We start from the raw sequence: 57,075 nt of genomic DNA on the forward strand, positions 1-57,075 counted from the left end.
AAGTCGCATCGGGAACCCTTCTTGCGGACCAGGTGGCACTGCGGCGCCACAGCTGACGCCGCGGCATCACGGATCTCTTCGTCGATGGTCGAAAGACAGAGGGGGTGCCGGAATGAGCCGTCGCCCAGGAGGAGACCGAAGAGATAGGGATCGAGGGGAAGGCCCGAGTCGTCTCCCAGGTCGACCGGGGCAGCCGCCGGGATATACCACTTCGAACTTCCGTTCGCTTTGTGGGCATCCAGACGGATTTGCCGCGTCGTCATGACCTTGGGGGGCTGGCCACGGTGCCACCCACAACTCGTGCCGACAATCCACAGGTGCTCGTCGTCACATTCGACGGAGCTTCCGTCGGAGAGAATCAAGCGCCAGACATCACGCTCCCCCTGCGGAAAGACTCCATCGATCAGCGTGATCTCTCCCCCGGGCGTGACTACTTCATCCCCGATCCTCATGTCACCCATGCGACGGAAGCCTGTGGGAGTCAGCACAAGCGAGTCGAGCGGCTGGGCTTTGCCCGAACCCACCTCACCCTGGAGCAGCCGGTGCATCGGGTGCTCGGTGGCGAGGTCGCCGAAGATGTCCCGGGAGACCTTCTGCTGGCCCTCGGTCAGGGTGAAGGGCAGCCGGTCGTCGAAGGCCGCCAGCAGGCCGTCGGGGAGCGGCTTGCGGGCGACCGCCGGGAGCTGGGCGTCGGCGTACCGGCGGCGGGCCAGGGCGACCTGGAGGACGAAGGCCTCGTCCCACTTGAGGCGGGCCCGGGCGTCGGCGATGTCGGCCTTGGTGTGCGGGCGGTGGATCTTGAGGAGTGCCTCGGGGAGGGACACCAGGCCGCGCCCCTCGCGCAGGGAGGCCGGGAGCGGGTCCACCGCCTCCTGCGCGGTGGGGAGCACCGTCTGGACGGCCTTGCCGATCTTCCAGGACTCCAGCTTGGCCGTGGCCGGATAGAGGGGGATGAGGGCCCCGGCCCATGTCTCGACGGTCTCGTCGCTGTCGCCGCCCCTGAGCAACTCGTACGCGGGGTGTGCGAGTTGGAGCCGACGGTTGAACAGGGACACCTTGCCCGCGAAGAGTGCGCGCGTGCCCGGGAGCAGTTCCTTGTGGGGCTTGTGCACGCCGTTGCCGAAGAACACCAGTTGGAGCCGGCCGCTGCCGTCGGTGATCGTCACCTCCAGGCGCTGTCCCTTGCCGCGCGGCGCCTTGGCGGAGGCGAAGCTGTGCAGACGGGCGTCGGCGACCTGGGCGACCACGGTGACGTGCTCGTCCATGGGGAGGTCGGCGAGGTGGGTGAGCTGGCCGCGCTCCTCGTATCTGCGCGGGTAGTGGTGCAGCAGGTCGCCGACGGTGCGCAGGCCGAGGTGCTCGGCCATCACCTTCGCGGTGGCGGGGCCGAGCACTGACTTCAGCGGCTGTTTCAGTGGTTCTTCCAGTGCGGGCACGACACCCATTGCACAACACGGCACCGACAATGCCGTATACGTGTCGGGAAAGTCCTGGTCAGACGGGCTGTTCGCGCTCTAGGATGGCGCGCTCCGGCCATCCCCCGCGGCCACCTCCCCAACAAGGGGCCGCCCGACCCCGCGCTGTCGCGAAGTCCCCCCACCGGCGGCGCTGCGACGATGGACTCCCAGACCTCACAGTCATCCCAGGCATCACAGTCACCTCATACGTTCCAGGTCGACCTGCGTGGTCTGGTGGACCTGCTCTCCCATCACCTCTACTCCAGTCCCAAGGTCTACCTGCGCGAGCTGCTGCAGAACGCGGTGGACGCGATCACCGCCCGGCGTGCCGAGCAGCCGGACGCACCGGCGCGGGTGCGGCTGTACGTGGGCGCGGCGGACGCGGGAGACCCGGCAGGGACCGCCGCGCTGCGGGTGGAGGACACCGGCGTCGGGCTCACCGAGTCGGACGTGCACAGCCTGCTGGCGACCATCGGCCGCAGCTCCAAGCGCGCCGAGGGGTTGCAGGAGGTCCGCTCCGACTTCCTGGGCCAGTTCGGTATCGGCCTGCTGGCCTGTTTCGTGGTCGCCGAGCGCATCCGGGTGGTGAGCCGCAGCGCCCGTGAGCCCGCCGCTCCGCCGGTGGAGTGGACGGCGAGCGACGACGGCTCCTACACCGTGCGGACGCTGCCCGACGAGGCCCGGCCGGAACCGGGCACGACCGTGCACCTGGTGGCGCGGGCCGGCGCCGGCGAGTGGCTGACCGGGCAGCGGGTGCTCGCGCTGGCCCGGGACTTCGGCTCCCTGCTGCCCTACGACGTGCGGGTGGGCGAGGAGACGGTCACGGACCTGCCCGCGCCCTGGGACCGCCCCTACCCCTCCCCCGCGACCCGCCGCGTGGCCCTGGCCCGGCACTGCCACGAGACCTTCGGCTTCACCCCGCTGGACTCGATCGAACTGAACGTGCCGCTGGCCGGGATCCGCGGGGTGGCGTACGTCCTGCCCGCCGCGGTCAGCCCGGCCCAGCGGGCCACGCACCGCGTGCACCTGAAGGGCATGCTGCTGACCGAGCGGGCCGAACAGCTGCTGCCGGACTGGGCGTTCTTCGTGCGCTGCGTCCTGGACACCGACAGCCTGAGGCCCACGGCCTCGCGCGAGTCGCTGTACGAGGACGAGACGCTGGCCGCCGTACGGGAGGCACTCGGCGAGCGGATCCGGTCCTGGCTGACCGGCCTGGCGGCGGGTGATCCGGAGCGGCTGGCGGCCTTCCTGTCGGTGCACCACCTCGGGGTGAAGTCCCTCGCCCGGCACGACAGGGACATGCTGCGCACGATGCTGCCGTGGCTGCCGTTCGAGACGACCGACGGGCAGCTGTCCCTGGAGGAGTTCGCGCTGCGCCACCCGGTGGTGCACTTCACCCGAACGGTGGAGGAGTACCGCCAGGTCGCCCCGATCGCCTCCGCACAGGGCGTCGGGGTGGTCAACGGCGGCTACACCTACGACAGCGAGCTGGTCGAGGCGCTGCCGTCGGTGCGCCCCGGGACGGTCGTCGCCGAACTGGACGCGGACACCGTGACCGCCCACCTGGACGCGGTCGACGCGGCGGAGGAACTGGCCCTGGCCGGTTTCCTGGCGGCGGCGCGGGCGAAGCTCGACCCGCTGGGCTGTGACGTGGTCCTGCGCGCCTTCCACCCCCTCTCGGTGCCCGCGCTGCACCTGGACGACCGGGCGGCCCGGCACGAGCAGGCCCGCGCGGAGGCCGAGGCACAGGCGGACGACCTGTGGGCGGGCATCCTCGGTTCGCTGCGCGGCAGCACGCCACGCGCGCGTCTGGTGCTCAACCACCTCAACCCGCTGATCCGCCGGATCGCTGCCCTGCGGGATCCCGAGCTGATCGGCACCGCGACCGAGTCGCTCTACGGACAGGCGCTGCTGATGGCGCAGCGCCCGCTCAGGCCCGCGGACTCCGCGCTGCTCAACCGCTCGTTCATCGGCCTGCTGGAATGGGCCACGCACGGGGGGTCCGGGCACGGTGGCTCCGCGAACGGTGGCTCCGCGAACGGGGAATCGAACGGGGAGGACGGACACCGATGACCGGGATCACGGACTTCGACGCGCTGCGCCGGGCGATGGCGGAGAACTCCGAGCAGCCGGAGGGCCCGGCCCGCAACGCGCGCGCGGAGCAGCTGCTCGCCGAGGCGGAGAGGCTGGACATCCCGCTCGCGGTGATCGAGGCGCTCGGACACCAGCTGAAGGTCTACAACTACAGCTCCGAGAAGGACAAGATGTTCGTCCCGTTCGCGCGGCTGCTGCGCATGTGGGACGAACGCCCGGGGGACTTCGACGAGTACGAGACGCATTCCCTGCACTGGGTCTTCAAGTGGGTGTCGGCCGGCATGCTGGACCAGCCGCACGTGCCGCTGGCCTCCATCGAGAAGTGGCTCGCCGAGATGGAGCACCGCTACCGGCTGGCCGGACACTCCGAACGGGCCGTGCGCAGCGCCGAGTACAGCGTGGCCGCGCACACCGGCGACCTGGACCGCGCCGAGCGGGCGTACACGGCCTGGCTGGCCGCCGACCGGGACCGGATGGCGGACTGCCACGCCTGCGAGCTGCACGGCCAGGGCACGTGGCACGTCAAGCGCGGCCGGGACGCGGAGGCCCTCGAGCTGTGGCGGCCGGTCCTGGAGGGCGAGTACAGCTGCGCCCACGAGCCGCACAGCGTCCTCGCCTCCTCCCTGGCGCCGCTGCTCAGGCTGGGCCGCGTGGAGGAGGCCCGCGCCCACCATCTGCGCGGCTTCCGGCTGGTGCGGCCGATGGAGAGCATGCGCGGCGCGTACGCGGACCATGTGGAGTTCTGCGCGCTCACCGGTAACGAGGCGCGCGGCCTGGAGCTGCTCGCCGAACGGCCGGCCTACTTCACGGACACCGGGCATCCGCGCAGCCGCCTGGACTTCATGGCCGTGGTGGCGCTGCTCATGGACCGCCTGACCGGCCTCGGGCTGGGCGAGCAGCGGGTGCCGGGGCCGGCGGGGCAGGCGTGGACCGCGCGGGAACTCGCGGCCCACGCGCGCGCCGAGGCCCTCGAGCTGGCCGGGCGGTTCGACCGGCGCAACGGCACCTCGTACATAGGCGACGGGGCACGCGCGCGTATGGCGCAGCGCCCGCTGGTGGAGCGGTTGCCGCTCGGGGTGCGCACGGCGGCCGGGCCAGCCGCCACCGCCCGTCCGGCGGCTCCGGTTCCGCCCCTCGCGCCCGCGGGCCCGGACACGGACACGGGCCCGGACGAGCCGGATCTGCCGGTGCTGCTGGCCGAGGCCCGGCGGCTGTCGGACGGCCTCCGGCCGCACGCCCTCGAGGCGTGGGCGGCGGTCGCCCGGGCCGCGGACGGCGTCGAGCTGGACGCGCGGGACCGCGCGGAGATCGTCGAGCACCAGGCGATGGGCCGGGGCCCGGAGGGGGCCGAACTGTTCGAGCGGGCCGCCGAGCTGTACGCGGAAGCGGGCGATCCCGGGGAGTCGTTGGCGGCACGCGCGCGTGCGGCTTACGTACGGGCCCTGTCGGGCCGGGTCGACGAGGCGCTCGTGGCGGTCGCCGGGCCCTACGACGGGATCCTCGCCCTCTACGCCGAGGAGGCCACCGGAGTGCGGCAGGCGGCCTCCGTGCTGATGAGCCGGGCGCGGATCCTGATGCGCCGTGTGCACGAGGGGACGCAGGGCGCCCTGCCCGACGCCGAGCAGGCGATCCGGGAACTGCTGGCGCTCGTCGACGGGCACGTCGGGGACGACCTACGGCTGGTGTCCCGGACCGCCGAGGCGCGGGCGATGCTCGCCGAGGCCGCGGAGCACTCCGGGGACGCCGGGAAGGCGGCGGAGCTGTTCGGGCGGGCCGCCGCGGAGTTCGTCGCGGCGGGGCTGCCGTGGTTCGCGGTGGAGTACGAGGTCCGGGTCGCCGCCCTCGCCCACGAGCGGGGCGACATGGCCGAGGCCGAGCGGGCACTGCGGGCGGCCCTGGACCACGGCGGGCCGTACGTGGAGGCGGTCGGACGGGCCCAGCTGCACCTCCAGCTCGCGGAGGTGGTCGGCGGCCGGGGTGACACGCGAGACGCCGCGGAACACGCCCTGCAGGCCGCGCACTGGGCCGACGAGGCGGGCGAGGCCGCCACCCTCGGCGCCTGGGCACGCCACCAGCTGGGCGGCTTGCTGCTGCGGCAGGGCCGGTACGCGGAGGCCGCCGAGGTGCTGGAGTCGGCGCTGCCCGACCTGACCGCCGACACGCACGGCGACGGAGCGATCGTGCAGACGCGGTGGTGGCTCGGGGACTGCCTCGGCGAGCTCGGCGAGCACCGGACGGCGGCCGAGCACCGGCTGCAGGCCGCCGAGATCGCCCGGCAATGGCCCGAGCAGCAGGACCACGCCACGCTCGCCCACCTGGCCGGCGAGTCCCTCGGGCAGGCCGGACTGCCCGCCGACGCGGACCGGGCCTACGCGCGCGCGGGCGACCTGTGGCGCTCCCTGGGCAACGTCCACGGTCTGGTGCGCAGTCTGCGTGCCCGCGCCTGGCTGGCGCTGCGCACGGAGGCGGGCCTCGAAGCGGCGCGGGAGCTGATGGCGGAGGCGGTCCGGGAGTGCGCTGCGGCACTCGAGGGGTCGGACGACCCGGAGGAGCGGGAACGGCTCGCCGCCGAACTCGGTCACACCCACCGGCAGTACGGCGACCTGCTGGCCCGCTCGGTGTCCGAGGACGCCGAGGACACCGCGATCCGGGCCGCGTTCGAGGACGCGCTGACCCAGATGACGCGGGCCGTCGCGGCGTTCGCCTCGATCGGCGCGGGCGCCCTGCACAGCCGTACCGCCGCCGAGCTGGCCGCGGGCTGGCTGGAGGCCGACCTGAGCCGCCCCGCCGAGGCGGCCGCACGCGCGCGTGCGGTGCTGGCGGCCTACGACGGGACGGGCGGCGCGGACGACACCGCCCAGGCCCGGCGGGCCGAGGCGGAGCAGCTGCTGGGCACCCTCCCGGCGGATCCCCGGCCGCACGGCGAGGGGCCGCTCACTCCACCCCGATGAGCAGCAGCGCTCCCTGGTGACCGCCCCGGTACACCACCGTGTCGACGGCGAGGTAGGACTCGCGTACGCGTGCCTCCAGGTGCCCGGCGACGGACTCGGGTGCCTCGTCGCCGAGGACGAGGGTGACCAGTTCGCCGCCGGCCTGGAGCATGCGGTCCAGGACCGTCTCGGCGGTGGCGGTGACGTCCGAACCGATCACCGCCACATCGCCGTCGACGAGCCCCAGCACGTCTCCGGCCTGGCAGATGCCGGCCATCGTCCACGACTCGTGCTCGGCGACGACGACCTCGGCGTACCGGGTGGCGCCCGCCGCCGAGGTCATCTGGACCACGTCCTCGTCGAACCGGCGGTCCGGCGCGTGCACGGCCAGCGCGGCGATCCCCTGGACCGCCGAGCGGGTCGGGATGAGGGCGACGCGGACCCCCTCCGTGCGGACCTGCTCGGCCGCCGCGGCCGCCGTGTCCCGCAGCTCCGCGTCGTTGGGCAGCAGCACGACCTCGCGCGCGTGGGCGCGGCGCACCGCCTGGACGATCTCCCCGCTGGCGGGCGGCTCCCCGGGGCGGGCGAGCACGGTGGTCGCGCCGGCCTCGGCGTACAGCCCGGCCAGGCCCTCGCCGGGCACGACGGCCACCACCGCACGCTGGGCCCGTTCCCTGGGCGGCGGCTCGGCCCCGGTGTGCACGTCCCCCAGTCCGAAGTGGGTGATCCGGATGCGGTGCGGCCGCCCGGCCTCGACGCCGGCCTCCACGGCGGCGCCCGCGTCGTCGACGTGCACGTGCACGTTCCACAGCCCGTCGCCGCCGACGACGACGAGGGAGTCCCCGAGCCGGTCGAGCCGCTCGCGCAGCCGCGCCACGGCGTCGTCCGCGGCCTCCAGCAGGTAGATCACCTCGAAGGCGGGTCCGCCCGCCGCGGCGCACTCCTCCGTCCCCACCAGCTCGACGTGCCCGTGCTCCACGGGCACGTGCGGCTCGTACGCCGCCACCGCCGCGGGGGTCTCCCCCGTGAACGTCTCCACCAGCGTTCCGAGCACCGCCACCAGCCCCCGCCCGCCGGCGTCGACCACTCCGGCCCGCCGCAGCACTCCGAGCTGTCCGCGCGTCGCCGCCAGGGCCGCGCAGGCCCCCTTGTAGGCCGCCTGTGCCACGCTCGCGCAGTCGCCGCCGGCCCCGTCGGCCGCGTCGGCGGCGGCCGTGGCGACCGTGAGGACCGTGCCCTCCACGGGGTGGGCGACGGCCTGGCGGGCGGAGTCGGCCGCGCGCCGCAGGGCCAGCCGCAGCGCACGTCCGTCGGCGTGAGACTCCTCACCCTCGGCGGCGAGCACCTGCGCCATACCGCGCAGCAGCTGCGCGAGGATCGTCCCGGAGTTGCCCCGCGCCCCGATGAGCGCCCCGTGCGCCATGGCGTGCATGGCGTCGGCCGTGGACGGACCGGAACCGTCCGCACCGCCCCCCGGGGGGCGTCCCGGCCCCGCCGCGTGCCCGGCGAAGACGGCCTCCACCGCCGCCACCGCCGACTCCAGGGTCAGGTACAGGTTCGTACCGGTGTCCCCGTCCGCCACCGGGTACACGTTGATCGCGTCGATCTCCTCACGCGAGCGCCCCAGCGCCCGGAGCGCGAGAGAGCACCAGGTGCGCACCGCGAGAGCATCGAAGAATGTCTGCGGCACCTGCGCCACCTGCGCCTCCCTCGGCTCGGCCTGGGACGCAGCGTAGACCCCGGACCGGTGCCCACCGGAAGAGGCCGGTGGGCGGGCCGGGGAGGGCCGCCGAGCCGCCATGGTAGTTTCGTTCTACGGGCGCAGTCGTTGTATGCTGCTCCGGTTGCCCGATCCTGGTCGGGCCATTCCCCTGGCAACGCCACTCAAGATCTCAGGTCCTAGGATCTCGATCCCGGCATGCCGGGACTCAACCGTAAGTGCATCTGAAGTCTTTGGAGTGACCGGTGGCTGCCAACTGCGACGTCTGCGGCAAGGGGCCGGGCTTCGGCAACAACATCTCGCACTCGCACCGCCGTACGCCCCGTCGCTGGAACCCGAACATCCAGCGCGTGCGTACCGTGGTCGGCGGGACGCCGAAGCGCGTGAACGCTTGCACCTCGTGCATCAAGGCCGGCAAGGTCTCGCGCTGACGCACAGCTAAGCGCGCGGCCACTGCTGGTTCGCTGTAGAAAGCCGGTCCACCTCGGTGGGCCGGCTTTTTGCCGTGCCCGAGTCAGTCCCTGAACCTCCACCCGTGATCCACCGGTCCGATCCCCGCGCCCAGTGCGAACCCGGCGGCGATCGCCCCGGTGACGTACCTCTTCGCCGCCGCGACCGCCTCCGGCACGGCCAGCCCCTTCGCCAGTTCCGCCGCGACCGCCGCGGCCAGTGTGCAGCCCGTCCCGTGCGTGTGCCGGTTGTCGTGCCGGGGCGCCCGCAGCCAGTGCTCCTCGGAACCGTCCGTGAGCAGGTCGACGGCGTCCCCGGACAGGTGCCCGCCCTTGATCAGCGCCCAGCGCGGCCCGTACGCCAGCACGGCCGCCGCGGCCCGTCGCAGGTCGCCCTCCGACTCCACCCGTACCCCGGTGAGTTGCGCCACCTCGTCCAGGTTCGGGGTCGCCACCGTCGCCACCGGCAGCAGCCTGGTGCGTACGGAGTCCAGCGCGGAGGCCGCCAGCAGCGGGTCCCCGTGCTTGGAGACGCCCACCGGGTCCACCACCGCGGGCGCGTCCGTCCCGTCGATCAACTCGGCGACCGCCTCGACCACTTCGGCCGAGGCCAGCATCCCGGTCTTCACGGCCTGTACGCCGATGTCGTCGACGACGCTGCGGTACTGGGCCCGCACGGCCGCCGCCGGCAGCTCCCAGGCCCCCTGCACGCCGAGCGAGTTCTGCGCGGTGACCGCGGTGATCACGCTCATGCCGTGCACACCCAGCGCCAGCATCGTCTTCAGGTCCGCCTGGATGCCCGCGCCCCCGCCGGAGTCGGAGCCCGCGACCGTCAGAACCCGGGGGATCACGACTCGATGTCCCCGAAGTGGTCCCAGCCGCCCTTCCTGGTCCACGGCGCCCCGTCGACCGTGACCTGGGGCAGCGCCGAGGGGTTCAGCACCTCACCGATCACCTTCCAGCGGGCCGGCAGCTTCACGTCCGGAGGGAACGTCGCCACGATCGCGTGGTCCTCTCCCCCGGTCAGCACCCACTGCAACGGGTCGACGCCGACGGCCTGCCCGATGTCGTTCATCTGGGTGGGGATGTCGATGGCGCCGGAGCGGATGTCGATACGGACCTTGCTGGCCTCCGCGATGTGCCCGAGGTCGGCGATCAGACCGTCGCTCACGTCGCACATGGCGGTGGCGCCCAGCCCCGCGGCGGCCGGACCGGCGTGGTACGGCGGCTCCGGACGCCGGTGCGCCTCCACGAAGGCCCGTGGCGAGCGCAAGCCGCGGGAGAGCACCGCGTACCCGGCCGCGGACCAGCCCAGCCAGCCGGTCACCGCGACGAGGTCGCCGGGCTGGGCGCCGGCCCGGGTCACCGGCTCCTGGTTGCGCATGTCGCCGAGCGCCGTGATCGAGACCATGATGGTGTCGCCGCGCACCACGTCACCGCCGACCACACACGCGCCCGCGACCTGGCACTCGTCGCGCAGCCCGTCCATCAGCTCGCTCGGCCAGGTGACCGGGAGTTCCGCGGGGACGACCAGGCCGAGGAGCAGCGCGGTCGGAACGGCGCCCATGGCGGCGATGTCCGCGAGGTTCTGCGCGGCCGCCTTGCGCCCCACGTCGTACGCCGTGGACCAGTCTCGGCGGAAGTGCCGCCCCTCCAGCAGGATGTCGGTGCTCGCCACCACCCTGCGGTCGGGCGCGGCGACCACGGCGGCGTCGTCACCGGGGCCGACCCGGACCGCCGGGGTCGTGGTGAGACGGGAGGTGAGCTCCCGGATGAGCCCGAACTCACCCAGCTCACCCACAGTGCCCTTCATTGCCCTTCAGCCCTTTCTGTGCCTGTGCCTCTGCCTACCCGCTCACACTTCATCCTGGCCCCCGTCACGGCCGAGGTGCCCCCCGGCTCCCGGCGTGCCCGTACCCCGGCGCGCGGGAGGCTCGGCTGCGCGGGTCTCCCCGCGACGACCGACTACGCGATACCGTGGCGTTCCTTTTCCCCACATGATCCTCGTGGCCGCCCTGGAGGTTCCGTGGTACAGGCGTACATCCTGATCCAGACGGAGGTCGGCAAGGCGTCGACCGTCGCCGAGACGATCAGCAAGATCCCCGGAGTCATCCAGGCCGAGGACGTGACGGGACCGTACGACGTCATCGTGCGCGCCCAGGCGGACACCGTGGACGACCTCGGCCGCATGGTGGTGGCGAAGGTCCAGCAAGTGGACGGCATCACCCGCACCCTGACCTGCCCGGTCGTGCATCTCTAGTCCCCGTCTACCCTTGGCCGGTGAACATCTTCCGTCACCGGCTCGTCGGCCTGCCCGCACTCGCCCTGCTGATCGCCGTCGCGGGCTGTTCCCCAAGCGACGGCAGTGCCACGGTGGCGGTTCCCAGCCCCGACGCGAAGACGGCCGAGCTGTGCCGGAGCCTGCACCGGGTACTGCCGAAGAAGCTGGACGGACGGAGCCGCAACGACCCCGAGCCCCGGTCCGCCTACACGGCGGGCTGGGGAAGCCCGGCGATCATACTGCGCTGCGGTGTCACACGGCCGCCCAAGATGACCGACCCCGATGTGGCGAAGGGCGACGACCCGCACGCGTTGACCGGCGGGGTGAACGGGGTCGACTGGCTCATGGAGATCGAGGGCGACGGCACCTACCGGCTCACCACGGCCAACCGCGAGGCCTACGTCGAGCTGGTCCTGCCGAAGAAGTCGGCGGGGCAGGACCAGAGCGCGGCGGTCCTCACCGGTATCGCGGCGGCCGTGAAGAAGGCGATCCCCGAGGGGATCGCCTCCATGACGTGACGGCCGCGGCGGGGAACTCCCGGCGCGGGCGTCGCTAGCGCAGCCCGGTCGGCCTGCGCAGTGCCGCCTGGATCAGGCGGTCCACCAGTTCGGGGTAGCCGATGCCGGTCGCCTGCCACATCTGCGGGTACATCGAGATGGGCGTGAAGCCGGGCATCGTGTTGATCTCGTTGATCACGAACTCGCCGTCCTCGGTGAGGAAGAAGTCCGCGCGGACCAGGCCTTCGCAGGAGGCCGCCTCGAAGGCCTCCACCGCGAGGCGGCGCACCTCGGCGGTCTCCTCCTCGGTGAGCGGGGCGGGTACGAGGCCGGGTGTGGAGTCGATGTACTTCGCCTCGAAGTCGTAGTACGCGTGCGCGTCCGGCGGCGGGATCTCGGCGGGCACGGAGGCACGCGGCCCGTCCTCGAACTCCAGCACCCCGCACTCGATCTCGCGGCCCCGCAGGGCCGCCTCCACCAGGATCTTCGGGTCGTGCCGCTGGGCCTCGGCGATGGCCTCGTCCAGCTCGGAGAGGTCGTCGACCTTGGTGATGCCGATGGACGAACCCGCGCGCGCGGGCTTCACGAACAGCGGCCAGCCGTGCTCCCCCGCGAAGTCGACGATCTTCCTGCGGGCGGCCGGCTCGTCCTGCTGCCACTCACGGGGCCGGATCACCACGTACGGGCCGACCTTGAGCCCGAAGGAGGTGAACACCCGCTTCATGTACTCCTTGTCCTGGCCGACCGCCGAGGCGAGCACGCCCGCACCCACGTACGGGACGCCGGAGAGCTCCAGGAGGCCCTGGAGGGTGCCGTCCTCGCCGTACGGGCCGTGCAGCACCGGGAAGACCACGTCGACCTCGCCGAGCGCCTTGGGCACCGAGCCCGGCTCGCTGTACACGACCTCCCGGCTGGCGGGGTCGACGGGGAGTACCACGCCGCCCTCGCCGGACTCCGCGAGCTCCTCGACGCTGGGCGTGCGCCGCTCGGAGATGGCCATGCGCTCGGGCTCGTCCGCGGTGAGCGCCCAACGGCCGTCCCGGGTGATACCGATCGGCAGGACGTCGTACTTCGTCCGGTCGATGGCCTTGAGGACGGCGCCGGCGGTGACCACGGAGATCCCGTGTTCGGAGCTGCGGCCGCCGAACACGACGGCCACACGGGGCTTGCGGGACGGCTGCTCAGCGCTCTGGGGGAGGTTCTCGGTGCTCATATCGCGTTGAGAGTACCCGGTGGTAGGGCCCGGAGACAGCGTCGGCGGGCCGTGAGGACGCGGGTGGCCCGGCGGCGCGGCCCGCGGGGTGGCTCAGCGTCGTTCGGGCTTCGCGCTGCGCGACATCAGCTCCTTCAGGGCGACCACCGGCGGCTTGCCCTCGTGCACGATGCCGACGACCGTCTCCGTGAGGGGCATGTCGACGCCGTGCCGGCGGGCCAGATCCAGCACGGACTCGCAGGACTTGACGCCCTCCGCGGTCTGCTTGGTCACCGCGATGGTCTCCTGCAGGGTCATGCCCTTGCCGAGGTTGGTGCCGAAGGTGTGGTTGCGGGACAGCGGCGAGGAGCAGGTGGCCACCAGGTCGCCCAGGCCGGCGAGACCGGAGAAGGTCAGCGGGTCGGCTCCCAGGGCCATGCCGAGCCGGGTGGTCTCGGCGAGCCCGCGCGTGATGAGCGAGCCCTTCGCGTTGTCCCCCAGCCCCATCCCGTCGGCGATGCCCACCGCCAGACCGATGACGTTCTTGACCGCGCCGCCGAGTTCACAGCCCACCACGTCGGTGTTGGTGTACGGACGGAAGTACGGCGTGTGGCAGGCGGTCTGGAGCCGCTGGGCGACGGCCTCGTCGGTGCAGGCGACGACGGCCGCGGCGGGCATGCGGGCGGCGATCTCACGGGCCAGGTTCGGCCCGGTGACCACGGCGATCCGTTCCCGGTCCACCTTGGCGACGTCCTCGATGACCTCGCTCATCCGCATCGCAGAGCCGAGTTCGACGCCCTTCATCAGGGAGACGAGGACGGTGCCGGGGGCGAGCAGCGGGGTCCACTCGGCGAGGTTCTCGCGCAGGGTCTGGGAGGGCACCGACAGCACCGTGAAGTCCGCGCCGGCCAGGGCCTCGGCCGCGTCGGTGGTGGCCCGCAGGTTCTCCGGAAGCTCCACGCCGGCCAGGTAGTCGGGGTTGGTCCGGGTGTGGTTGATCGCGTCCGCGACCTCGGGCCGACGGGCCCAGATGGTGACTTCGCAGCCGGCGTCGGCGAGCACCATCCCGAAGGCGGTGCCCCACGAACCGGCACTGAAGACCGCCGCCTTGACCGACTCGCTCACTTGGCGCTCTCCTCTTCGTGGCCGCTCTGCGCCCGGGTCCTGCGCCGCTGCTCGATCCGCTCCCGGCGCGGGTCGTAGCGGGTCTCGGGGGCCTTCTCGCCGCGGATCTCCTCCAGCTGGCGGGTGATGGCCGCCATGATGACGTCGGTGGCCTCCTTCAGGAGTTCCGCGGTCATCTCCCGGCCGTAGAAGCGGGAGAGGTCCACCGGCGGACCGGCCAGCACGTGGTGGGTCTTGCGCGGGAGGAGGTGGGGTTTCTTGGCGTACGGCGGCAGCAGTTCGTTGCATCCCCACTGGGCGACCGGGATGACCGGGCACTTGGTCTGCAGCGCCACGCGTGCGGCGCCGGTCTTGCCGGTCATGGGCCAGCCGTCCGGATCGCGGGTCAGGGTGCCCTCGGGGTAGAAGGCGACGCACTCGCCGCGTTCCACCGCGTCGATCGCCGCCCGGAAGGCGCTCAGCGCGTCGGTGGACTCGCGGTAGACGGGGATCTGCCCGGTGCCGCGCATCGCGGCACCGACGAATCCCTTCTTGAAAAGGCCGCTCTTGGCCAGGAATCGCGGAACCCGTCCGGTGTTGTACTGATAGTGCGCGTAGGCGAAGGGGTCCACATGGGAATTGTGGTTCACCGCGGTGATAAATCCGCCCTCGGCCGGAATGTGCTCCATTCCACGCCAGTCCCGCTTGATCAGCACCACCAGGGGCGGTTTGCAGATCACCGCGGCGAAGCGGTACCAGAAGCCGATTCTGCGGCGGGGCACGCGGACACCTTCCTCTAGGGCCTCGGGGGCTGCCATCAGCGCCGGGGAGCCGCACAAGTGTCGCCCCAGGCCGCCGGTCTGTCGAGAACACCGTACGCCCCGTTTCCCCTGCTGCCGTCAAGCCCCGGGTGACAATGAGGGCAACGAGTAAGGGACGGTACGTCGGTGCAGTGGACCTTGGTCATACCCCTCAAGCCCCTGGAGCGGGCCAAGAGCAGGCTGGCGGACACCGCCGCCGACGGGCTGCGCCCGGGACTGGCCCTGGCGTTCGCCCAGGACACGGTGGCGGCCGCCCTGGCCTGCCCGGCGGTGGCGGATGTGGCGGTCGTCACCAATGACGCCCTGGCCGGCCGTGAGCTGGCGGCGCTGGGCGCCCGGATCGTCCCGGACGAACCGGAAAGCGGACTGAACGCCGCCCTGGCCCATGGCGCCGGAGCCGTACGGGCGTCGCGTCCGGAAACCCCGCTGGCCGCCCTGAACGCCGATCTGCCGGCCCTGCGTCCGCATGAATTGTCCCGGGTCCTGTCGGCCGCCGCGGAATTCCCCCGGGCTTTTCTCCCCGATGCGGCCGAGGCCGGCACCACCCTGCTGGCCGCGGCCACCGGCCAGGAATTGCATCCGGCTTTCGGCCTCGATTCCCGGGCCCGGCACCGCGCGTCCGGCGCCGCGGAACTCCTGCTCGACGCGGTGGAATCGGTCCGCCAGGACGTGGACACCGGCGAGGACCTGCGGGCGGCCCTGGCCCTCGGGGTGGGGCCGCGCACGGCGACGGCGGCCGCGCGGCTGCTGATTCCGGGGCAGTAGGCTGCCTCTATGCAGGCGACCGCGTACACGTACGACCCCGATACCCGAAGCGGGCAGGTGCTGCTCGACGACGGCACCCCGGTGGCCTTCGACGCGCCGGCGTTCGACGCGGGCGGGCTGCGGCTGCTGCGGCCGGGACAGCGGGTGCGGATCGAGACGGAACCGGTGGCGAAGTCACCGGAGGGCGCCGGAGCGGGTCTGCGGATCACACTCGTGACGCTGCAGACGTTCTGAGCGCCCGGTGAAGGCGCCTCGGCGCCGGGGAAACACGCCGCGGGCCGGGCTCCCCAGGGGAGTCCGGCCCGGCATGTGAGTGCCCTGTGCCCTTGCGCCTCAGCGGGCGGTGGCCTTCTTGGCGGGGGTGGTCTTGCGCGCGGACGACTTCTTGGCCGGGGCCTTCTTGGCCGTGACCTTCTTCGCCGGAGCGCTCTTGGCCGTGGTCTTCTTGGCGGCGGCCTTCGTGCCCGTCGTCTTCTTGGCGGCCGCCGTGGTCTTGGCGGTCGTCTTCTTCGCCGTGGTCTTCTTGGCGCCGGCCGTGGTCTTCTTCGCGGCCGCCGTCGTCTTCCGCGCCGTGGTCTTCTTCGCCGTCGGCGCGGCCTTCTTGGCGGTGGTCTTCTTCGCGGCGGCCTTCTTGACCGTCGCCGCGGCGCCGCCGGTCAGGCTGCCCTTCGGCGCCTTCTTGACGGCCACCTCACCGCCGCGCGGGAGCTTCTTCGAGCCGCTCACCAGGTCCTTGAAGCCCTGACCGGCACGGAAGCGCGGCACAGAGGTCTTCTTGACCCGAACCCGCTCGCCCGTCTGGGGGTTGCGGGCGTAGCGGGCGGGGCGGTCCACCTTCTCGAAGGACCCGAAGCCGGTGACCGAGACCCGGTCTCCGCCGACAACCGCGCGGACGATGGCGTCCAGGACCGCGTCGACAGCATCGGCGGCCTGCTGGCGGCCACCCATCTTGTCGGCAATCGCTTCTACGAGCTGCGCCTTGTTCACGTCTTCCCCTTCGGAGACATCGCCAGAACGAAAGTGTTCAAGCTTTTTCGCACGTTAGGCAGATATATACCGCAAATCAAACACGAAACGGGCTAATCACCCTTGTGCCGCAACGGACTCGGCGGGCTCGGATCTTGTTCAGCGGTCCTCTTCCGGGATGCGTCCCGCGTCGAGGTCCGCGGTGAACCGATCGAGCCGTCTTGCCGCGTCGGCGAGATCGTGCTTGGCCGCGGCCGTAATGACCAGCAGCTTCCGGGTCAGCGCCATCCGTACGCCCTCCGGGACTTGCAGTGCGCGCACCCTCGAGTGCGCTTCCTTCAGTTGGTTCGCGACCGCCGTATAGAGCTGGAGTTGGCCGTCGTGTTCCATGCACAGATTGTGCCATCTGGGGCGAGTTGTCGCCCGCCCAGGGTGCAACTACCGCCCCTGACAGCCTTCCTGGGCCACCCGCACGCTGTGGTCCCACAACACGCTTACCCCGGCAATCACCCTCTTAACGTGGGGTGTTGAGTCCGGGGTACGGACGGCACAGGGCCGTTCGGGTGCAGAAAAGGCCGTACCCCCGATCGTGGCGATCGGGGGTACGGCCGGGGTGTTGCGGTGGCTGAAACTCGACCCTTGCGGCTGTGGATCAGACCCGTTGGATCAGACCAACCGGCCGGCTCAGACCTGCAGCGTCCGCGGCTTGTACGACGGGCGCTCGGCCTCGTACGCCGCGATGTCGGCCTCGTTCCGCAGCGTGATGGAGATGTCGTCCAGCCCGTTCAGCAGTCGCCAGCGGGAGTTCTCGTCCAGCTCGAAGGAGGCGGTGACGTCCGCCGCGCGGACCTCACGCGCCTCAAGGTCCACAGTGACCTCAAGCGTGGGGTCCTGCTCGGTCAGCTCCCACAGCGCGTCCACGGTCTTCTGGTCCAGGACGACCGTGAGCAGCCCGTTCTTCAGCGAGTTGCCCCGGAAGATGTCGGCGAAGCGGGAGGAGATCACCGCCTTGAAGCCGTAGTTCTGCAGCGCCCAGACGGCGTGCTCACGGGAGGAGCCGGTGCCGAAGTCGGGGCCGGCCACCAGGACGGTCGCACCCTGCCGCTCGGGACGGTTCAGCACGAACTCGGGATCCTTGCGCCAGGCCTCGAACAGCCCGTCCTCGAAACCGTCCCGGGTCACCTTCTTGAGCCAGTGAGCAGGGATGATCTGGTCGGTGTCGACGTTGCTGCGGCGCAGCGGGACGGCCCGGCCGGTGTGCGTGGTGAATGCTTCCATGACTGATCAGACTCCAGCGGGCGCGGGGGTTGCGGCGTCGGACAGGTCGGCCGGGGAGGCCAGGTGGCCCACGACCGCGGTGGCGGCGGCGACCTGCGGCGACACCAGGTGCGTACGGCCGCCCTTGCCCTGCCTGCCCTCGAAGTTGCGGTTGGAGGTGGACGCGGAGCGCTCGCCCGGGGCCAGCTGGTCGGGGTTCATGCCCAGGCACATCGAGCAGCCCGCGTGCCGCCACTCGGCGCCGGCCTCCTTGAAGACCACGTCCAGACCCTCGGAGACGGCCTGCAGGCCCACGCGCGCGGAACCGGGGACGACCAGCATCCGTACGCCGTCGGCGACTTTGCGGCCCTTGAGCAGCTCGGCGGCGGCCCGCAGGTCCTCGATGCGGCCGTTGGTGCAGGAGCCTACGAAGACGGTGTCCACCTTGATGGAGCGCAGCGGCTGCCCGGCCTCCAACCCCATGTATTCCAGGGCCTTTTCGGCGGCGAAGCGCTCCGAAGCGTCTTCGTACGAAGCCGGGTCGGGGACGGACGCCGAAAGCGGCGCGCCCTGGCCGGGGTTGGTGCCCCAGGTGACGAACGGCGACAGTTCGCCGGCGTCGATGACCACCTCGGCGTCGAAGACCGCGTCGTCGTCGGTGCGCAGGGTCTTCCAGTACTCCACCGCGGCGTCCCAGTCGGCACCCTCGGGCGCGTGCGGGCGGCCCTTGAGGTACTCGAACGTGGTCTCGTCCGGGGCGATCATGCCCGCGCGCGCGCCGGCCTCGATCGACATGTTGCAGATGGTCATCCGGGCCTCCATCGAGAGCTTCTCGATGGCGGGGCCGCGGTACTCCAGGACGTAGCCCTGGCCGCCTCCGGTGCCGATCTTCGCGATGATCGCCAGGATCAGGTCCTTGGCGGTGACACCCTCGGGCAGCTCGCCCTCGACGGTGATCGCCATGGTCTTCGGGCGGGCCATCGGCAGTGTCTGCGTGGCCAGCACGTGCTCCACCTGGGAGGTGCCGATACCGAACGCCAGCGCGCCGAAGGCGCCGTGCGTGGAGGTGTGGGAGTCGCCGCAGACCACCGTCGTGCCGGGCTGGGTCAGGCCCAGCTGCGGGCCGACGACGTGCACGACGCCCTGCTCGACGTCGCCCAGCGGGTGCAGCCGGACGCCGAACTCGGCGCAGTTCTTGCGCAGCGTCTCCAGCTGGGTCCGGGAGACCGGGTCCGCGATGGGCTTGTCGATGTCGAGGGTCGGGGTGTTGTGGTCCTCGGTGGCGATGGTGAGGTCGAGGCGGCGCACCGTGCGACCGTTCTGCCGGAGGCCGTCGAAGGCCTGCGGGCTGGTCACCTCGTGCAGCAGGTGCAGATCGATGAAGAGGAGGTCGGGCTCGCCCTCGGCGCGCCGGACGACGTGGTCGTCCCAGACCTTCTCCGCGAGTGTCCTACCCATCGCATTCCCTCCGGCCGGCAAAGGTGCGCCGGCCCAACTAGAGATCTTGAGGAGGCAGCTGCCCGCGCCCCTGATATTGGGCGTCCGCCACCGGGCCCGTTGGTCCGCGGGCCGTTGTGTCTTCAAGGGTGGCGCAGTCCACGGAAAATTGAACTTGCGTTTCACAGAGTGAGACGCGAGTATCGTTTCATGGACAACAGTAGCGGCGTCGGCGTTCTGGACAAGGCAGCCCTTGTCCTGAGCGCCCTGGAGTCCGGTCCGGCCACCCTCGCGGGTCTGGTCGGGGCCACCGGACTGGCACGACCCACGGCCCACCGGCTGGCCGTGGCTCTGGAACACCACCGCATGGTGGCGCGCGACATGCAGGGCCGGTTCATCCTCGGCCCGCGCCTGGCCGAGCTGGCCGCGGCGGCGGGCGAGGACCGTCTGCTGGCGACGGCGGGCCCGGTGCTCACCCACCTGCGGGATGTCACGGGCGAGAGCGCCCAGCTCTACCGTCGTCAGGGTGACATGCGCATCTGCGTGGCCGCGGCGGAGCGTCTGTCCGGCCTGCGGGACACGGTCCCGGTCGGCTCCACGCTGACCATGAAGGCCGGCTCCTCGGCGCAGATCCTGATGGCCTGGGAGGAGCCCGAGCGGCTGCACCGCGGCCTGCAGGGCGCCCGCTTCACGGCGACGGCCCTGTCGGGCGTACGGCGGCGCGGCTGGGCCCAGTCGATCGGCGAGCGCGAACCGGGCGTGGCGTCCGTCTCCGCGCCGGTGCGCGGTCCCTCCAACCGCGTGGTGGCGGCGGTGTCCGTCTCCGGCCCCATCGAGCGCCTGACGCGTCACCCGGGCCGTATGCACGCCCAGGCGGTCATCGACGCCGCCGCACGGCTCTCCGAGGCCCTGCGCCGCTCGGGCTGACCGTCGGCTCGTACGTCACCCGGGAGGGTCCGGCCTCAACGCCGCGGCAGGACCCTCCCGGCAGCACGTCGCCGATCAGCGGACCCGCTCAGGAGGCACGGAGCCGGTCGGCCGCCCGGTCACCCCGCCGTCCGACGGGGACGACGCCCGTGGCCTTGCCCAGGCCGAACTCGGGCATGTTCATGTAGATCGACTCGTACGACCCGGCCGGCACGACGTATGTCTCGTGCCAGAAGCCGACGTTGCCCTTCCCCTCGCGCAGCCGCCGGTTGAAGGCGGCCCATGCGGGCCGGTGCCGCTTGTCCTGCGCCGACGCGTAGGCGAGCAGCTTCTCCTTCGAGTCCCAGTACTGCACCACGTACAGCACGCGCGGAAAGCCCAGCAGGAACTGGTATCCGAGCAGCCCGCTGCCCTTCTCGCGGGACAGCTCCGCGATCATCGGCCCCATGACCCGGGACACCGGCAGCCAACTGCGCAGCGCGGTGAAGCTGTTGATCCGCATCCCGATCAGGAAGACGACCACCTCGTCCTCGCTCGCCGCGGTCATGCGTCCTTCGATCGGCTTGGCACCCATCACGTCCCCCACTCCCTCACGGTCCTGACCCGATCATTGGATAGCGGTGCTATCCATGATTGGATAGTGACACTTTCCAATGGGAAGTGCAAGAGGAAAGCGCAAGAGGAAGGGGTGCGAGGCGGATGCGACTGGCCGAGCTGAGCACGCGCAGCGGAGTCTCCACGGCGACGATCAAGTACTACCTGCGCGAAGGGCTGCTGCACCCCGGCCGCCGGATCACGGCCACGCAGGCCGAGTACGACGAGGAGCATCTGCGGCGACTGCGCCTGGTGCGCGCACTGATCCAGGTGGGACGGATCCCGGTGGCCTCGGCCCGGGAGGTGCTCGCCGCCCTGCAGGACGAGGACCTCGACCGCAACGGGCGACTGGGCACGGCCGTGTGGGCCCTCCCCCACGGACCGGCGCCGGACGAGGGCGCCCCGGAGTACGACGCGGCCCGGCGCACCGCGGACGCACTCCTGGACCGGCTCGGCTGGAACCACGGCCGCACATGCGAGACGCCCACCGCACCGGCATACGGGATGCTGGTGACCGCGATCTCCGCGCTCTCCCGGCTCGGCTACCCGTGCTCCATCCAGGACTTGGAGCCGTACGCCCACGCGATGGAGCGGATCGCGGTCACCGATCTCGACCTGGTGGAGCGCTACGGGACGCCGGACGAGCAGGTGGAGGCCGCGGTCGCGTTGACCGTGCTGTACGAACCGGTGCTGCTGAGCCTGCGCCGACTGGCGGAGGCGGAGGAGTCACGCCGGCGGTTCGGTGGCAAGTGACCGGGAGAACGCCGAAGGCCCCCCACCGAAGTGGAGGGCCTTCAACTGCTGTACCCCCGACCGGATTCGAACCGGCGCTACCGCCTTGAGAGGGCGGCGTGCTAGGCCGCTACACAACGGGGGCGAGGATCTTGCAAGCGTTTGATTTACACCGCCGCAGATCCGAGCTGGTCTACCTGGACTCGAACCAAGACTAACTGAACCAGAATCAGTCGTGCTGCCAATTACACCATAGACCAATGATGGTTTAGACCAGTCAGTACCCCCGACCGGATTCGAACCGGCGCTACCGCCTTGAGAGGGCGGCGTGCTAGGCCGCTACACAACGGGGGCCCTAGCGATCCCGACAGGGTCAGGACCAGTACCCCCGACCGGATTCGAACCGGCGCTACCGCCTTGAGAGGGCGGCGTGCTAGGCCGCTACACAACGGGGGCGATGCGGATGAGCTCCGCGAGCTGGCCTACCTGGACTCGAACCAAGACTAACTGAACCAGAATCAGTCGTGCTGCCAATTACACCATAGGCCACTGGAACGCAAGCCCCTGCGGGGATCTTGTTCTAGTTCGCTCCTCCGGTTCCGGCCTTTCGGCCCGCTCCCCGGCGGCGCAGGAAGAACATTACCTGAAGGTGGACGGGGCTCCAAAACGACTATCCGGAGCGAGCAGCGCGGGCAGTTCGGCGAGGGACGCGATGCGGTGGTGCCGGGCGGTAATGCCGTCGCCGGTCCACGCGCCGGCCCGGTCGATCCACACGGACCGCAGCCCTGCCTCGGCGGCCCCGCGCCCGTCGATCTCCGGGTGGTCGCCGACGTACGCCACCTCGTGCGGCGGCAGGTCGAGGGCCTCGCACGCCGCCAGGAACGCCCCGGCCGCCGGCTTGGAGACCCCGAGCTCGGCGGCGCACAACACGGTCTCGAAGCGGTCCCACACGCCCAGGGTGCGCAGCTTGCGCTCCTGCACGTGGATGCTGGAGTTGGACAGCACCGCGTGCCGGTGGCTGGCGGCGAGGGCGTCCAGGACGGGCAGCACGTCCGGGAACAGGCTCCAGGCCGCCTCGTAGTGGACCAGGTACCGCGCGAACCAGTCGTCGGCCTCGCCGTCGGTCAGCCGTCTGCCGAGGAAGACACGGGTGCGGTCGCGCCGTTGTGTGACGAAGTCGACCTCACCGGCGGAGAACCGCGCCCACTGGGCGTCGGTGATCTCCCGCCACAGCCGCAGCGCCTCCTCGGCCGACCCGTACCGCCCGAGCAGCCCCTCGGCCAGCAGGTGCGCCCGTATTCCCTCCCGGTCGGCCGTCGTGTAGTCGAACAGGGTGTCGTCCACGTCCCAGACCACGGCACGGATACTCATGGGCCGACGGTACCGCCGTACCGGATGCCGACGCCCGGTGACCGGTACGCCGAGGGGCGGCACCCGGGATCCGGGTGCCGCCCCTCGTGTGCGCGGTGCGGCTAAGCCGCGAGCTTCGTCAGTGCCGCGTCGATCCTGGCCAGCGTCTTCTCCTTGCCCAGGATCTCCAGGGACTCGAAGAGGGGCAGGCCCACCGTGCGACCGGTCACGGCCACGCGGACGGGGGCCTGGGCCTTGCCCAGCTTGAGGCCGTGGGCCTCGCCGGCGGCCAGGACGGCCTCCTTAAGGGACTCCGCCGAGGTCCAGTCGGCGGACTCCAGCTTCTCGCGGGCCGTACGGAGCAGGTCGCCCGCGCCCTCCTTCATCGCCTTGGCCCAGCTCGCCTCGTCGTGGACCGGCTCGCCGAGGAAGAGGAAGTCGACGTTCTCGGTGATCTCCGACAGGACCTTCAGCCGGGTCTGCGCGTGCGGGGCGACCGCCTGCCACTTCGCCTCGTCGAAGTCCTCCGGCGCCCAGGGGGCGAAGGGGGCCTTGAGCCAGGGCGCGCAGCGCTCCGTGAAGTCCTTCACATCCAGCAGACGGATGTGGTCGGCGTTGATCGCCTCGGCCTTCTTCAGGTCGAAGCGGGCCGGGTTCGGGTTCACGTCCGCGATCTCGAAGGCGGCGATCATCTCGTCGATCGTGAAGATGTCCTGGTCGGCCGAGAGCGACCAGCCGAGCAGGGAGAGGTAGTTGAGCAGGCCCTCGGGGAGGAAGCCGCGCTCCCGGTAGAGGTTGAGGGAGGACTGCGGGTCGCGCTTGGAGAGCTTCTTGTTGCCCTCGCCCATCACGTACGGCAGGTGGCCGAAGGCCGGGATCCCCTTGGCGATCCCCAGCTCGGTCAGCGCCTTGTAGAGCGCGATCTGGCGCGGGGTGGAGGAGAGCAGGTCCTCGCCGCGCAGGACGTGGGTGATCTCCATCAGGGCGTCGTCGACCGGGTTGACCAGTGTGTACAGCGGGGCGCCGTTGGCGCGGACGATGCCGTAGTCCGGGACGTTCTCCGGGGTGAAGGTCAGCTCGCCGCGGACCAGGTCCGTGAAGGTGATCGTCTCGTCGGGCATGCGGAACCGGACGATCGGGGTGCGGCCCTGGGCCTCGTACTCCTCGACCTGCTCGGCGCTCAGGTCGCGGCAGTGGCCGTCGTACCCGGAGGGCTTGCCGGCGGCGCGGGCGGCCTCGCGGCGGGAGTCCAGCTCCTCCTGGGAGCAGTAGCAGCGGTAGGCGTGGCCGGCCTCGAGGAGCCTGGCGGCGACGTCCCTGTAGAGGTCCATGCGCTGCGACTGGCGGTACGGCGCGTGCGGGCCGCCGATCTCGGGGCCCTCGTCCCAGTCGAAGCCCAGCCAGCGCATGGAGTCGAGGAGCTGGTTGTAGGACTCCTCGGAGTCTCGGGCCGCGTCGGTGTCCTCGATGCGGAAGACCAGGGTGCCCTGGTGGTGCCGGGCGAACGCCCAGTTGAACAGGGCGGTGCGGACCAGTCCCACATGGGGGTTACCGGTGGGCGAGGGGCAGAAACGGACGCGTACGGGGGAGCCGGGTGCGCTAGCCACGCTTGACAACCTTGTTAGTGAGAGTGCCGATGCCTTCGATGGTGACGGCGACCTCGTCGCCGACGTTCAGGGGGCCGACCCCTGCCGGGGTGCCGGTGAGGATCACGTCGCCGGGGAGCAGCGTCATGGCCTCGGAGATGTTGACGACCAGGTCCTCGATGGAGTGGACCATCTCGCTCGTCCGGCCCAGCTGGCGCTGTTCGCCGTTGACCGTCAGCTGGACGGTCAGGTCGGACGCGGTGGCGAGGTCCAGGTCCGTCTCGACCCAGGGGCCGAGCGGGCAGGAGGTGTCGAAGCCCTTGGCCCGCGCCCACTGCTTCTCCCGCTTCTGCACGTCGCGGGCGGTGACGTCGTTGGCGCAGGTGTACCCGAAGATCACGTCCTGGACGCGCTCGCGCGGCACCTCGCGGCACATGCGGCCGATGACCACGGCCAGCTCGGCCTCGTGGTGCAGTTCCTGGGAGAAGGGCGGGTACTGGATCTCGTCGCCCGGGCCGATCACCGAGGTCGAGGGCTTGAAGAAGGCGAAGGGCGTCTCGGGGACCTCGTTGCCGAGTTCACGCGCGTGCTCGGCGTAGTTGCGGCCGAAGGCCACGACCTTGTTGGGAAGTACGGGCGGCAGCAGCCTGACCTTGCTGACCGGCACCTTCGTGCCGGAGAGAGTGAAGTCCGCGAACGGGATGCCCTTGATGATGTCGAGGACGAGTTCGTCCTGCTTGTCGCCCTCGACCGCGCCGAAGGCGACGTTCCCGTCGATGGAGAACCTGGCGATGCGCACGGGATCCTTGCGCCCCTTAACTTCTGACCGAGCCGGCTGGAGTCTGACGATCCAGGCTAACGCGGAAGAGGCCCGGGACCTCGCGCATCACGAAGGGCGCCCCTGGCATCGGGGCGCCCGGTTTCCGTACCGGCCGCGTTGAGCATCCGGCGGCCGGTGCGCGTACTACTGCGCGACGGAGGACCCGACCGGGACCTCGACGAGGACGGTGCGCCTGGGGTTGGCGGTTTGGGTCGGCAGTTCGACGGAGTGCTCCGGCTGTTCCGGGGTCTGCAGGTCGCCGGCGTCCTCGAGGTGCGCCAGGGTCGTGCGCCGCGGGTTGGCTATCGTGCGGAACATCATCGTCGTCTTCACGGTTGCGGTCGTCCTGTTCGTCTTGTCACTGTTGCCGTATTTGTAAAGAGCCAGGCTAAACACGCCATTCCCCAGCGGAGTCGTGAAGTACTCATGATCGACGTGTGAGTTTGCTCACGAATGGGGAGACATCTCGGTCAATTCCGACCTTGAATCTTCACCGGAGAAACGGACATTGGGCCACTGAAGCCACCATTCCGCTCCTGATCATGGCGACTGGGACACCGGCCGCACGCAGGCAACCCGCCGGACTACGTCCGCTTTGCCCGTGAATTGCCTCCACGTCCCGTAACGCAGCACTCACCTGCTGTCACGGAGGTCACAGCTCGGCCCCGGCCCTTGTTGGAGATCCGGCACTGTGCTGGAATTCCACGGACCGCCGCAGGATCGAGCCGGCGCACAGGCGGCGCGACGCAGCGCCGATGTGGCGGCGAGACAGGGGGAGCCAGCGCCGGTCACCCACAGACCCCCCAAGGAGGGCGTTTTCAGGGCGCTCTCCACAACGCCGACACCGTGTCCTTCCGTTCTCGCGGAGGGGCGCCTGGTCCAGAGGTTGCGACGCTAGTGCAGGGACGTTTCAAGAGGGATGGCAGCGCTTCGGCGGAGCCGGAGCCGCATGGCGGGACTGGCCCCGTGAAAGGCAGCTCCGCGCCCCAGCACGCCCAGAACCCGGGCCCGGCCCCGTCCGGCGACGGCGGTGAGCGCCCCGGGCGCCCCGGCGTGTCGGCACCATCGGGACCCACGAGCCCCGCTCCCGCGGTGAAGCCGGTGAAGGGCCCCTCCGGCCCCGGCACGCGCATGGCACTGCGCAACTGGCGCATCTCGACGCGCCTGGTGTCGCTGCTCGCGCTCCCCGTGGTCGCCGCGACCTCGCTGGGCGCGCTGCGCATCAGCCAGAACGTCGACGACATCCAGCAGCTCGACAACATGAAGCTGCTGACGGACATGACCAAGCAGGCGACCGAGCTGGCCCAGGCGCTCCAGGACGAGCGCGACCAGTCCGCCGGCCCGCTGGCGCACGGCGCCACCCCCAACGGGGACTACGCGGTCAAGGGTCTTTACGAGAAGACCGACCACGCCCTGGACAACTTCAACGACGCCTCCGAGGAAATCGACACCGCCAGCAAGAAGGGCCAGCTGCAGGGCGTCCGCGACAGCCTCGTCGGTCTGGCCGGCCAGCTCGACCAGCTGGCGAAGATCCGCAAGGCCGCGTACCAGTCCAAGAACAACTCGACGCAGACGGTGGAGTCGTACCACCGCCTGATCACCCAGCTGGTCGACCTCTCGCAGGACATGGCGGAGGCGTCCAGCAACCCGGAGATGATCTCGCGCACCCGCGCCCTGGCGGCGTTCTCCACCGCCAAGGAGTACGCGTCCGTGCAGCGCGCGGTCCTCGCCGCGGCCCTGCCGGAGACGAACACGACGTCCGGCCACCTCTCCGACAACGACCGGCTGTACGCGCAGTCGGCGCAGAGCAGCGAGACCTCCGAACTCAGCATCTTCCGGAAGATCTACGCGGACCAGAACCCCGAGGAACTGCTCAAGCCCATCGACGAGGGCAACGCGACCATCGAGTCCGCGGACACCTACGCCAACCGCGCCCTCAGCAGCGCCGACGGTCTCGCCGAGCTGCAGAAGCGGTCCTACCGCGACTGGGTGGACGAGAGCTCGACCAAGATCGAGCAGATGAAGAAGATCGAGCACACGCTGCTCGAGGACATGGAGCAGAAGGCCCGCGAGCTGCGCTCCGCCTCCGAGCGCGAGGCGATCATCTCCGGTGCGCTGATCCTGCTCGTGCTCGGCGTCTCCCTGGTCGGCGCCTTCGTCGTGGCCCGCTCCATGATCCGCTCGCTGCGCCGTCTGCAGGAGACGGCCACCAAGGTCGCCCAGGACCGCCTGCCCGAGCTGGTCAAGCAGCTGTCCGAGTCCGACCCGCAGGATGTCGACACCTCCGTGGAGTCGGTCGGTGTGCACTCCCGGGACGAGATCGGCCAGGTGGCCGCGGCCTTCGACGACGTGCACCGCGAGGCGGTCCGTCTCGCCGCCGAGCAGGCCCTGCTGCGGGGCAACGTCAACGCGATGTTCACCAACCTCTCGCGCCGCTCCCAGGGTCTGATCCAGCGCCAGCTGTCGCTGATCTCCGAACTGGAGTCCCGCGAGGCCGACCCGGACCAGCTGTCCTCGCTGTTCAAGCTGGACCACCTCGCGACCCGTATGCGCCGTAACGGCGAAAACCTCCTCGTCCTCGCCGGTGAGGAGCCCGGCCGCCGCTGGACCCGCCCGGTCCCGCTGGTCGACGTGCTCCGCGCCGCCGCGTCCGAGGTGGAGCAGTACGAGCGCATCGAGCTGGCCTCCGTGCCGACCACCGAGGTCGCCGGCCGGGTCGTCAACGACCTCGTGCACCTGCTCGCCGAGCTGCTGGAGAACGCCACCTCGTTCTCCTCGCCGCAGACCAAGGTCAAGGTGACCGGTCACGCGCTGCCCGACGGCCGCGTCCTGATCGAGATCCACGACACCGGTATCGGACTCTCCCCCGAGGACCTCGCGGCGATCAACGAGCGGCTCGCCTCGCCGCCCACCGTGGACGTCTCCGTCTCCCGCCGCATGGGCCTCTTCGTGGTCGGCCGGCTGTCCCAGCGGCACGGCATCCGCATCCAGCTGCGCCCCTCCGACTCCGGTGGTACGACCGCGCTGGTCATGCTCCCGGTGGACGTCGCCCAGGGCGGCAAGAAGCCCGCTCCCGGCAAGCCCGGCGGCCCGTCCTCGGGCGGCCCCGCCGCCGCGCAGGCCGCCGCCGGTGCGGCCGCGGCCCGGCGGGGCAACGGCGGCCCGCTCGGCGCGGGTGCGCCCGGTGGCGCGCTCGGCGGTGGCTCCCCCTCCGGTGGCGGACGCCCCGGCGCCGGTCCCGGCCAGCGTGGCCAGGTCGGCGCGGGCCAGGGACCGCGGGCCGCGCTGCCCGGCGCGGGCCAGGGCGGCCGTCCGGGTGCGCCCGGTACGCCCGGCGGTCCGCGCGGACCGCAGCAGGGCCGGCCGACGGCGCCCGGCGCGGGCGGCTTCGGCGGTCAGGCTCCCGGTGCCCCCCAGGGTCTGCAGGCCGCCGGTACGGGCGGACCTCAGCAGGACGCCTTCGGCAGCCGCGGCCCGGTGCCCCCGCAGCGCGGCAACAACGCCGGCGACCAGGGCCGCCAGCCCCAGCTGCCGCCGCGCGGCGGACCGCGCGCCGAACTGCCCGGCGGCAACCCGCAGCGCACGCCCGAATGGGGCGACGAGAACTCCCGGCAGCCGCAGTCGCGCGCCTCGCTGGACGCCCCGCGCGGCCACGACGAGCAGGACGCGGCGCAGACCTCGCGCATGCCGCGCATCGACGACCGGCAGGGTCCCGGTGCGACCGCGGAGATGCCCGTCGTCCCGCGCGTCGACGACCGCCAGGGCCCCGGCGCCACGGGCGAGTTCCCGCGTCCGGACGTGAGCGGCGTGAGCGTGAACGGCTCCCGGCACCAGTTCGACCGCCCGGCCCCCGACGGCCAGCAGAACAGCGGCCAGTTCCCCGGCCCCGCCGCGGGTGGCCAGCAGTCGGGCCCGTTCGTCCGCTCCGACGTCTTCGGCGCCCCGGCCGGGCAGCCGAACGGTGCCGGCCCGGGCCAGTTCGCCGCCCCGCAGGCGTACGACGCCGGTTCCACCGGTCAGTTCGCCGCACCGGGCTACGACAGCAACTCCACCGGTCAGTTCGCCACCCAGGACTTCGACGCCGGGTCCACCGGGCAGCACTCCCTGCCCGGCCGCCAGGGCGGCTCCGGCACCGGTCAGTTCGAGCGGCCGCAGCCGGACGGCCGGGGTGCCGACTTCGGCGCGCCGCGTCCGCCGGCCCCGCAGCAGCGTCCGGTCCGGCAGGAGCCGGAGAACCGGGGCGCCGCGCAGCGGCCCAGCGACGGCTGGGAACTGCCGCCGGCCACCGGCCCCGGGGACGGTCGCACACCGCTGTACGACACCCTGGAGACCAACTGGTTCCGGGGCGGTCAGGGCGAACCGCAGCAGAGCAACGGCTCGGCTCCGGCTCCCGCCCCGCAGCAGCCGCAGGCGCCCGCTCCCGCGGCCTCGGCCGCTCCGCAGCGTGGCACCACCAACTCCTGGCGCCCCTCGCCGAACGACGATCTCGTCCGGCAGGCGGAGCGCGTCCGGCAACCGGCCGCGGGCGGCGTCACCACCTCCGGACTGCCGCGCCGGGTGCCCCGGGCCAACCTCGTCCCGGGCACGGCTCAGCAGCAGCAGCACCAAACCGGTCCGCAGGTCTCGCGTGCGCCTGACGACGTACGCGGTCGGCTGACCAATCTCCGTCGGGGTATCGCGCAGGGTCGTCAGGCCGGCAACGGTCAGACCGGCAGCTTCCCGAGCCCCACTCACCAGCAGGAGCGTTAGTTGAGTCCGATGAGCCAGGCGGCACAGAACCTGAACTGGTTGATCACCAACTTCGTGGACAACACCCCCGGGGTGTCCCACACCGTCGTCGTGTCCGCCGACGGTCTCCTTCTGGCGATGTCCGAAGGCTTTCCGCGTGACCGCGCCGACCAGCTGGCGGCCGTCGCGTCCGGGCTCACCTCGCTGACGGCCGGGGCATCCCGGATCTTCGAGGGCGGGAACGTGGCGCAGACGGTCGTGGAGATGGAACGCGGGTTCCTGTTCCTGATGTCCGTCTCGGACGGGTCTTCCCTGGCGGTCCTGGCCCACCCCGAGTGCGACATCGGCCTAGTCGGCTACGAGATGGCCCTGCTGGTCGACCGGGCGGGCGCGGTGCTCACGCCCGACCTGCGCGCCGAACTACAGGGCAGTCTGCTTCACTGATCGGCTCCGGTACCACCCACCTCACCACATCACCGTCCGGCCGCCACAATCCCCCCACCGGCCCGTCAGACGGCTAGCCCGACCGACTTGCTGTCCCGCCCGGAGGATTCATGACCCCGCCCACCGCCTCTCATGATCCGTACGCCGAGCCGTACGGGGACGAGGGCGACCAGCCGCTGGTACGTCCGTACGCGATGACCGGCGGCCGGACCCGGCCGCGCTATCAGCTCGCCATCGAGGCGCTGATCAGCACCACGGCCGACCCGGCAGCGCTCATGGGGCTGCTCCCGGAGCACCAGCGGATCTGCCACCTGTGCCGTGAGGTGAAGTCGGTCGCCGAGGTGTCGGCGCTGCTCGCCATGCCGCTGGGCGTGGCCCGGATCCTCGTCGCGGACCTCGCCGAGGCCGGTCTGGTGGCCATCCACCAGCCGGGCGGCGACGAGAACAACGGCGGCGCACCGGATGTGACGCTGCTCGAAAGGGTGCTCAGTGGACTTCGCAAGCTCTGACGGGGGCCGGGCGACCACCTCCGCGAAGATCGTGGTGGCGGGTGGCTTCGGCGTCGGCAAGACCACGTTCGTGGGCGCCGTCTCGGAGATCAACCCGCTGCGCACAGAGGCCGTGATGACGTCCGCCAGCGCGGGCATCGACGACCTCACCCACACCGGAGACAAGACGACCACCACGGTCGCCATGGACTTCGGCCGCATCACCCTGGACCAGGACCTGATCCTGTACCTCTTCGGTACGCCGGGCCAGGACCGGTTCTGGTTCATGTGGGACGACCTGGTGCGCGGTGCCATCGGCGCGGTGGTGCTGGTGGACACCCGGCGGCTGGCCGACTGCTTCCCGGCGGTGGACTACTTCGAGAACTCGGGCCTGCCGTTCGTCATCGCCCTCAACGGCTTCGACGGCAACCAGCCCTACACCCCCGACGAGGTGCGCGAGGCGCTGCAGATCGGGCCGGACACCCCGATCATCACCACCGACGCCCGGCACCGGGCCGACGCCAAGAGTGCGCTGATCACGCTGGTGGAACACGCCCTGATGGCCCGCCTGAGGTAGATCAAATCGAGAGTGCGGTACGGCAGTTGTCGTAAACACACCGGAGCCGACTGTGGCCTTTGACACGGTCGGCTCCGGTGTTCATAACGTTTCGGCAGAGGAATCGGGTGGTATCGCCACGCGTCGCGGTCGGCTGGTGCCGCTGCGCGCACGAACGCCCCGCGTTTTGGCGGGGCTCGTTCTTTATGACCGTTTTATCTGGGGCTTACAAGTGCGCGCTCTGGTGGTTTCCGCTGTTTGGAAGTGCGTAGGGCCGCATGCTGGAATGCCTGAACTGCCCAATAGTCAAAGACGTACTCCCTAGTGGTCGATGGCACACAGGGCTCTGAGAGACTGCGGCACGACGTAGGTGCCCGCCGCCGAGAGGTTGTTGGTCGAGTGAGGCGAAGCAAGAACGGTCCCGAGCCGTCGGCGCGGGGCAACTTCACCCCGCCGCCGCGCGCTGCGGCGCCCGCCCCTGTGCCCGGTGCGGAGCCCGTGGACGCCCCCGCCAAGAGCGGCGGCCGTTTCTCCCCGCGCAACTGGCGCGTGCCGACCCGGCTGAACGCGATCCTGCTCATACCCGTGGTCGTCGGCCTCGTGATGGGCGGCTTCCAGGTCAAGGGCTCGATCGACACCTGGCAGAACGCGCAGGACGCGGAGAACACCGCCCGCCTGGTCCGCGCCGCCCTCGGTTATGCCGACGCCCTCGAGAACGAGCGGGACAGCACCGCAGCGCACCTGCTGAAGGGCAAGGGGCAGACCCCGCAGGACAAGGCGGCCGTCACCTCGTTCCGCGCGAAGACCGACAAGGCCGCCGACGCCTTCGACCAGGCCGCGCAGAACATGCCGAACAAGTCCGGCCTGGTGCGCCGGCTGAAGCTGTTCCGCCTGGCAGAGCCCCAGTTGCAGACGCTGCGCGCCGCCGCCTACACGAACAAGCTGACCGGCGTGCAGACCGAAGAGGGCTACGTCGAGATCTCCCACCCCCTGATGGAGTTCGCCAACGAGCTCGGTCTGGGCACCGGCAACATCACCTCGTACGGCCGTACCGTCTACGCCATCTCGCTGACCAAGGCGGCGCTGTCGCTGGAGCGCTCGATCGGCATGCACCTGCTGATCAACCCCGGCCCGGACGCAGGCAACCTCGCCACCCAGCGCGTCTCCCTCTCCTCGTACGCCTACCTGGAGCGGATCGCCATCGAGGAGTACGTCGGCGGTGGCACCGCGGCCGACGAGCAGAAGCTGACCGCGGCCCAGCAGAAGCTGCAGGCCGACGGGGCCGCGATGGCCCAGGCCGCCAAGGCCAAGAACCCGAACTACGTACCGCCGCCGTCCAACCCGAACACGATGGTCTCGGCCCTGGCGAACCTCCAGGACACCAGCACCGCCACCCGCGCCGGGCTCGCCCAGAAGGGCATCACCGCGCAGAACTGGTGGGCGGTCAACACCCTGAAGTTCGACGCCTACCGCAAGATCGAGTCGGACCTGGCCGACAAGGCGGTGAACGAGGCCTCCGGCATCGCCGCCGACGCCAAGACCTCCGCCATCATCACCGGTGCCGCGGTCGTGGTCGCCCTGCTCGCCGCGTTCATCCTGGCCGGCATGGTGGCCCGCCAGATGAGCCGCTCGATGCGCCAGCTGCGCAACGCCGCCTTCGGCATCGCCGAGCAGCGTCTGCCGATGCTGGTCGACCAGCTCTCCCGCACCGACCCCGGCCGGGTCGACACCCGGGTCGCGCCCATTCCGATCAACACCCAGGACGAGATCGGCGAGGTCGCCCGGGCGTTCGACCAGGTCCACCGCGAGGCCGTCCGGCTCGCCGCCGAGCAGGCCCTGCTGCGGGGCAACATCAACGCGATCTTCACCAACCTCTCGCGCCGCAACCAGTCGCTGATCGAGGGCCAGCTGACCCTGATCACCGACCTGGAGAACAACGAGGCCGACCCGGACCAGCTGGAGAACCTCTTCAAGCTGGACCACCTGGCCACCCGTATGCGCCGCAACGGCGAGAACCTCCTCGTTCTCGCCGGTGAGGAGCCGGGCCGCCGCTGGGACCAGCCGGTCCCCCTGGTCGACGTGCTGCGCGCCGCCTCCTCCGAGGTGGAGCAGTACGAGCGCATCGAGCTGTCCGGCGTCCCCGAGGCCGAGATCCACGGCCGTGCCGTGACCGACCTCGTGCACCTGCTCGCCGAGCTCCTGGAGAACGCCACCACGTTCTCCTCGCCGCAGACCAAGGTCCGCGTGACCGCGACCCGTCTCCCCGACGGCCGCATCATGATCGAGATCCACGACAAGGGCATCGGTCTGACGGCCGAGGACTTCGCCGACATCAACCACAAGCTGGCCAACCCGCCGACCGTGGACGCCGCGATCTCCCAGCGCATGGGCCTCTTCGTGGTCGGCCGGCTGTCCGACCGGCACGGCATCCGGGTCCAGCTGCGCCCCTCGGGCGAGCAGGCCGGCACCACCTCGCTGGTCATGCTCCCGGACGCGATCACCCACGGCGGTGGCGGCGACCAGGCGCTGGACCGCGAGGAGTTCACGGTCTCCCAGATCATCCCGGAGCGGGAGTTCCAGGGCGAGAACTTCAACCAGGGCCAGCCGATGCGCACGGCGGCCGAACTCGGCTTCGACGACAGCCGCTACACCGAGGTCCCCGACGACATCCGGGAACTGGACCCCGTCGGCCGCTCGCTGATGCGCGAGGAGCGCCGTGCGGCCCTGGAGGGCCGGACACACTCCCCGCAGGAGATCGAGGGCGGCCATGCCGGCCCGGAGACACCCGCGTACGCCGACGAGTTCGACGCCCAGGGCTACGACGGCAGCCGTACCGGCTACCAGGAGCAGCCGGCGGCCTACGACCCGCAGGCGTACCAGGAGCAGCAGCAGACGGCGTACAACGAGCCGCAGCAGCCTGCCTACGGGGAGCAGTACTACGCGCCGAACGGTCACCTGCCTCAGGGCGAGGCGTTCTCGTCGGGTGGCGGCTACCCGGAGCCCGCGTATGCGGAGCCGGTCCAGGAGGAGCCTGCGGCCGTCCACTCCGCCGCGTCCGAGTCGTACCCTGCCTACGACGAGCAGGCCTACCAGGACGACTGGCCGCAGCAGGACGGTTACCGGAACGGCTACCCCGCCCAGTACGCTCCCGAAGCGGAATCCGTGCAGGCCGGTGACGTGGACGAGCGGGACCGCGTAGGCTTCGACCGTCCGGAACCGACCCCCTCCGTCGGCCACGCACTGACCGACGCCGGGCTGCCCCGCCGCGGATCCACCGCGAGCGGCTCGAACGGCGCGAACGGTACGCGGCAGGAGAGCCGGGAAACGCCGGCTCCCGCAGCGGAGAGCAACGGCAACGGCAACGGTGACTGGCGCTCGGCGAACGACGCGCGCTGGCAGCAGGCCGCACAGCTCCGGAAGCCCAAGGCGGGCGGGGTCACCTCCTCCGGTCTGCCGCGGCGGGTACCCAAGGCCAACCTGGTCCAGGGCGCCGCCGAGAGCACCCCCCAGGGAGGCCCACAGGTCTCCCGCGCTCCGGAGGACGTCCGGGGCAGGCTGAGCAACCTGCGCCGAGGCGTCCAGCGAGGGCGCAACGCAGGCAGTGAAACGAACGGCCAGGGCTTCGGTCCTGACAGCACCTACAACCAGGAGCGTTAGTGTGAGCCCGATGAGCCAGGCGGCACAGAACCTGAACTGGTTGATCACCAACTTCGTGGACAACACCCCGGGGGTGTCCCACACGGTGGTGGTCTCCGCCGACGGACTCCTTCTGGCGATGTCCGAAGGCTTCCCCCGTGACCGCGCCGACCAGCTCGCGGCCGTCGCCTCCGGTCTGACGTCTCTGACGGCAGGCGCCTCCCGCATCTTCGAGGGCGGCAGCGTCAACCAGACGGTTGTGGAGATGGAGCGGGGATTCCTGTTCATCATGTCCATTTCCGACGGTTCCTCGCTGGCGGTCCTGGCGCACCCGGAGGCGGACATCGGCCTCGTCGGGTACGAAATGGCGCTTCTGGTGGACCGAGCGGGCACGGTTCTTACCCCGGATCTGCGTGCGGAACTCCAGGGAAGCCTTCTCAACTAGTCAACAGACGGTGCGTTTTCGCGTCCTGGCGCCGTAAGGTTTCGGGACGCGGCTCCACAGGGATGGGTGCCCGGCACAGTCGGAGGAGGAGAAAGTGGCAACACCCCCAGGCGGTTCGTCGTCGGGCAACTGGTCGTACGGACCTGCCCAGGGCCAGGGCGACGGTTCGGCGAACCGGTACAACTTCCCCTCCGCCCCGAGCCACCGGCAGCCGTACGCGCCGCAGGGCCCCGGCCCTTCGCCCTACGACCAGCCGCCCGCGCCGCGTATCCAGCCGGTGCAGCCGCAGCGCCGCCCTGAGCCGTCGCCCGCCGGGGCGTCGAACAACCCCTTGGTGCGTCCGTACGCCATGACCGGTGGCCGGACCCGCCCGCGGTACCAGCTCGCCATCGAGGCACTGGTGCACACCACCGCGCAGCCGCACCAGATGCAGGGCCAGCTGCCCGAGCATCAGCGGATCTGCAACCTCTGCCGAGAAATCAAGTCGGTAGCCGAGATCTCGGCCCTCCTGACAATCCCTCTCGGCGTGGCCAGGATCCTCGTCGCCGACTTGGCGGAGGCGGGCCTGGTCGCCATCCATCAGCCCGGCGGCGACGAGAACGCCGGTGGCCAGCCAGACGTGACACTGCTCGAAAGGGTGCTCAGTGGACTTCGCAAGCTCTAGCGGCGGTCCTTCCCGCTCCACCACCTCCGCGAAGATCGTGGTGGCGGGCGGCTTCGGCGTGGGCAAGACCACGTTCGTCGGCGCCGTCTCGGAGATCAACCCGCTGCGCACAGAGGCCGTCATGACGTCCGCTTCGGCCGGCATCGACGATCTCACCCACACCGGAGACAAGACGACCACCACGGTCGCCATGGACTTCGGCCGCATCACCCTGGACCAGGACCTGATCCTGTACCTGTTCGGCACCCCCGGCCAGGACCGGTTCTGGTTCATGTGGGACGACCTGGTCCGCGGCGCCATCGGCGCGATCGTCCTCGTGGACACGCGCCGTCTCGCCGACTGCTTCCCCGCGGTCGACTACTTCGAGAACTCGGGCCTGCCGTTCGTCATCGCCCTCAACGGCTTCGACGGCAACCAGCCCTACTCCCCGGACGAGGTCCGGGAGGCGCTGCAGATCGGCCCCGACACCCCGATCATCACCACCGACGCCCGCCACCGCGCGGACGCCAAGTCGGCGCTCATCACTCTCGTGGAGCACGCGCTGATGGCACGGCTCCGCTAGCCGGTACGCCATATGGATGGGCGGGCCCTCCCCGGTGGGGAGGGCCCGCCCATCCATGTGCGACGGGTACAACGGGTACGCACGGGCACGGACGCACCCGCGCACCCGCGCACAGGCGCACAGGCGCACAGGAAAGGGCCCCTCCAGGCGGAGGGGCCCTTTCCTACGACGAGCGGCGCAGCCTAGCCGTGCCAGCTGTGCGGGGCGCGGAAGCCGGGCTCGCGCTCCAGGCGGCGCCAGCCTGCCTTCGGGCGGGCGGCGCGGTGCTCCGGGGCGGAGGGGGCGGCCGCCGCACGGGCCAGGAGGACGGCCGTGATGGCGGCGACCTCCTCGGGCTCGGCGTGGCCCTTCTCGACGCGGATCTCAGTGTGGTCCATGGGTGTCAGTCTCCGTGAGAGAGGTTTCCGCAGGGGTACCGCGGAGGTTCCGCCGGGTTACTGCGGCGGGTTGCCGTGCTTGCGGGACGGGAGGTCGGCGTGCTTGGTGTGCAGCATCGCCAGGGACTTCACGAGCACCTCGCGGGTCTCGGCCGGGTCGATGACGTCGTCGACCAGACCGCGCTCGGCCGCGTAGTACGGGTGCATCAGCTCGGCCTTGTACTCCTTGACCATCTTCTGCCGCATGGCCTCGGGGTCCTCGGCGCCCGCGATCTGGCGCCGGAAGATCACGTTGGCCGCGCCCTCCGCGCCCATCACGGCGATCTCGTTCGTCGGCCAGGCGTAGGTGAGGTCGGCACCGATGGACTGGCTGTCCATGACGATGTACGCACCTCCGTAGGCCTTGCGCAGGATCAGCGAGATCCTCGGCACGGTGGCGTTGCAGTAGGCGTACAGCAGCTTCGCGCCGTGCCGGATGATCCCGCCGTGCTCCTGGTCGACACCGGGCAGGAACCCCGGTACGTCGAGGAAAGTGACGATCGGGATGTTAAAAGCGTCACACATCTGGACAAAGCGCGCAGCTTTTTCGCTCGCCTCGATGTCCAGGACGCCCGCGAGGACCTGTGGCTGGTTGGCGATGATGCCGACCACCTGGCCGTCGAGGCGGGCCAGCGCGCAGATGATGTTGCGGGCCCAGCGCTCGTGGACCTCGAGGTAGTCGCCGTCGTCGACGATCTCCTCGATGACCTTGACCATGTCGTAGGGCCGGTTGCCGTCCGCGGGCACCAGGTCCAGCAGGACGTCCGAGCGACGGTCCACCGGGTCCGTGGAGTCCACCCGGGGCGGGTTCTCCCGGTTGTTCTGCGGGAGCAGGGAGAGGAGGTAGCGCACCTCGGCGATGCAGGTCTCCTCGTCGTCGTAGGCGAAGTGACACACACCGGAGGTCTCGGCGTGCACGTCCGCACCGCCGAGCCCGTTCTGGGTGATCTCCTCGCCCGTCACCGCCTTGACCACGTCGGGACCGGTGATGAACATCTGCGAGGTGTCACGGACCATGAAGACGAAGTCCGTCAGAGCGGGGCTGTAGGCCGCACCGCCGGCGCACGGGCCGAGCATCACGGAGATCTGCGGGATGACGCCGCTCGCCTTCGTGTTCCGCTGGAAGATCCCGCCGTACCCGGCCAGCGCCGAGACGCCCTCCTGGATACGGGCGCCGGCACCGTCGTTGAGCGACACCAGCGGCGCCCCGGCCGCGATGGCCATGTCCATGATCTTGTGGATCTTCGTCGCGTGGGCCTCGCCCAGCGCGCCACCGAAGATCCGGAAGTCGTGGGCGTACACGAAGACCGTACGGCCCTCCACCGTGCCCCAGCCGGTGATCACACCGTCCGTGTACGGCTTCTTCGCCTCCAGCCCGAACCCGCTCGCCCGGTGCCGGCGCAACTGCTCGACCTCCTGGAAGGACCCCGGGTCCAGCAGCAGCTCGATCCGCTCCCGGGCCGTCAGCTTGCCCTTCGCGTGCTGCGCCTGGGTCGCCTTCTCGCTGGGGCCGGCCACGGCCTGCGCACGGATCTCGTGCAGCTCGGCGACCCGCCCGCGCGCGTCCGTCGGCTCGGTGCTCGGCACGTCCGTCGGCTCACCCGTCGTCTCTTCCAAAACGGTCATGTAGCGACCATACGAAGGACGCCAAGGAAAACGGGCCGTCGACTCCGTACAGTCTCCGACCCGTTTTCCTGGTACCACTGAACAGAACCACCACGGGATGCAGCCCTTCTGACTGCTCAGAGGGCGCTGGCGTTGTAGCTTCACCACAAAGAAGTCACCGCAGGACCACCTCACATTCGTGCGTGGAGCATGCCATCCCCGGAGTGACGAGGACCCTCAGACGGCGGCCCGCCGAGAGGACCTCCACCGTGTCGTCGGCCCGCACCACCGAGCGCACCGGGTGCTCCCAGACGATCTCCACCGGCTCGCCGGTGCGCGGCGGCTCGCTGACACAGAGCCTGGCCGTCCGCCCCCGGGTCCGGAGCAGCACGGCGGCACCGGCGGAGGCGCTCAACCGCCCCGCCGTCGCGGCCCGCCAGAAGACGGCGGCGGTCAGCCCGAGCGAGGGCACGGCGACCGCCTGCCGGCGTGCGTCGTTGGCGAGCACCGACAGCCAGTGCCGGTCGGCGGCGCGGACGGCGACCCGACGGGCGGACGCGCCGGGGAGCAGGACGTACACGTACGCGGCGTCCACCGGGTCGGTGCCGTGGTCCAGCCAGAGGGTCTGCCAGCGCCGGGTGCGCCGCTCCGCCGTACTGGTGGTGTTGATGTCGGACCAGGCGCCGGTGCGGTCCTCACGGAGGGTGCGCAGGCAGGAGTCGCCGTACGGCAGGATCCAGCCGCCGTGCCCTTCGAGGTGCGCCCACCCCGGTCCGCGCACGAAGGTCTGTCCGCCCCCCTCCCCCAGGTTCCGGTTGTCCACGACCGTCTCGACCGGGACACCGTCGGCGCAGGTGATCCCGGCGCCGAGACAGATCACCGCGTCCTCGAGGAAGTACCACGACTTGCGGGCCTCGAGCGTGGAGTCCAGTCCCTTCACCTGCTGGCCGACCGCCGCGTACTGGCCGTCCGTCGTGCCCCCGACCCAGCGCACGTCCGGTCTGGGGGCACCCCACTCACCGCCGGCCCGGTCGGCGAGGCGCCTGGTCGAGACGGTGGTGCCGGGCAGCCGGTACCAGTCCACCGTGGGCCAGAACCAGTCGGTGTACTGGTCGGACCGGGTACCCGGTCCGCCGGCCCACCACTGGAGCATTCCGGCACCCGTGTGCCAGCCGCGCGGGTTCTCACCGTTTCCGCACTCGTACGCGGCGATGCGCTCGCTCGACATGGACAGGCCCGCGACGAAGCCGGGGCGGCGGTGCACGGCGCGGTCCATGGCGGCGAAGAGACGGTGACCGACGGGTTCGGGCAGGGCGTCCACCGGCGAGTCGGCGACGGCGTGCAGCCGGGCGAGATCGGCGACCTCGAACTGAGGTGCTGTCAACAGGGGTGCGGTCGTGTCCCGTTCGACCCACCCCTTGATGAGCCCGTACCACCGCTCCCGTTCCTCCCGGTCGGCTGCGGCCGCCAGCAGGGCGATGGCGGCGATGAGCTGCCGCCCGTGGAAGTGGTCGCTGCGCATGACGTGCTGGTCGTCGCTGAGCAGGTAACCCCGGCTGATGGCGCGCCCGTTGACGCAGTCCATCACCAACCCGTCATGGATGAGGGGCGAGTAGGCCTGCTCCACACTCTCGAGGATGTTCCGCCGATCCGGATCGGTGACCTCCCACGCCGACCCCGCGAGCAGTGCGAACAGCCGTCCGAGCCCGTCGAGCAGGACCTGCCCGTACGTTCCCGAGTAGGCGACCCAGGTGTGCTGGACGAAGGAGCCGTCGGCGTACAGCCCGTCGCCCCGGGTGACGTACGGGAAGACCGGCGCGAGGGCGTCCCGGGCGAGCGCGATCCGGTCGGCGGCCCGGCCGAGGACGCCGCGCAGGGCGACGCTGCGGCACAGGTCGACGCGGTTGGCGCCGGTGGAGGTGCCGGAGTAGTCGGTGAGCATCTCGTCGGGGACGAAGTGGTCGACGGCGGCGCAGGCGGCTGCGATCCGGGCGTCGCCGAGGTGGTCGTACAGGGCGGCCGTGATGTCCATCAGCAGACGGGGACTGCCGATCTGCCACTCCCACCAGTTGCCGTAGCGGGTGGTGGCGGGGTTGTAGACGGTGGCGGAGAGATGGTCGAGCCCGCGCAGCACGTCCGTGAGCAGGCCGGCGTCGCCGGTGCAGCCGGTGCCGTCCTGCACGTACGCCTGGGTCATCGTCCACAGGCGGCTGTAGCTCTGGGTGATGCCTGCGGGCGGGTCGAAGGGGTGACCGGGCCACAGGGAGGTGGACGTCGGGGCCATGGCGGTGCGTAAGGCGCGGGCGAGTTCACCGGTCCGGGCGAGACGGTCGGCGAAGGGCTGGGCGGTGGGGTCGTAGCCGTCCCCGAGGGCGATGCGGAGCCAGCGGTGGCGCAGGTCGTCGTACGGGTCGGGGACGGAGGCCGGTCCGGTGGGTCCGGCGGCGTGCGCGGAACCCGGCGCGGCGGCGAGGGTGCGGACGGCGAGCGGGGCGGAGGCGAGGGCGGCGGCCAGGAAGGCTCGGCGTGAGGATCGCATGGAGGCCATACCCCTCCCGTTTACCGCATGGGGCGGCAGGCGCAACACACGCGGCGATGACGTTGAAACGCGAGAGGAATAGGTCTACGGTCGCAAGTGTTGAGCTCATTGAAGATTCAACATCACCGGCGCATTCACAGGCGAATCACCGGCGACCCGCCCCAAGGAGCACGCCATCATGAGCATCTTCGGCCGCAAGCACACCGACGAGACCCCCGAGACCGCCGCCGCGTCCGCACCGGCCGCCGACCTGGCCTCACTGACCGGCGACTACACCATCGACCCGGCCCACTCCACGATCGGCTTCGTGGCCCGGCACGCCATGGTCACCAACGTCAAGGGCAGCTTCCTTGAGTTCACCGGCGCGCTGCACCTGGACGGCGGGAACCCGGCGAACTCGACGGCCGTGATCGACGTCAAGATGGACAGCATCAACACGGGCAACGCCGACCGTGACGGCCACCTGAAGTCGTCGGACTTCTTCAAGACCGACGAGTTTCCGACCATGACCTTCCGCTCCACCAAGGCGGAGTCCCTCGGCGGCGACGACTACCGCATCACCGGCGACCTCTCCGTCCTCGGCGTCACCAAGCCGCTCACCATCGACCTCGAGTTCAACGGCGCCGCGAAGGACCCCTTCGGCAACGAGCGCGTCGGCTTCGAGGGCAAGGCCGAGATCCTGCGCTCCGAGTGGGGCCTGACCTGGAACGCGGCGCTGGAGACCGGCGGTGTCCTCGTCTCCGACAAGATCAAGCTGAACTTCGACATCTCGGCGATCAGGAACGCGTGACCGCACGCCCACCCGCCGACCCGCCGCCCTGACCCGAGGGCTCCCGTCCGGCGCGACGGTGAGCTCCCGGGCCGCCGCCCTGACCCGAGGGCTCCCGTCCGGCGCGACGGTGAGCTCCCGGGCCGGACGGTCGGCCAGGCACCAAGCGCTCGGACGACCTGGCCTCGCGCTCTCCCCCTCCGCATGGAGTGAGTTCCTTGACGGCATCCCCTCCTGAAAAGACCGACTGGGTCTTCCTCTTCTCGTGCAGCAAGGCGCCGGGGCAGCCGAACCCCATCCATGCCCTCTGGGGTTGACTGCGTGAACGCGGCATCGACTGGATGCCGTTCGCGTCGGAAGAGCTTCGCCTCGATCTCGCATGCGGACGGGGGCTGGACGGAGACCCGCACGGCCGGGTCGGTCTCTCGGTCGACGCCCGGGCCCTGCGGCGGCTCGGGCTGCATCCGGACCAGCCCTCCGCGGCGAACGGGGTGTCCCCGCCGGCGCGGTGGCACGCCTCCGGGGAGCGGTACGCGGCGCGCTATTGGCGGTAGCCCACGGTAACCGCCCCGCTTCGGCACCGGCTCAGAAACCCCCGCCGAAGTCCCCGCCCCCTCCCCCGCCGAAGTCTCCTCCCCCGCCCCCGAAGTCACCGAAGTCCCCGGAGTCGAAGTCCGCCCCCGACACGTCCCCGCCCTGGTAGCCGCCGAAGTTCCCGTAGTCGGCGCCGTAGTCGGCCGCGTACGCCGGGCCGGCCATGAGGCTGCCCAGGGTGGTGCCGATGAGCAGGCCGGGCAGGATGCCGCCGCCGAAGTAGCCGCCGGCCCAGGGGCCGTAGGCGGGGCCCGCGTCCCAGTAGGGGCGGCGGCCGTAGTCGGTGTCGACCTCGCGGACGACCGGGTCCCGGCCGTCGGCGAGGCGGGTCGCGTCGGCCGCGCAGACCGGGACCTCGCGGGCGGCGCCGCCGGGGGGTGTCCAGACGGCGTCGCCGACCGAGGGGCCGTGGCGCGGGTCGAAGAAGCAGGGCGGGCGGCGGGCGGGCAGGGGGCTGCCCTCGCGCCGGGCGGCGAGCTGGGCCAGGGAGAAGCGGCCGTCCTCGAGGGCCTGGGTGACGGCGCGGACGTCCTCGGGTTTGCGGGCGTCCTCCATGTACTGCTTGGCGTTCTCGTAGGCGTCCAGGGCCCGCTCGTAGTCCGCGCGCATGGCGTCGTCGGCGCCCGCCTCCGCCGGGTGGAAGTCGAGACGGTCGAGTTCCTCGCCGAAGGCGGTGATGTCCTCGTCCACGACCACCCGCAGACGGTCGAGGGCGGCCCGCTGTTCCTCGACGTGGCGGCGGCGGTTGCGGCGGACCAGGCCGTACGCGCCCGCGCCGCAGAGCACCAGGACGGCGGCCGTGGTGATCAGGCCGGTGGTGGAGATGCCGGTGCCGCCGCCGGAGGAGGCGCCCCACGACGCGGGTGCCCTGCCGCCCATGTTGGCCAGGGCGCGGTCGGTGAAGTCGGTCAGCTGGGCGGTGGCGTTCTCGCCCTGGACGCTGGTCGTCAGGTTCCGTACGGCCGTGCGGGGCAGGACGGTGGAGTCGGCGCGGGCGTCGAAGCGGTCGCCGAGGCGGATGGCGTACAGGCCGGTGACGCCGGTGGCGGTGCGCAGGTCGGTGAAGAGGTTCCGGGTGGGGTAGTCGGCCGGGAGGACCGTGATGAAGAGCGGTTTGCCGGCCTGCTCGATCTGCTGGGCGAGCGCGTCGGCCTGCGCCGCCGGCAGCTCGGCGGAGACCGACGGGTCGACGTACACGGGACCCTTGCGGAGGGCCTCGGCGATCGTCGAGATGCTGGTCGTCGGGCTCCTGGTGGCCGCTGTGGCCTGCGGCGCGAGCACGGTCAGCACCGCGAGCGCCAAGGCCGCCAACAGCACCGGGAGGCTTCGGATCCGTACGCCCTTCATGCTTTGAAGCTACCCGAAACCCCCCAAAACAGTACTGTCCGGTCACCCGGCCGATCTCAGGCGGCCCGGTACGCCTCCAGCAGTTCACGCACCGCCGCCCCGTACCGACCGGTCGCCAGCAGGTGGTCCGCGTCGGCGAAGGGCTTCGCCACCGCCGGGGTGATCCGCTGCCCCACCCGGTGCTGGACGATCAGGCGTGCCTTCGTGACCAGCCGGCGTCCTGCCGCGTCCGCGCCCGCCTTCTCGGCCGCGGTCGCGGCGGCGGCCAGTGCACGCAGGGCGGTTGCACCGCCCTGCGGCACCCCGGTGAGGGTCGTCAGGCCCCAGCCGTAGGGGAACTGCGGGTCGTACGAGGAGTCGCCCACGTTGATCGGCAGCTGGGCCTCGGACCTGGGCCAGGTGACGGGGAGCCGGCCGGTGAAGGGCCGCCTGCCGTACAGCACGTCCGCCACACCGTCGCCCTCCGTGCCCGGCAGCCACGAGGCGACCAGGGCGTCGATCTTCCCGAGGCGGTCGCCGATGAGCTGCGGGCGTCCGGAGACGACCAGCACCGCGCACCTCATCGCCGCGCACACCTTGTCCACGGCGGCCTGGTCGGCGGCGGACAGCTGGAGGTCGTGGCCGTTGCCGACGTCGCCGACGCCCTCGGCGTACGGGGTCTCGCCGACGACGACCACTCCGGCGTCGTAGCCGGTCAGGGGCGCGGAGGCGTCCTTGGAGTACGTGATGTGCCCGCCGGCCCCGCGCATGCCGTCCAGGATCGTCGTGCCGGGGGTGATGTTCCCGGAGGAGCCCTGCCAGGTGACCGTCCAGCCGCCGGTCTGGTTGCCGATGTCGTCGGCGTTGGATCCGGCGACGTACACCTTCTGGTTCTTCCGCAGCGGCAGCAGGCCGCCCGTGTTCTTCAGGAGCACCTGCGACTCCGCCGCGGCCTGCCGGGCGACGGCCCGGTGGGCCGGGGAGCCGATCTTCGCGGCGCCGGTGGTGTCGGCGTAGGGGTGCTCGAAGAGGCCCAGCCGGAACTTCTGGGTGAGGATGCGGGAGACCGCGTCGTCGATCCGTTTCTCGCTGATCCGGCCCGCCTTCACCTCGGCGGTCAGGGTCGCGGTGAAGTCCTTGTAGGTGGAGGGGACCATCATCATGTCCAGGCCCGCGTTGACCGAGGTGCGGACGTGGGACGCGTAGTCGCCGGGAAGCTGGTCGATGGCGTTCCAGTCGCTGATCACGAAGCCGTGGAAGCCCATACGGCCCTTGAGCACGCCGTTGATCATGTCGGCGCGGGCGTGCATCTTCACCGCTCCCCGGCCGTCGCCGAGGATGTCGAGGGAGGAGTACGACGGCATGACGGTGCCGATGCCCCGGTCGACGGCCGTGCGGAAGGGCGCCAGGTGGACGGCCTCCAGCTGTTGCCTGGTGACCTTGGTGACGCCTTGGTCGATCTTGTACGTCCCGGTCGTCGAGGAGCCGTACTCGGTGCCGCCGTCGCCGACGAAGTGCTTGGCGGTGGCGAGGACCTTGTCGTTCCGGCTCAGGTCGCGGCCGTCCGCCGGGCCCTGGAGGCCCTGGATGATCGTCTCCATGGACTGGACGAGGGCCGGGTCCTCACCGAAGGACTCGTAGGAGCGGCCCCAGCGTTCGTCGCGGCTCACGCAGAGGCACGGGGCGAAGTCCCAGGGGATGCCCGTGGCCCGTACCTCGGCGGCCGTCACCGCGCCCGTCCGCCGGGCGAGGCCCGGGTCGCGGGTGGCGCCGAGGCCGATGTTGTGCGGCATGATCGTGGCGCCCACCAGGTTGTTGTGGCCGTGGACCGCGTCGACGCCGTAGATCAGCGGGATCTGGAAGCGGGTGGCCCGCGCCCGGAGCTGGAAGTCGTCGATCATCTTGGCCCAGGCCCCGGGGGTGTTGGGCGTGGGCGTCGAGCCGCCGCCGGAGAGCAGGGAGCCGAGGTCGTACGTCGCGATGTCGCCTCCGTCCCCGACGGCCCCGCGCTCGGCCTGGGTCATCTGCCCGGCCTTCTCCTCCAGTGACATCCGGGAGAGCAGGTCGGCGACCCGTTTCCGCACCGGCAACCGGCTGTCCAGGTACGGCAGTCCGTGGGCGTCGATGACGATCTGCGGGGTATCGGTGGGCGCCTTGGCCCCGGTGACGGTGAGTTTCAGGGGGATCGTCTCGGCGGGCTCGGCCGTCCGGTCCCTGAGGGTGGGGACCTTGACGGTCCGCGAGGTGCCGGAGGCGGTGCCGGGCGGGAAGGTGAGGGTGCCGGAGACGGGGGTGTAGTCCTTGCCCGGGGTTGCGGTGCCGGTCGCCGCCGTCTCGTAGGCGACGGTCACGGGCTCCTCGGTCGGGGCGGCGCCGGTGGTGGCGACGCTGATCTCGACGGAGGCCGTGCCGCCCTCCTTGACCGGGTGGACGGCGGAGTCGGTGTTGACGGAGACGCGCAGGGACTGGTCGGCCTTGCCGTACAGCTCGACGTCGTCCATGGCGAAGGTGCCCTTGGCACCGGCGGGGAGGGTGACGGCGTACCCCCACATCTGGGTGAGGCCGAGGACGTGGTCGATGCCGCCGACCGGCTGGTAGTCGGTGCGGTAGGTGAAGTCGCTGAACGGGATCTCGACCTGTTTCCAGCCGGTGAAGTCGTCGGTGAAGGAGGTCGTCCAGAGCTCGGAGGCCTCGCCGTTCGCGCCGCCGTCCTTGATCTCGAAGGCGATCTTCCTGCCGTTGTCCCGCCCGTCCCACCAGAAGCGGACGCCCTTGTGGGCGGACCAGTCGTGGGCGGGTGCGGTGGCGGCGTAGTCGTGGCTGAAGCCGCCGTAGCCGCTGATGTCGTAGCTGCCGGTGAGGACCTTCTCGCCCTCGGGGGCGTCGGGGCGGGCTTCGAGTCGCAGTGCGGGCGGGTCGTCGGCGTCACCGCCCCAGGTGAAGATGCCCTCGGCGGGCTGGGAGGCGAAGGGGACCTCGCCCTCGAAACGGTCGACGGGCGTCGGGGGCGGGTCGGCGGCCGCCCGGGAGGCGGTCGGTGACAGTACGGCGGTGAGCAGGGCGGCGGAGACGAGCAGGGCGGTTCTCGGCATGGACCTTCCCTCGGCTCTCGTGGTTCACTCGGCACTCAGATCACGCCGTGAGTCAACTGACGTCCCGTACGCGCGTCAAGACGTTCCGTCAGCCGAGTCGGAAGGGCCGGACGCCATGCGGAGGTCTGCCGGCCCGGGCCGTCCGGACCGTGCGCCGGTGAGCCGGTCGCGGTGGGCGATCCCCGGGCTCAGGGCGGACGATGGGGGGAGGGAGACGACGGCGTCCGCCGCTCCGCCCGCCCCGGGCGACGCCTCCGGCCCGCAGTCCCCGACCACGCCCGAGACCTGGAGCCCGACATGACCACAGCGCGGGACCTGTTGATCGTCACACTGGACGTCCCGTCCAGCCGGCCCGTCGAACGGGGGGACCTGTCGCTCGCCCTGGCGGGGGCGGAGCTGCTGGATCTGATCGCCGCCGAGGGCGTCACCCTGGAGGACGACCGGATCGTGCCCGGTCTGCAGTCGGCCACGGGCGACCGGCTGCTGGACGAGGCGGGGGCGGCGCTCAGCCGTCAGGCGCCGTACGAGTCGGTCGAGGACTGGCTGTGGCGCCGGGGAAGCGGCCTGGCCACGGCCTACGCCGACGACCTGGACGCGGCGGGGCGGGCCGCCGGATCCCGCCGCCGCCGACTGGGCCGGCGCAGCGAGCGGGAGACGACCGTGGAGTCGCCGGCCCGGCGGCAGGCCGCCGACCGCTGGGCCTCCCGCGAGCCCGTTCTCGCCGGCCTCGCGGCCGCCCTCGGGATCCCCGAGGGTACGGCGGAGGTGGCCCCGGAGGACCTGCCCGACGACGAGGTGGTGACCGTCCTGGCGGCCGTCAACGGTGCGCTGACGGAGCTGGAGTCCGTGCGGCAGCGGCGCCGTATCGAGGACGCGGCGTTCGACAACGTCTGGCGGGCGTTCTGACGGGCCGGCCAGCCGCCCGCCGGGCCGTTCACCGGCGGGCTCCGGGCCCAGTACCTGTTGCGGAAGTCCCTCCCCCAGCCTTCGGCCGGGAGGTGCCCGCAGCCTCGCGTCGGCCGCCCCACGGGCGGACGACGGGACATGCGCAACGGGCCCTCGCCGCGCGTGGTGGAAGCGCCCGGCCCGTCCAGGTCCCGGGCAGGCCGGCAGCCTGGTCGCCACACGCGCCGGGGGCAGGAGCCCCGTCTCCGGTCACGCCTCCCCCGTGCTCACTCCGCGGGCGCCACGCCCGCCCGGAGCAGGCCGTACGTGTACGCGTCCTCCAGGGCCTGCCACGAGGCCGCGATCACGTTCTCCGCGACGCCCACCGTGGACCACTCGCCCTTGCCGTCGGAGGTGGAGATCAGGACCCGGGTGGTGGACTGGGTGCCGTGCTTGCCCTCGAGGATGCGGACCTTGTAGTCGACCAGGTCGAGGGCGGCCAGCTCGGGGTAGATCTTCTCCAGGGCCACGCGCAGGGCCCGGTCCAGTGCGTTGACGGGGCCGTTGCCCTCGGCCGTGGCGACGATGCGCTCGCTCTTGGCCCAGAGCTTGACGGTGGCCTCGTTGGCGTGGGTGCCGTCGGGACGGTCCTCGACGATGGCGCGCCAGGACTCCACGTCGAAGTACTTCAGCGGCCTGCCCTCGACCTCGGCGCGCAGCAGCAGTTCGAAGCTGGCGTCGGCGGCCTCGTAGGTGTAGCCGTTGAGCTCCCGTTCCTTGACCCGCTCGACGACCCGGCCGACGAGTTCGCGGTCGCCGCCCAGGTCGATGCCGAGTTCCTTGCCCTTCAGCTCGATCGACGCGCGGCCCGCCATGTCGGAGACCAGCATGCGCATGGTGTTGCCGACCAGCTCGGGGTCGATGTGCTGGTAGAGGTCGGGGTCGACCTTGATGGCGGAGGCGTGCAGGCCGGCCTTGTGGGCGAAGGCGGATACGCCGACGTAGGGCTGGTGGGTGGAGGGGGTCAGGTTGACGACCTCGGCGATGGCGTGCGAGATGCGGGTCATCTCGCGGAGCCGGCCGTCGGGCAGGACCTTCTTGCCGTACTTCAGTTCCAGGGCGGCGACGACCGGGAAGAGGTTGGCGTTGCCGACGCGCTCGCCGTAGCCGTTCGCCGTGCACTGGACGTGGGTGGCGCCGGCGTCGACGGCGGCGAGGGTGTTGGCGACGGCGCAGCCGGTGTCGTCCTGGGCGTGGATGCCGAGCCGGGCGCCGGTGTCGGCGAGGACCGTGGAGACGACCGCGTGGACCTGGGCGGGGAGCATGCCGCCGTTGGTGTCGCAGAGGATGACCACGTCCGCGCCCGCCTCGGAGGCGGCCCGGACGACCGACTTGGCGTACTCGGGGTTGGCCCGGTAGCCGTCGAAGAAGTGTTCGCAGTCGACGAAGACCCGGCGGCCCTGCTCACGCAGGAAGGACACCGTGTCGCGGACCATCTCCAGGTTCTCGTCGAGGGTGGTGCGCAGCGCCAGTTCCACGTGCCGGTCGTGGGACTTGGCGACCAGGGTGATCACCGGGGCGCCGGACTCGAGCAGGGCCCTGACCTGGGGGTCGTCCGCAGCCTTGGCGCCGGCGCGGCGGGTGGCGCCGAAGGCGACCAGCTGGGCGTGCTGGAAGTCGATCTCCTGCTGGGCGCGGGCGAAGAACTCGGTGTCCCGCGGGTTGGCGCCGGGCCAGCCGCCCTCGATGAAGCCCACGCCGAAGTCGTCCAGGTGCCGGGCGATGGCCAGCTTGTCGGCGACGGTGAGGTTGATGCCCTCGCGCTGGGCGCCGTCGCGCAGGGTGGTGTCGAAGACGTGGAACGTATCGTCCAGCCGGCTGGTTTCGGTCATGGTCTCAGGGCTCCTGTTTTGAATCTCGGTCTTACCGGAATGACCGGCTCCACCGTCCCCTCATAGTCCCTCGCGCTCCGTTTCCGGCTGAAGGTGGGCCGTAAAACGAAAAAACCCCTCGCGGGTGCGAGAGGTCTGCGCGCGGGTCGAGGACGACGATGGCCACCCGTACCTGGTCGTACGTGGTGGTCACTGCGGACCGGCGCGCCTGCTGCCAATAATCATGGCGAACGAGAGCACGGAGGCAGTCTGGCACAGCCTTGCCCCCGGCTCACCGACCGTCTCAGAATGCGGTCGTCACTTCACGCGGTGTCAGGCACCACCCGCACGGCGTCGGGCAGGAAGTGGGTCTCGTACGGCCCCACGCAGTCGGCGAGCAGCGTCGCCACCTCCGCCCCGCACCCCGGACACAACCGGTTCGGCCCCTCCATCCCAAGGGGGCCACAGCACACGTTCTCCGCGAAGGAGGCGGGGTTGGGCTCCAGGAGTCCGTCGGTGTCCTCGGGATGGACGACCAGGGTGTCGCGCGGCCCGGCGGACATCAGGCTTCCCGGCCCGTCCGGGTCGGCGATGGACAGGCCGGGGACGGCCGCCCCCGGCCACTCCGGATCCGGATGCGGCACGTACGGCGCCCCGCTCGGCTCGGGGTCGACCGCGTAGGTGCCGCGCGGCACGGTCGACGGGGCGTGCCGCGAGCCGTCCGGGTTCTTGCCCCCGACGCGCTCCGGGCGTTCGGGCAGCACGGGAAGCGGCCGCAACGGCTCGCTGAGACGGCGGCCACAGGCCGCGCAGAGCAGTAAGTCCACCCGTTTGTTCTATCGGATGAGGCCGCCCTTCGGGGCCACCGCGGACACGGGGTCCGGGGTGGCCCGGGGCACGCCGCGCGGAGGTCAGCCGATGCGGTGCATCCAGCCGTGCTCGTCCTGCGTGATGCCGCGCTGGACGTCCAGCAGGGCCTTGCGGAGCTTCAGGGTGACCTCGCCGGGCTCGCCGCCCGCCTGCTTCCACTCGGCGCCGGTGGAGCGCTTGACGGTGCCGACGGGGGTGATGACGGCGGCGGTGCCGCAGGCGAAGACCTCGGTCAGGGTGCCGTCCTCGGTGTCGCGCTGCCACTGGTCGACGGAGACGCGGCCCTCCTCGGTCTCGTAACCGAGGTCGCGGGCGAGGGTCAGGAGGGAGTCGCGGGTGACGCCCTCCAGGATGGAGCCGGTGAGGGTCGGGGTGACGATCTTGTTCCCATGGACGAAGTACAGGTTCATTCCGCCCAGTTCCTCGACCCACTTGCGCTCGACCGCGTCCAGGTAGCAGACCTGGTCGCAGCCGTGGGCGGCGGCCTCGGCCTGGGCGAGGAGGGAGGCGGCGTAGTTGCCGCCGGTCTTGGCGTCGCCCATGCCGCCGGGGACGGCGCGGACGCGGTCCTCGGAGACCCAGATGGAGACGGGCTTCACGCCGCCCGGGAAGTAGGCGCCGGCCGGGGAGGCGATGACGAGGAACAGGTACTCGTTGGCGGGCTTCACGCCCAGGCCGACCTCGGTCGCGATCATGAACGGGCGCAGGTAGAGGGACTCCTCGCCACCGTGCGCGGGCACCCAGTCCTTGTCCTGCTGGACCAGGACGTCGCAGGCCTCGATGAAGGTCTCGACGGGCAGCTCGGGCATGGCGAGGCGGCGGGCGGAGCGCTGGAAGCGCTGGGCGTTCTGGTCCGGGCGGAAGGTGGCGACGGAACCGTCGGGGCGGCGGTAGGCCTTGAGCCCCTCGAAGATCTCCTGGGCGTAGTGCAGGACGTTGGTGGCCGGGTCGAGCGGGATCGGCGCGTACGGAACGAGCTGGCCGTCGTGCCAGCCCCGGCCCTCGGTCCACTTGATCGTCACCATGTGGTCGGTGAAGTGACGGCCGAATCCGGGGTTCGCCAGGATCGCCTCGCGCTCGGCTGCGGGAAGCGGATGGGCGGACGGCTTGAGCTCGATCGTGGGCGTCGTCATGAGTGCTTGTCCTTCACCGGTTGTAGTGACGGGCCGCGCTCACGCCCGTACGGCCTTCCGGCCAGTGCTAGGACGTCCGAGCATTCCTTCGTACCGCGGCTCCGCGTTCGATTATCCCGTGGGGAGCGGCGACGGAAGGAATCGGGGTGAGTGCGGCCCCGGGTTGATGGTGGCACCCGGCGGGGACATGGGGGAAGCCGCCGGGCTCGGATGCGACCCGGCGGCTTCGAGAGGTTCTCAGTGGCGCGGCGGGGTCAGCCGGCTACTCGTCCGGCGAGCGCGTCGCCGATCTCGGAGGTGGAGCGGGCGGGCAGCTGGGCGCGCTCGCCGAGGTCGGCCGAGACCGCGTCCTCGATGCGGGCCGCCTCGGTCTCGTAGCCGAGGTGGCGCAGCAGCAGGGCGACGGACAGGACCGTGGCGGTGGGGTCGGCCTTGCCCTGGCCGGCGATGTCCGGGGCCGAGCCGTGGACCGGCTCGAACATGGACGGGAACTCGCGGCCGGGGTTGATGTTGCCGGAGGCAGCCACACCGATGCCGCCGGAGACGGCCGCGGCGAGGTCGGTGATGATGTCGCCGAAGAGGTTGTCGGTGACGATGACGTCGAAGCGCTCGGGCTGGGTGACCAGGTAGATGGTGGCCGCGTCGACGTGGATGTACTCGGTGGTGACCTCGGGGTACTCCTCGGCCACCTTGTTGAAGATGTTCGTCCACAGGTGACCGGCGAAGGCCAGCACGTTGTTCTTGTGGACGAGGGTGAGCTTCTTGCGCGGGCGGGCCTGGGCGCGGGCGAAGGCGTCACGGACGACGCGCTCGACACCGAAGGCCGTGTTGACGGAGACCTCGGTGGCGACCTCGTGCGGGGTGCCCTTCCGGATGGTGCCGCCGTTGCCGGTGTACGGGCCCTCGGTGCCCTCGCGGACCACGATGAAGTCGATCTGCGGCTCGCCCGCGAGCGGGGTGGCGACACCCGGCAGGAGCTTGGACGGACGCAGGTTGACGTGGTGGTCGAAGGCGAAGCGGAGCTTGAGCAGGAAGCCGCGCTCCAGGACGCCGGAGGGCACGGACGGGTCGCCGATCGCGCCGAGCAGGATGGCGTCGTGCTGCTTGAGGGCGTCGAGGTCGGCGTCGGTGAGGGTCTCACCGGTGGCGTGGTAGCGCCTGGCGCCGAAGTCGTACTCCTTGGTCTCCAGCTTCACGTCCTCGGGAAGGACAGCGGAGAGGACCTTGAGGCCTTCGGCCACGACTTCCTGCCCGATGCCGTCACCGGGGATCACTGCGAGATCGATGCTGGGAGACATGCCGGCAGCCTACTCCTCGTCCCATGTGATGACACGGGGTGTCCGTCATACGGACAGAGCGGGACTTGAGTAAGGCACCCGGGCGAGTGGCGGGCATCATCCTGTTGGCCGCCGTTCACCCGTACGCCAGGGCGTTGTTGGGATTCGGCGGGAACTTCTCACGGCATGGAGATCCCCGACTTCGGCATTCCGCGGCGGCTCGCGGAGCGGATGAGCATGGCCGAGCAGTACGAGTACCTGCGCGCCCGGTTCACCCGGCGCCGCACGCTGGTCACGGCCGGCGCGGTGGCGGGCGGGCTGCTGACCGGCTGCGCGGGTGCGGCGACGCCGGCCCGTACGTCGGGCGCCCCCGCCCCGGCTCCCTCCGCGCGCGTGTCCGGCTCGGTCGTGGCGCCGTTCGGCCGTCATCTGGCCTTCGGCGCCGACCCGCGGACCCGGATGCGGATCTCCTGGCAGGTGCCACTCGCGGTGCGGAAGCCTTACGTGCGCGTGGGGCTGCGGCCGGACGATCTCGGGCGCCGCATCGAGGCCGAGGTGCGCCCTCTCCACACGCCCGGCGTGCGGGGGGTGCGGCCGGCCGTCGAGCAGTACTACGTGCACGCGGCCCTGGACGGCCTGAGGCCCGGCACGACGTACTACTACGGGGTCGGCCACGACGGCTGGGACCCCGCCTCCCCGGCGCACCGTTCCACGATCACCTCGTTCCGCACGGCGCCCGCGGCCCCGGAGAGCTTCGTGTTCACCGCTTTCGGCGACCAGGGGGTGAGCGCCGGCGCGAACGCCAACGACCATCTGCTGCTCCGGCTGAAACCCGCCTTCCACCTGCACGCGGGTGACATCTGCTACGCGGACGTGAACGGGACCGGCTCGACGTCGGACGGCTACGACCCGAAGTCCTGGGACGTGTTCCTGAAGCAGAACGAGCCGGTGGCGAGGTCGGTGCCGTGGATGGTGACCACCGGCAACCACGACATGGAGGCCTGGTACTCACCGGACGGCTACGGCGGCCAACTGGCCCGCTTCACCCTCCCGGACAGCGGTTTCGACCCGCGCACGGCGCCGGGCGTGTACGCGTTCACCTACGGCAACGTCGGCTTCGTGGCGCTGGACGCGAACGACGTGTCGTACGAGATCCCCGCCAACCTCGGCCATTCGGGCGGCAGGCAGACCCGGTGGCTGGCGCGCACGCTGGGCGGACTGCGGGCCGCGAAAGGCATCGACTTCGTGGTGGTGTTCTTCCACCACTGTGCCTACTCGACCTCGCAGCACGCCTCCGACGGCGGCATCCGCGAGGAGTGGCTGCCCCTGTTCGCCGAGCACCGGGTGGACCTGGTGATCAACGGTCACAACCACGTGTACGAGCGGACGGACGCCGTCAAGGACGGGCGGGTCGGCCGGGCGGTGCCGATCGGCGGGTCCACGGACCCGGCCCGGGACGGCATCGTGTACGTCACCGCGGGTGGTGGCGGCCGGGACCTGTACTCGTTCCCGTCGGGCGTGAAGGACAGCTACGAGGGGCACGTCACCCGGCACGACGCCGTGAAGACCCTCTACTGGGGCAAGGGGAAGGTCTCCCACCAGGAGACGGTGGAGTGGTCGCGGGTGCGGTACACCGGCTTCTCGCTGCTGTCGGTGGAGGCACGGGCGGGCGCGTCGCCGAGGCTGGAGGTGTCGGCGCTGGCCCAGGACGGCAAGCGGGTGGACCACTTCGAGGTGCGGCGCGGCGGGTGAGGCCGCGCCGCACCTCGAACGGGTGCGGCTCCCGGCTGTCGGGGCGCCCGCTCAGTGGCCGGTCTCGCCGCCGTTGTCCCGGCGGTCGAGGGCGCGCTGAAGGGCGGCTGCGGCGTTCTTGCGCTCGGACTCACTCGTGCGGGACACGTGGCGGACTCGGCGGCGGACGGTCGTCTCGGCCATGGTGATCCACTCCTTCGGCACATGGGGGTGCGCAGAGACAGGGAGTTACGAGACGCCGGATGGGGCGGGGAGCGGTGCCGCAGGGATTGCCTGCACGGGGCCCGGCTCACGACCGCCATTCGCTGGATCGAGCGAGACGTTCGGCTCCTACAAAAGTAAGGGAGTGGCGCGCTCCTGTCTGCACAATTACTCGGACTTCCTACTATCTGAGACGGCGAGGCGGGCATCACTGCGTTGACCTGCCCTTTCGCGCCACGGTCGCGCGGCGGGCCCGTGCGGCGCCGGGGCGGGCCGCACGGCGACGGCCTCGGCCGGTCCGGACCCGCGGACAGCGGCCCCGATCACATTTTGATCCGACCTATGACCTTGTCAGAGCCCTTGACAGACCCATCCACCCCCTCCACCCTCCCACACATCGGATGTATCAGAGACTGGAGGGTTCCGCATGCCGGTCCAACTACGGGCCCGCACCATCGTGTTGACGCTCTGTTCCGCCCTGCTCGCCGGCGCCGCCACCACTCTTCCCGCCCACGCTTGGGCGCCCGTGCGCGCGCCCGCGACCTGGGACGTGCCGGCCCCCGGCGGCGCACACGACTCCCCCACCGCCACCGTCGCCCTCGATCCCGCCGACGGGCACCCCACGCTCACCGTCACACGCGCCGGCGCGACCGTGATCGCCGCGTCACCGCTCGGCCTGGTCACCGGGCAGGCGGACTTCTCGGCGCACCTGACCCTGCTGGGCCGCAGCGCCCGCACCGTCACCGAGCACTACACGGCCACCGCGGGCAAGTCCCGCCTGCGCACGGCCCGGATGACCGAGGCCCGCTTCCGCTTCCGGACCGCCGGCGGTGACCGCATCGACCTGATCACCCGGGTCGCCCGGGACGGCGTCGCCTACCGTTACGTCCTGCCGCGGAACCACGGCGACGTGCTCCGCGAAACCTCCGCCTTCACGCTCCCCGCCGGTACCGGCGCCGTCCTCAACGCCTACCGCGCGGACAACGAACTGCCCTTCGCCCGCTACGAGTCGGCCGCCGACGCCCCGGCGGGCGCGTACTCGATGCAGGGCCTCTTCCGCACCCCCGGCGGCTACGCCCTGATCGCCGAGTCCGGCGTGAACGGCTCCTACTCGGGCGCCCACCTCACCCATGACGCCGCCTCACCGACGTACCGGGTGAGCCTCTGGAACGACGAACCGGTCGCGACCCAGGGCCCGTTGACCACCCCGTGGCGCACCGTCGTCACCGGCGACCTGGCCACCGTCACCGAGTCCACGCTCGTCGACGACCTCGCCGCGCCCTCCCGGGTCCGCGACACCTCCTGGGTCAGGCCCGGCCCGGCGCTGTGGACCTGGCTGGCCGGCGGCAAGCAGGCCGGACAGAGCCTGGCGGCACAGGAGAAGTACGTCGACTACGCGGCCGCGCGTCACTGGCCGTACGAAGTCGTGGACGCCGGCTGGTACTTCAAGGCCGACGCATGGGACGTCGTCGATCCCGACTGGCAGACCGACAGCTGGATGCCGGAGCTGGTGCGGTACGCGGCCGCCAAGGGCGTCGGCATCCAGGTCTGGCTGCACTACTCCCTGCTCACCGATCCCGCCGAGCGCGAGAAGTGGCTCGGCACCCTGGAGCGCTGGGGCGTCAAGGGCGTGAAGATCGACTTCATGGACTCGGAGTCCCAGGAGCGGATGCGCTGGTACGACGACGTCCTGGAGTCGACGGCCCGCCACCACCTCATGGTGAACTTCCACGGCTCGACGATCCCCAAGGGCATCCAGCGCACCTGGCCGCAGGTGATGACGATGGAGGGCGTCGGCGGTGAGGAGAAGCGCAACAACACCGCGGAGCACCTGGCGTCGCTGCCGTTCACGCGGAACGCCATCGGCTCCATGGACTTCACCCCGGGTGCCTTCCAGCGTCCGAACCGGCCCGACGTGGGCTCGGACGCGGGCGAGCTGGGCCTGACGGTGCTGTACGAGTCCGGTGTCCAGAACCTGTCCGGTACCCCGGAGTCCTACGACGCCCGCCCCGAGGCCCGGCGCTTCCTGGAGCAGCTGCCCGCGCGCTGGGAGGAGACCCGTCTGCTGACCGGCGACCCGGGCCGCTCCGCGGTGCTGGCCCGCCGTGCGGCGGACGGCCGCTGGTTCATCGGCGGGACGTTCGCGGGCGCGGCGCACACGGCCGACGTGCCACTGCGGGTGGGTGCGGGCCGCTGGCTGGTCGAAACGCTGACGGACGGCCCGTCGGGTCTGGTCCGCACCG

At 71.3% G+C, this 57,075-nt stretch carries 48 protein-coding genes and 5 tRNA genes (2 of these 53 cut by a window edge); 22 read left to right on the forward strand and 31 right to left on the reverse strand.

The genetic code is table 11. The annotated features are described in order from the left end of the window. Positions 1 to 1,445, reverse strand: the 5' portion of a protein-coding gene (locus ACWC21_RS13830; protein ID WP_450881324.1) for a helicase-related protein. Its footprint begins 1,792 nt before the window's first position; only the first 1,445 of its 3,237 coding nucleotides appear in the window; the start codon lies at positions 1,443 to 1,445; its stop codon lies beyond the left edge, outside the window. A gap of 171 nt (positions 1,446 to 1,616) precedes the next feature. Here ACWC21_RS13830 and ACWC21_RS13835 point away from each other — a divergent pair, with 171 nt between their 5' ends. Beyond that, a complete protein-coding gene (locus tag ACWC21_RS13835) occupies positions 1,617 to 3,530 on the forward strand; it encodes an HSP90 family protein (RefSeq protein ID WP_450881326.1) in 1,914 nt (637 codons plus the stop codon). Beyond that, complete coding sequence (locus tag ACWC21_RS13840) at positions 3,527 to 6,502, forward strand: tetratricopeptide repeat protein (RefSeq protein ID WP_450881328.1); 2,976 nt, start codon at positions 3,527 to 3,529, stop codon at positions 6,500 to 6,502. The genes ACWC21_RS13835 and ACWC21_RS13840 overlap by 4 nt, the downstream gene beginning before the upstream one ends. Here ACWC21_RS13840 and ACWC21_RS13845 read toward each other — a convergent pair. After that, complete coding sequence (locus ACWC21_RS13845; protein ID WP_450881330.1) at positions 6,486 to 8,180, reverse strand: DAK2 domain-containing protein; 1,695 nt, start codon at positions 8,178 to 8,180, stop codon at positions 6,486 to 6,488. The two genes, ACWC21_RS13840 and ACWC21_RS13845, sit on opposite strands and share 17 nt — an antisense overlap. Positions 8,181 to 8,446: 266 nt before the next feature. On the opposite strand from ACWC21_RS13845, the gene rpmB reads away from it, so the two are divergent. Then, positions 8,447 to 8,632, forward strand: a complete 186-nt coding sequence (gene rpmB / locus ACWC21_RS13850; RefSeq protein ID WP_004924906.1) for a 50S ribosomal protein L28 — start codon at positions 8,447 to 8,449, stop codon at positions 8,630 to 8,632. 83 nt (positions 8,633 to 8,715) lie between these two features. Here the strand turns inward: rpmB and thiD are convergent, their stop codons facing one another. Both thiD and ACWC21_RS13860 read right to left on the reverse strand, forming a co-directional pair. Next, positions 8,716 to 9,501, reverse strand: a complete 786-nt coding sequence (gene thiD, locus ACWC21_RS13855; protein ID WP_450881332.1) for a bifunctional hydroxymethylpyrimidine kinase/phosphomethylpyrimidine kinase — start codon at positions 9,499 to 9,501, stop codon at positions 8,716 to 8,718. Next, on the reverse strand, positions 9,498 to 10,463 hold the full coding sequence (locus ACWC21_RS13860; protein ID WP_450881334.1) for a thiamine-phosphate kinase: 966 nt from the start codon (positions 10,461 to 10,463) through the stop codon (positions 9,498 to 9,500). The genes thiD and ACWC21_RS13860 overlap by 4 nt, the downstream gene beginning before the upstream one ends. A 213-nt stretch (positions 10,464 to 10,676) precedes the next feature. On the opposite strand from ACWC21_RS13860, the gene ACWC21_RS13865 reads away from it, so the two are divergent. Both ACWC21_RS13865 and ACWC21_RS13870 read left to right on the forward strand, forming a co-directional pair. Continuing rightward, the gene (locus tag ACWC21_RS13865; protein ID WP_003997603.1) at positions 10,677 to 10,910 is read left to right on the forward strand and encodes an Lrp/AsnC family transcriptional regulator; all 234 of its coding nucleotides are present in this window, start codon (positions 10,677 to 10,679) and stop codon (positions 10,908 to 10,910) included. A gap of 20 nt (positions 10,911 to 10,930) precedes the next feature. Next, positions 10,931 to 11,449 carry a DUF3515 domain-containing protein gene (locus ACWC21_RS13870; protein WP_450881336.1) on the forward strand — a complete coding sequence of 173 codons (519 nt, stop codon included), beginning with the start codon at positions 10,931 to 10,933 and terminating at the stop codon, positions 11,447 to 11,449. Positions 11,450 to 11,483: 34 nt separating this feature from the next. Here ACWC21_RS13870 and ACWC21_RS13875 read toward each other — a convergent pair whose 3' ends face one another. The 3 genes from ACWC21_RS13875 to ACWC21_RS13885 all read right to left on the reverse strand — a co-directional run bounded on the left by ACWC21_RS13875 (position 11,484) and on the right by ACWC21_RS13885 (position 14,506). Beyond that, positions 11,484 to 12,641, reverse strand: a complete 1,158-nt coding sequence (locus ACWC21_RS13875; RefSeq protein WP_450881338.1) for a D-alanine--D-alanine ligase family protein — start codon at positions 12,639 to 12,641, stop codon at positions 11,484 to 11,486. A 93-nt stretch (positions 12,642 to 12,734) separates the two neighbouring features. Then, entirely contained in the window at positions 12,735 to 13,745 is a 1,011-nt protein-coding gene (locus ACWC21_RS13880; protein WP_450881340.1) for an NAD(P)H-dependent glycerol-3-phosphate dehydrogenase, read from the reverse strand. Further along, positions 13,742 to 14,506, reverse strand: coding sequence for a lysophospholipid acyltransferase family protein (locus ACWC21_RS13885; RefSeq protein ID WP_450881342.1), 765 nt, complete (start codon positions 14,504 to 14,506; stop codon positions 13,742 to 13,744). Before ACWC21_RS13885 ends, ACWC21_RS13880 begins: the two co-directional genes overlap by 4 nt. 165 nt (positions 14,507 to 14,671) lie before the next feature. Between ACWC21_RS13885 and cofC the strand changes: the two genes are divergently transcribed. Further along, on the forward strand, positions 14,672 to 15,310 hold the full coding sequence (cofC, locus tag ACWC21_RS13890) for a 2-phospho-L-lactate guanylyltransferase (protein ID WP_450881344.1): 639 nt from the start codon (positions 14,672 to 14,674) through the stop codon (positions 15,308 to 15,310). 9 nt (positions 15,311 to 15,319) lie between these two features. Further along, entirely contained in the window at positions 15,320 to 15,544 is a 225-nt protein-coding gene (locus ACWC21_RS13895; RefSeq protein WP_450881346.1) for a hypothetical protein, read from the forward strand. A 99-nt stretch (positions 15,545 to 15,643) separates the two neighbouring features. Here ACWC21_RS13895 and ACWC21_RS13900 read toward each other — a convergent pair whose 3' ends face one another. The 4 genes from ACWC21_RS13900 to leuC form a co-directional block, all read right to left on the reverse strand. Continuing rightward, positions 15,644 to 16,297 carry an HU family DNA-binding protein gene (locus tag ACWC21_RS13900; protein ID WP_450881348.1) on the reverse strand — a complete coding sequence of 218 codons (654 nt, stop codon included), beginning with the start codon at positions 16,295 to 16,297 and terminating at the stop codon, positions 15,644 to 15,646. Positions 16,298 to 16,435: 138 nt separating this feature from the next. Then, complete coding sequence (locus ACWC21_RS13905; protein WP_361694511.1) at positions 16,436 to 16,666, reverse strand: SCO5555 family protein; 231 nt, start codon at positions 16,664 to 16,666, stop codon at positions 16,436 to 16,438. A gap of 294 nt (positions 16,667 to 16,960) precedes the next feature. Then, complete coding sequence (leuD, locus tag ACWC21_RS13910) at positions 16,961 to 17,554, reverse strand: 3-isopropylmalate dehydratase small subunit (protein ID WP_450881350.1); 594 nt, start codon at positions 17,552 to 17,554, stop codon at positions 16,961 to 16,963. A 6-nt stretch (positions 17,555 to 17,560) separates the two neighbouring features. Further along, on the reverse strand, positions 17,561 to 18,991 hold the full coding sequence (gene leuC, locus ACWC21_RS13915; RefSeq protein WP_450881352.1) for a 3-isopropylmalate dehydratase large subunit: 1,431 nt from the start codon (positions 18,989 to 18,991) through the stop codon (positions 17,561 to 17,563). A gap of 189 nt (positions 18,992 to 19,180) precedes the next feature. Here leuC and ndgR point away from each other — a divergent pair, with 189 nt between their 5' ends. Next, entirely contained in the window at positions 19,181 to 19,897 is a 717-nt protein-coding gene (gene ndgR / locus ACWC21_RS13920; protein WP_009320373.1) for an IclR family transcriptional regulator NdgR, read from the forward strand. An 88-nt stretch (positions 19,898 to 19,985) separates the two neighbouring features. Here ndgR and ACWC21_RS13925 read toward each other — a convergent pair whose 3' ends face one another. Further along, entirely contained in the window at positions 19,986 to 20,471 is a 486-nt protein-coding gene (locus ACWC21_RS13925) for a DUF4188 domain-containing protein (protein WP_450881354.1), read from the reverse strand. A gap of 125 nt (positions 20,472 to 20,596) precedes the next feature. Here ACWC21_RS13925 and ACWC21_RS13930 point away from each other — a divergent pair, with 125 nt between their 5' ends. Further along, entirely contained in the window at positions 20,597 to 21,244 is a 648-nt protein-coding gene (locus ACWC21_RS13930) for a MerR family transcriptional regulator (protein ID WP_450881356.1), read from the forward strand. Positions 21,245 to 21,295: 51 nt separating this feature from the next. Here ACWC21_RS13930 and ACWC21_RS13935 read toward each other — a convergent pair. From ACWC21_RS13935 to ACWC21_RS13975, 9 genes are all read right to left on the reverse strand, one after another. Continuing rightward, a tRNA-Glu gene (locus ACWC21_RS13935) sits at positions 21,296 to 21,368 on the reverse strand. 43 nt (positions 21,369 to 21,411) lie between these two features. Further along, positions 21,412 to 21,483: transfer RNA gene (locus ACWC21_RS13940), tRNA-Gln, on the reverse strand. 21 nt (positions 21,484 to 21,504) lie between these two features. Further along, positions 21,505 to 21,577 (reverse strand) — tRNA-Glu (locus ACWC21_RS13945). 29 nt (positions 21,578 to 21,606) lie between these two features. Next, positions 21,607 to 21,679 (reverse strand) — tRNA-Glu (locus tag ACWC21_RS13950). Between the two features lie 21 nt (positions 21,680 to 21,700). Beyond that, a tRNA-Gln gene (locus ACWC21_RS13955) sits at positions 21,701 to 21,772 on the reverse strand. A gap of 90 nt (positions 21,773 to 21,862) precedes the next feature. Further along, entirely contained in the window at positions 21,863 to 22,594 is a 732-nt protein-coding gene (locus tag ACWC21_RS13960; RefSeq protein WP_450881358.1) for an HAD family hydrolase, read from the reverse strand. 101 nt (positions 22,595 to 22,695) lie between these two features. Next, on the reverse strand, positions 22,696 to 24,180 hold the full coding sequence (gene gltX, locus ACWC21_RS13965) for a glutamate--tRNA ligase (RefSeq protein ID WP_450881360.1): 1,485 nt from the start codon (positions 24,178 to 24,180) through the stop codon (positions 22,696 to 22,698). Next, positions 24,173 to 24,958 carry a fumarylacetoacetate hydrolase family protein gene (locus tag ACWC21_RS13970; RefSeq protein WP_450881362.1) on the reverse strand — a complete coding sequence of 262 codons (786 nt, stop codon included), beginning with the start codon at positions 24,956 to 24,958 and terminating at the stop codon, positions 24,173 to 24,175. Before ACWC21_RS13970 ends, gltX begins: the two co-directional genes overlap by 8 nt. Positions 24,959 to 25,123: 165 nt before the next feature. After that, positions 25,124 to 25,312 carry a hypothetical protein gene (locus tag ACWC21_RS13975; RefSeq protein WP_450881364.1) on the reverse strand — a complete coding sequence of 63 codons (189 nt, stop codon included), beginning with the start codon at positions 25,310 to 25,312 and terminating at the stop codon, positions 25,124 to 25,126. Between the two features lie 564 nt (positions 25,313 to 25,876). On the opposite strand from ACWC21_RS13975, the gene ACWC21_RS13980 reads away from it, so the two are divergent. From ACWC21_RS13980 to ACWC21_RS14015, 8 genes are all read left to right on the forward strand, one after another. After that, positions 25,877 to 29,728, forward strand: a complete 3,852-nt coding sequence (locus tag ACWC21_RS13980) for a nitrate- and nitrite sensing domain-containing protein (protein ID WP_450881366.1) — start codon at positions 25,877 to 25,879, stop codon at positions 29,726 to 29,728. 9 nt (positions 29,729 to 29,737) lie between these two features. Further along, positions 29,738 to 30,151, forward strand: coding sequence for a roadblock/LC7 domain-containing protein (locus tag ACWC21_RS13985; protein WP_003973453.1), 414 nt, complete (start codon positions 29,738 to 29,740; stop codon positions 30,149 to 30,151). 110 nt (positions 30,152 to 30,261) lie between these two features. Further along, positions 30,262 to 30,660: a DUF742 domain-containing protein gene (locus tag ACWC21_RS13990; RefSeq protein ID WP_019058642.1), complete on the forward strand. Its 399-nt coding sequence runs from the start codon at positions 30,262 to 30,264 to the stop codon at positions 30,658 to 30,660. Further along, positions 30,641 to 31,216, forward strand: a complete 576-nt coding sequence (locus ACWC21_RS13995; protein ID WP_360958612.1) for a GTP-binding protein — start codon at positions 30,641 to 30,643, stop codon at positions 31,214 to 31,216. The genes ACWC21_RS13990 and ACWC21_RS13995 overlap by 20 nt, the downstream gene beginning before the upstream one ends. Before the next feature lie 378 nt (positions 31,217 to 31,594). Next, complete coding sequence (locus ACWC21_RS14000) at positions 31,595 to 34,852, forward strand: sensor histidine kinase (RefSeq protein ID WP_450881369.1); 3,258 nt, start codon at positions 31,595 to 31,597, stop codon at positions 34,850 to 34,852. A gap of 10 nt (positions 34,853 to 34,862) precedes the next feature. Continuing rightward, positions 34,863 to 35,276, forward strand: a complete 414-nt coding sequence (locus ACWC21_RS14005; RefSeq protein WP_033321188.1) for a roadblock/LC7 domain-containing protein — start codon at positions 34,863 to 34,865, stop codon at positions 35,274 to 35,276. Positions 35,277 to 35,370: 94 nt separating this feature from the next. Beyond that, positions 35,371 to 35,940 (forward strand): DUF742 domain-containing protein, encoded by a 570-nt coding sequence (locus ACWC21_RS14010; RefSeq protein WP_388796717.1) that lies wholly within the window; start codon positions 35,371 to 35,373, stop codon positions 35,938 to 35,940. Then, positions 35,921 to 36,502 (forward strand): GTP-binding protein, encoded by a 582-nt coding sequence (locus tag ACWC21_RS14015; RefSeq protein WP_029183992.1) that lies wholly within the window; start codon positions 35,921 to 35,923, stop codon positions 36,500 to 36,502. Before ACWC21_RS14010 ends, ACWC21_RS14015 begins: the two co-directional genes overlap by 20 nt. A 182-nt stretch (positions 36,503 to 36,684) precedes the next feature. Here the strand turns inward: ACWC21_RS14015 and ACWC21_RS14020 are convergent, their stop codons facing one another. From ACWC21_RS14020 to ACWC21_RS14030, 3 genes are all read right to left on the reverse strand, one after another. Next, positions 36,685 to 36,879 (reverse strand): acyl-CoA carboxylase subunit epsilon, encoded by a 195-nt coding sequence (locus ACWC21_RS14020; protein ID WP_450881372.1) that lies wholly within the window; start codon positions 36,877 to 36,879, stop codon positions 36,685 to 36,687. 57 nt (positions 36,880 to 36,936) lie between these two features. Next, positions 36,937 to 38,544, reverse strand: a complete 1,608-nt coding sequence (locus ACWC21_RS14025; RefSeq protein ID WP_389152222.1) for an acyl-CoA carboxylase subunit beta — start codon at positions 38,542 to 38,544, stop codon at positions 36,937 to 36,939. Positions 38,545 to 38,698: 154 nt separating this feature from the next. Further along, entirely contained in the window at positions 38,699 to 41,062 is a 2,364-nt protein-coding gene (locus ACWC21_RS14030; RefSeq protein WP_450881374.1) for a polysaccharide lyase 8 family protein, read from the reverse strand. A gap of 178 nt (positions 41,063 to 41,240) precedes the next feature. Here ACWC21_RS14030 and ACWC21_RS14035 point away from each other — a divergent pair, with 178 nt between their 5' ends. Continuing rightward, complete coding sequence (locus ACWC21_RS14035) at positions 41,241 to 41,852, forward strand: YceI family protein (RefSeq protein ID WP_450881376.1); 612 nt, start codon at positions 41,241 to 41,243, stop codon at positions 41,850 to 41,852. 320 nt (positions 41,853 to 42,172) lie between these two features. Then, positions 42,173 to 42,385: a hypothetical protein gene (locus ACWC21_RS14040; RefSeq protein WP_450881378.1), complete on the forward strand. Its 213-nt coding sequence runs from the start codon at positions 42,173 to 42,175 to the stop codon at positions 42,383 to 42,385. A 31-nt stretch (positions 42,386 to 42,416) separates the two neighbouring features. On the opposite strand, the gene ACWC21_RS14045 is transcribed toward ACWC21_RS14040, so the two are convergent. Together ACWC21_RS14045 and ACWC21_RS14050 are read right to left on the reverse strand one after the other, a co-directional pair. Next, positions 42,417 to 43,772 (reverse strand): hypothetical protein, encoded by a 1,356-nt coding sequence (locus tag ACWC21_RS14045; protein ID WP_450881380.1) that lies wholly within the window; start codon positions 43,770 to 43,772, stop codon positions 42,417 to 42,419. A gap of 56 nt (positions 43,773 to 43,828) precedes the next feature. Further along, a complete protein-coding gene (locus ACWC21_RS14050; protein ID WP_450881382.1) occupies positions 43,829 to 46,843 on the reverse strand; it encodes a glycoside hydrolase family 3 N-terminal domain-containing protein in 3,015 nt (1,004 codons plus the stop codon). Positions 46,844 to 47,140: 297 nt separating this feature from the next. Between ACWC21_RS14050 and ACWC21_RS14055 the strand changes: the two genes are divergently transcribed. Further along, a complete protein-coding gene (locus ACWC21_RS14055) occupies positions 47,141 to 47,749 on the forward strand; it encodes a GPP34 family phosphoprotein (protein ID WP_450881384.1) in 609 nt (202 codons plus the stop codon). Positions 47,750 to 48,015: 266 nt separating this feature from the next. Here the strand turns inward: ACWC21_RS14055 and cimA are convergent, their stop codons facing one another. The 4 genes from cimA to ACWC21_RS14075 form a co-directional block, all read right to left on the reverse strand. Further along, on the reverse strand, positions 48,016 to 49,620 hold the full coding sequence (cimA, locus tag ACWC21_RS14060; RefSeq protein ID WP_450881386.1) for a citramalate synthase: 1,605 nt from the start codon (positions 49,618 to 49,620) through the stop codon (positions 48,016 to 48,018). Positions 49,621 to 49,922: 302 nt separating this feature from the next. Continuing rightward, complete coding sequence (locus ACWC21_RS14065; protein ID WP_450881388.1) at positions 49,923 to 50,426, reverse strand: hypothetical protein; 504 nt, start codon at positions 50,424 to 50,426, stop codon at positions 49,923 to 49,925. A gap of 84 nt (positions 50,427 to 50,510) precedes the next feature. Continuing rightward, the gene (locus tag ACWC21_RS14070; protein ID WP_450881390.1) at positions 50,511 to 51,602 is read right to left on the reverse strand and encodes a branched-chain amino acid aminotransferase; all 1,092 of its coding nucleotides are present in this window, start codon (positions 51,600 to 51,602) and stop codon (positions 50,511 to 50,513) included. A 254-nt stretch (positions 51,603 to 51,856) separates the two neighbouring features. After that, a complete protein-coding gene (locus ACWC21_RS14075; protein ID WP_450881392.1) occupies positions 51,857 to 52,900 on the reverse strand; it encodes a 3-isopropylmalate dehydrogenase in 1,044 nt (347 codons plus the stop codon). A gap of 165 nt (positions 52,901 to 53,065) precedes the next feature. Here ACWC21_RS14075 and ACWC21_RS14080 point away from each other — a divergent pair, with 165 nt between their 5' ends. Continuing rightward, the gene (locus tag ACWC21_RS14080) at positions 53,066 to 54,631 is read left to right on the forward strand and encodes a purple acid phosphatase family protein (protein ID WP_450881394.1); all 1,566 of its coding nucleotides are present in this window, start codon (positions 53,066 to 53,068) and stop codon (positions 54,629 to 54,631) included. Between the two features lie 51 nt (positions 54,632 to 54,682). On the opposite strand, the gene ACWC21_RS14085 is transcribed toward ACWC21_RS14080, so the two are convergent. Next, positions 54,683 to 54,814 (reverse strand): hypothetical protein, encoded by a 132-nt coding sequence (locus tag ACWC21_RS14085; RefSeq protein WP_089098576.1) that lies wholly within the window; start codon positions 54,812 to 54,814, stop codon positions 54,683 to 54,685. Positions 54,815 to 55,259: 445 nt separating this feature from the next. Here ACWC21_RS14085 and ACWC21_RS14090 point away from each other — a divergent pair, with 445 nt between their 5' ends. After that, positions 55,260 to 57,075, forward strand: the 5' portion of a protein-coding gene (locus tag ACWC21_RS14090) for a glycoside hydrolase family 97 catalytic domain-containing protein (RefSeq protein WP_450881396.1). 110 nt of this gene lie beyond the right edge of the window; 1,816 of the gene's 1,926 nt are visible here — the first part of the coding sequence; its start codon is at positions 55,260 to 55,262; the stop codon falls past the right edge of the window.

The organism is Streptomyces sp. NPDC001348 (assembly GCF_053597535.1).

Bases quoted from the DNA above. Each gene is read 5' to 3' on its own strand.
- ACWC21_RS13835 (WP_450881326.1), top strand. From the start codon at position 1,617: ATGGACTCCCAGACCTCACAGTCATCCCAGGCATCACAGTCACCTCAT.
- ACWC21_RS13840 (WP_450881328.1), top strand. From the start codon at position 3,527: ATGACCGGGATCACGGACTTCGACGCGCTGCGCCGGGCGATGGCGGAG.
- ACWC21_RS13860 (WP_450881334.1), bottom strand. From the start codon at position 10,463: ATGAAGGGCACTGTGGGTGAGCTGGGTGAGTTCGGGCTCATCCGGGAG.
- ACWC21_RS13875 (WP_450881338.1), bottom strand. From the start codon at position 12,641: ATGAGCACCGAGAACCTCCCCCAGAGCGCTGAGCAGCCGTCCCGCAAG.
- ACWC21_RS13895 (WP_450881346.1), top strand. From the start codon at position 15,320: ATGCAGGCGACCGCGTACACGTACGACCCCGATACCCGAAGCGGGCAG.
- ACWC21_RS13905 (WP_361694511.1), bottom strand. From the start codon at position 16,666: ATGGAACACGACGGCCAACTCCAGCTCTATACGGCGGTCGCGAACCAA.
- leuD (WP_450881350.1), bottom strand. From the start codon at position 17,554: ATGGAAGCATTCACCACGCACACCGGCCGGGCCGTCCCGCTGCGCCGC.
- leuC (WP_450881352.1), bottom strand. From the start codon at position 18,991: ATGGGTAGGACACTCGCGGAGAAGGTCTGGGACGACCACGTCGTCCGG.
- ndgR (WP_009320373.1), top strand. From the start codon at position 19,181: ATGGACAACAGTAGCGGCGTCGGCGTTCTGGACAAGGCAGCCCTTGTC.
- ACWC21_RS13925 (WP_450881354.1), bottom strand. From the start codon at position 20,471: ATGGGTGCCAAGCCGATCGAAGGACGCATGACCGCGGCGAGCGAGGAC.
- ACWC21_RS13930 (WP_450881356.1), top strand. From the start codon at position 20,597: ATGCGACTGGCCGAGCTGAGCACGCGCAGCGGAGTCTCCACGGCGACG.
- ACWC21_RS13960 (WP_450881358.1), bottom strand. From the start codon at position 22,594: ATGAGTATCCGTGCCGTGGTCTGGGACGTGGACGACACCCTGTTCGAC.
- ACWC21_RS13985 (WP_003973453.1), top strand. From the start codon at position 29,738: ATGAGCCAGGCGGCACAGAACCTGAACTGGTTGATCACCAACTTCGTG.
- ACWC21_RS13990 (WP_019058642.1), top strand. From the start codon at position 30,262: ATGACCCCGCCCACCGCCTCTCATGATCCGTACGCCGAGCCGTACGGG.
- ACWC21_RS14005 (WP_033321188.1), top strand. From the start codon at position 34,863: ATGAGCCAGGCGGCACAGAACCTGAACTGGTTGATCACCAACTTCGTG.
- ACWC21_RS14020 (WP_450881372.1), bottom strand. From the start codon at position 36,879: ATGGACCACACTGAGATCCGCGTCGAGAAGGGCCACGCCGAGCCCGAG.
- ACWC21_RS14025 (WP_389152222.1), bottom strand. From the start codon at position 38,544: ATGACCGTTTTGGAAGAGACGACGGGTGAGCCGACGGACGTGCCGAGC.
- ACWC21_RS14030 (WP_450881374.1), bottom strand. From the start codon at position 41,062: ATGCGATCCTCACGCCGAGCCTTCCTGGCCGCCGCCCTCGCCTCCGCC.
- ACWC21_RS14035 (WP_450881376.1), top strand. From the start codon at position 41,241: ATGAGCATCTTCGGCCGCAAGCACACCGACGAGACCCCCGAGACCGCC.
- ACWC21_RS14040 (WP_450881378.1), top strand. From the start codon at position 42,173: ATGCCGTTCGCGTCGGAAGAGCTTCGCCTCGATCTCGCATGCGGACGG.
- ACWC21_RS14045 (WP_450881380.1), bottom strand. From the start codon at position 43,772: ATGAAGGGCGTACGGATCCGAAGCCTCCCGGTGCTGTTGGCGGCCTTG.
- ACWC21_RS14050 (WP_450881382.1), bottom strand. From the start codon at position 46,843: ATGCCGAGAACCGCCCTGCTCGTCTCCGCCGCCCTGCTCACCGCCGTA.
- ACWC21_RS14055 (WP_450881384.1), top strand. From the start codon at position 47,141: ATGACCACAGCGCGGGACCTGTTGATCGTCACACTGGACGTCCCGTCC.
- cimA (WP_450881386.1), bottom strand. From the start codon at position 49,620: ATGACCGAAACCAGCCGGCTGGACGATACGTTCCACGTCTTCGACACC.
- ACWC21_RS14070 (WP_450881390.1), bottom strand. From the start codon at position 51,602: ATGACGACGCCCACGATCGAGCTCAAGCCGTCCGCCCATCCGCTTCCC.
- ACWC21_RS14075 (WP_450881392.1), bottom strand. From the start codon at position 52,900: ATGTCTCCCAGCATCGATCTCGCAGTGATCCCCGGTGACGGCATCGGG.
- ACWC21_RS14080 (WP_450881394.1), top strand. From the start codon at position 53,066: ATGGAGATCCCCGACTTCGGCATTCCGCGGCGGCTCGCGGAGCGGATG.
- ACWC21_RS14085 (WP_089098576.1), bottom strand. From the start codon at position 54,814: ATGGCCGAGACGACCGTCCGCCGCCGAGTCCGCCACGTGTCCCGCACG.